Raw genomic sequence first — 56110 nt, forward strand, 5'->3', positions numbered from 1 at the left:
GATCAGTTTGGCGGGATGGGCGGTAAACAGCGTCATCAAGTGCAGCGACATCACAGACCTCAATCTAAACCGGTATGGCGAGCGCCAGACCGACGACCGCGGCGCGGATTCTACCGGAACCCTCCCCGCCAACCCCAATCTTTACGACAAATAACCCCACAATCGACCGATGGCTGTCCTGTGTCACGGCATCGTCATTTGTTTCAGTCACCCTGCGCGCCTCGAAACCGACACGGAACGCGACATGCTTCACGCTGAAAACCAGGATCGCCTGTACCTCATCTCCCCGTCCGACGAACAGCAGACCCTCGTCGGCAGCCTGGCCTTCAATGTTCAGGACCGCCACTGGCTGGTGTATTGCGCCCTCGGCGGCCATCAGCATGCGGACTTGCCCGAGACTGATTTGCTGACCGGCGTCAGCGTTCTCGACTTCTATTCACAAGCCGCCTGAACGAAAAAGCCCGGAGCCATCACTGGCCCCGGGCTTTTTCACAGCAACCGAATACTTACTCGGCGAGGACCTGACCCACGGTCGGATCCTTGAACAGACGGGTCAGTGCATCGCTCAGCACATCGCTGACCAGTTTGGTGTTGGTTTCCTGGTTCGGCGCCATACCGAAACGCTGGTCCAGCGAGGCACCGTAACGGCCGCTGTAACGACGGTTGGCGTTCTGCACGTCGGAGCGGAAGGTGGCGCCGATGGTGGCTTCGGTCACGTACATGCCTTCTTTGGGCGACTGGTATTTCAGTTCGGCCAGGGTCACGGTCAGTTGCGGTGCATTGGGCGCGTTGTTGGTCGGGGTGAACCCGAGCAGACGCACGGCGGCTTCAGCCTGGGCTTGCAGCTTCGGCAGGATCTGCTCGCGCTGCACGGTGATGGCGCTGGTTTCCGGGTACAGGCCGCCACGGGTGCCGAGGGTTGGCGACGAACGACCGTCGACCACGCGGACCACGACAGGCTGGCCATGGCCGACCGGTGCCAGCTGAGTGGTCAGCTTCGGTTCCGGGCTCAGTTGTTGCGGGCTGTGGGCGCAGCCAACCAGGGTCAAACTGGTCACAGTGATCAAACCGAACAACAGGCGTTGCAACATGCTCTTCTCTCCAGAATCAGGCACAGACAGGCCGGCAGTATAGCGGTGGGCCACTGTGGGTCACCAGCACTGAAATCTCTGACAAAACCCGCTGCCAGCGGTTCCTGTCACACATTCGTCACCCCCCATACACGTGCGCGTCACGGCCCTTTGCCAATCTTCCTCACAGATCCCCAAAAGGAGCACTGCCATGCGCTATCTGATCTCGTTGTTCGCCCCACGCCCACTGCACCGCAGCTTCGCCCTGCTCGACCGCAACGGCCATTGCCAGGCCTTCAAGCAATGCAGCCTGCAACCGATGGGTGATGGCTGGGTGGAAATCGAGGAAATCCGTCTCAACTGGCTGCACCAGCCACTGCCCGCCAGCGCCCGGGTCGAACAGCAGCGCCCACGCGCACGGGCTCAGGCGATGTTGAGCATCTGACCGGATGCCTAATAAAAGTCATTAAACTCGACCAACTCCGCGCATTTCTTCGATACAATCTCCCCCCGATTATAAGGACGTCTCCTGATCGGGCCCCGCAACAGCGTCAATGCGCTTGCATTGGCATCCAAATCGCCCACAGAGAGCCGCCCACACAGATCGAGTGAAGCTGGCGTGCTTGCTGTTTCCCTGGCAAATCCCGCTTTTCGCGAATCTGCAGAGCTGTCATGACGCTCGGCCACTGAGTTGTTTGCCCCTCCGGGCACGGTGCCAGCCCCGGACAGCCCTTTTTGAGGTTCACGTCTTCAAAAGAGCGTGAAAAAAACGGGTTTTCACAACTTCACAAGAGTGTGGCGAGCAAATGAATAGTTTTGCGTCTGAACATGCACCATTAGCGTCTGAAACAGCCCAACGACACAGGAACGGGAACGCCTCGACTACCGGAGCCTGAAGCCTGTCCGCTACGGATTTGGTTGCACAAACGGATGTCTCGACCATAAGTCGAATTGCCAGCCCCGTGCCGAAATGAGTTCATGGGACTCTTGAAGCCAGGCCGCACGCATCCGTCGAAGTTGCGAAAAATTGCGAAGATTCGGACATGGCACACCTGACCAAGGATACCCGGGGCCTCACTGACCTGCCCTGGACGCCTGGCAGCCATGCCGACAATTTGGTGCTGCAGATTTTGGAGACGCGTTAAATGGCGCATAACGAAGCAGTCGACGTAGTTCTGGTTGGGGCCGGCATCATGAGTGCCACCCTTGCAGTACTGCTCAAGGAACTCGACCCGGCGATCAAGCTGGAAGTCGTCGAGCTGATGGATTCCGGTGCCGCGGAGAGTTCCAACCCATGGAACAACGCCGGTACCGGCCACGCCGGCCTGTGCGAGCTGAACTACACGCCGCAGGCTGCCGACGGCACCGTCGACATCAAGAAGGCCGTGCACATCAATACCCAGTTCGAGGTGTCGAAGCAGTTCTGGTCGTACCTGACCAAGAAGGGCACGTTCGGCTCGTGCAAATCCTTTATCAGCCCGGTGCCGCACCTGAGTTACGTCGAGGGTGAGAAAGGCGTGTCGTTCCTCAAGGAACGTTTCAATACGCTGCGCAAGCACCACGCCTTCGCCGACATGGAATACACCGAAGACAAGGCGAAGATGACCGAGTGGATGCCGCTGATGATGCCGGGTCGTCCAAAAGACCAGGTACTCGCCGCCACCCGCGTGATCAACGGCACCGACGTCAACTTCGGCGCCCTGACCAATCAGTTGCTCAAGCACCTGACCAGCGCCCCCGATGCCCAGGTCAAGTACTGCAAGCGCGTGACCGGCCTCAAGCGTAACGGCAATGGCTGGACCGTCAGCATCAAGGACGTCAACAGCGGCAGCAGCCGTGAAGTCGACGCCAAGTTCGTGTTCCTCGGCGCCGGTGGCGCGGCCCTGCCGCTGCTGCAGGCTTCGGGCATCGAAGAAAGCAAAGGCTTCGGCGGCTTCCCGATCAGCGGCCAGTGGCTGCGTTGCGACAACCCGGAAGTGGTCAAGCATCACCAGGCCAAGGTTTACAGCCAGGCCGCCGTGGGTTCGCCTCCGATGTCGGTACCGCACCTGGACACCCGCGTGGTCGACGGCAAGAAATCCCTGCTGTTCGGGCCATACGCCGGCTTCACCACCAAGTTCCTCAAGCATGGCTCCTTCATGGACCTGCCGCTGTCGGTTCGCGCCGGCAACATCGGGCCGATGCTGGCCGTGGCGAAAAACAACATGGACCTGACCAAGTACCTGGTCAGCGAAGTGATGCAGTCGATGGAACAGCGCCTGGAATCCCTGCGCCGTTTCTACCCCGAGGCGAAAGCCGAAGACTGGCGCCTGGAAGTGGCCGGTCAACGGGTGCAGATCATCAAGAAAGACCCGAAAAAGGGCGGCATCCTGCAGTTCGGTACCGAACTGGTGGCCGCGAAGGACGGCTCCCTCGCCGCCCTGCTCGGTGCTTCGCCGGGTGCTTCGGTGACCGTTTCGATCATGCTGGAACTGATCGAGAAGTGCTTCCCGGCCAAGGCCAAGGGTGAATGGGCTGCCAAACTGGCGGAAATCTTCCCGGCCCGTGAAAAGGTCCTGGAAACCGACGCTGCGCTGTATCGCAAGATCAACACGCAGAACAACGTCGCGCTGGAACTGGTTGAAGCCAGCAACGAGACCGAAAGCTACGCCTGATTCGGCTCCATGAAAAACGCCCCGCACTCGATGAGTGCGGGGCGTTTTTTTATGCCTGTGGAAAACTTCGGGCGATCAGCCGCGTGCTTTCTCGATCAGCTCGATGTATTCCGCAGCGTTGCGTTGATCGCGGATCTGGTCGATGAAAGTCTTGCCGTGCTCGTCCTTGCCATCGAGGTCATAACCGGCTTCGACGAAGAACGTCAGGAAGCGTTCGAAATCGTCGATGCGCAGGCCACGGTAAGCCTTGACCAGTTTGTGCAGCGACGGCGAGGTGGTGTCGACCGGCTCAAAATCGAGGAACAGCTTGATCTGCTCATCGCCGATCTCGTCACCAATCACTTGCTTCTTATCTTTACGCATTGCCGACTCCAGCTCGCAGACATTTCACGGGGCGGGCAGTTTACCCCTGCGCAGGCACAAGGCTCAACGCGAGCGCGTGCTGCCGGTGTGCAAATCGGCCCAGATGTGGCCGTTGGCGTAACTGAGAAATTGCACGTAGACCGTATCGTTGCGCAACAGATCGATCACCACCCGGTACTGGGCCAGCGGGTAGTAGAGCGTCAGGGTCTTGCTCTTGTCGTCATACACCGGTTTTTTCAGGCTTTTGCTTTCGCCATCGAAGTTGACCAGCACCTGATTGATCGTCGCCCCTTTGTTCAGGGACTTGCCTTTGAGGCGGATCATCAACGAAGAGGTGACCGGAATCGGCTGCTGATTGGACTGGCGCTGAGCGCCGACCACCACGGAATAATCGGTGACCTGCAACAGTTGCTGCTGCTCGGGATCGGCATCACGCAGGGTCAGGTCGTCCGGCGGCAGGAATTGACTGTGCATCGGGGCGGCGGCCAGGGGCAGGCTGAGGGTCAGCAACAGGGCGGCGCAGCTGCGGATCAAGAGGCTCATGACAGACTCCGGAAGGCGGGGCCGAGCACTCTAGCATGGGTGTACACAAGTGGATCAGCACACCGAAAACAACTGTGGGAGCGGGCTTGCTCCCACATTGAGATCCGGGCGCGGCTTACATGCCTTTGACGGCGAAGATCCCGTTAGCGTTGCGCCAGTAGCCTTTGTAGTCCATGCCGTAGCCGAAGATGTAACGGTCGATGCACGGCAGACCGACGAAATCGGCTTTCAGGTCAGGACGGGCCTTGCGGTCGTGGTCCTTGTCGATCAGCACGGCGGTGTGCACTTTGCGCGCGCCGGCGTGACGGCAGAAGTCGATGATCGCGCCCAGGGTGTGCCCTTCGTCGAGAATGTCGTCGATGATCAGCACGTCGCGGTCGATGAACGAGACTTCCGGCTTGGCTTTCCAGAACAGGTCGCCGCCGCTGGTTTCGTTGCGATAGCGGGTGGCGTGCAGGTAGGACGCTTCCAGCGGGAACTGCAGATGGGTCAGCAGTTTGCCGGAGAAGATCAGGCCGCCGTTCATCACGCAGAACACCACCGGGTTGCTGTCGGCCAGTTGTTCGTTGATTTGTGCACCGACGCGGGCAATGGCAGCCTCGACTTCAGCTTCGGTGTACAGGCAGTCAGCCTCTCGCATGATTTGACGGATATGCTCGAGATCAGCGGACATGGCGCTCTCCAAGGGGGGTCTGTTTCGGAAAAGCGGGCAAAGGTACGCATCCCGCACGGCCGAATCAAGCATTTGTGGACTAACGTACTGTATGTCCTATAGGACATCACCGTTGGATAGATTAATCTAGGCCGGTTTTTTTGCCCGCCGCCGGAGCCTTTCCCCATGTCCATCCAAGAGATCCGCCATCCGCTGATCCGTCACAAACTTGGCCTTATGCGCCGTGCAGACATCAGCACCAAGAATTTCCGCGAACTCGCGCAGGAAGTCGGTGCCCTGTTGACCTATGAAGCGACCAAAGACCTGCCGTTGGAAACCTACGATATCGAAGGTTGGTGCGGCACTGTGTCGGTCGAGAAAATCGCCGGCAAGAAAATTACCGTCGTGCCGATCCTGCGTGCCGGCATCGGCATGCTCGAAGGCGTGCTCAGCCTGATCCCGGGCGCCAAGGTCAGCGCCGTCGGCGTTGCCCGTAACGAAGAAACCCTGCAGGCCCACACCTACCTGGAAAAACTGGTTCCGGAAATCGACGAACGCCTGGCGATGATCATCGACCCGATGCTCGCCACCGGCAGCTCCATGGTCGCAACCATCGACCTGCTGAAGAAAGCCGGTTGCAAGGACATCCGCGCGATGGTGCTGGTTGCCGCGCCGGAAGGCATTGCCGCTGTCGAGAAAGCTCACCCGGACGTGATCATCTACACCGCGTCCATTGATCAGAAACTCAACGAGCACGGTTACATCATTCCTGGGCTTGGCGATGCCGGTGACAAGATCTTCGGCACCAAGCAGAAGGACGCGTAAGCATGCAGCAAGAGTTCAACGATCCGCTCTGGCGCACGGTGCTGTCCGGCGCACAGATGCTGTTCGTGGCTTTCGGCGCCCTGGTGCTGATGCCACTGATCACGGGCCTTGACCCGAACGTGGCACTGTTTACCGCAGGTCTGGGAACGATCCTGTTCCAGATCGTCACCGGGCGTCAGGTGCCGGTATTCCTGGCGTCGAGCTTCGCTTTCATCACCCCGATCATTCTCGCCAAGGGCCAGTTCGGCCTCGCCGCGACCATGGGCGGCGTGATGGCGGCCGGTTTCGTCTACACCTTCCTCGGCCTGGCCGTGAAGATCAAAGGCACCGGGTTCATTGACCGTTTGCTGCCGCCGGTGGTGATCGGTCCTGTGATCATTTCCATCGGTCTGGCCATGGCGCCGATTGCCGCGAACATGGCGATGGGCAAGGCCGGCGACGGTTCGGAACTGATCCATTACCAGACCGCCATGATGATCTCGATGCCGGCGCTGCTGACCACGTTGATCGTGGCGGTGTTCGGCAAGGGCATTTTCCGTCTGGTGCCGATCATTTCCGGCGTGCTGGTGGGTTTTGCCCTGTCCTTCTACTTCGGCGTGGTCGACACGGCAAAAATTGCCGCGGCACCGTGGTTCGCCTTGCCGGCCTTCACCGCACCGGAGTTCAACTGGCAGGCAATCCTGTTCATCGTCCCGGTAGCTTTGGCCCCGGCCATCGAACACATCGGCGGCGTGATTGCCGTCGGCAGCGTGACGGGTCGCGACTACCTGAAGAAGCCGGGCCTGCATCGCACCCTGCTCGGTGACGGTATCGCCACCACGGCAGCCGGCCTGTTCGGCGGTCCGCCCAACACGACCTACGCGGAAGTGACCGGCGCGGTGATGCTGACCAAGAACTACAACCCGAAAATCATGACCTGGGCGGCGATCTTCGCCATCAGCCTGGCGTTCATCGGCAAGTTCGGCGCCCTGCTGCAAAGTATTCCAGTGCCGGTGATGGGCGGGATTCTGTGTCTGCTGTTCGGTTCGATCGCGGCAGTGGGGATGAACACCCTGATCCGTCACAAGATCGACCTGGGCGAAGCGCGCAATCTGGTGATCGTTTCGGTAACCCTGGTGTTCGGTATCGGCGGTGTGCTGGTCGGCACCGGCACAGGTCCGGACGACTTCGGTCTCAAAGGCATCGCGCTGTGCGCGGTGGTGGCGATTGCGCTTAACCTGCTGCTGCCGGGCAATGACGGCTGGAAGCAGAAAAAGGCGGATGAGCCGCTGATCTAAACTTTTAGATCTTCATCGCCTGACAGTCAGCCTTCGCGAGCGAGCCCGCTCCCACATTGAAATGCAATCAAATGTGGGAGCGGGCTTGCTCGCGAAGCTTTTGGCTCTTACTAGAGGGCCAGTGGCGCCCGTTCACAAAGTGTTGCCAACGCCTTCGCCCATTGAGGGTCGTCATTCAGGCACGGCACCAGCACCAACTCCTCGCCCCCTGCCTCACAAAACTGTTCCTTGCCGCGATCGCCGATCTCTTCCAGGGTCTCGATGCAATCGGCGACGAACGCCGGGCACATCACCAGAATCTTCTTCACGCCGCTTTTGGCCAGTTCATCCAGCAGCGCTTCGGTGTAGGGCTCGATCCATTTCGCCCGGCCCAGCCGCGACTGAAACGACACCGACCACTTGCCGTCCGGCAGCCCCATGCGTTCTGCGAACAACGCCGCTGTGCGCAGGCATTGGGCGCGATAACAGGTGGCCAATACGGCAGCCGAGGCGTTCTTGCAGCAATCTTCATTTTTGAAGCAATGATTGCCGGTCGGGTCGAGCTTGGTCAGGTGCCGCTCAGGCAAACCATGGAAGCTCAGCAACAGGTGATCGTAATCCTGCTGCAAATGCGGTTTGGCGCTGGCCACCAGGGCGTCGAGATATTCCGGCTGATCGTAGAACGGCTGCAACACCGACAGTTGCACATCGAGTTTTTTCTCGCGCACCACCCGCTTGGCTTCTTCGATCACGGTGGTGGTGGTGCTGTCGGCGAATTGTGGATAAAGCGGCGCGAGGGTGATGCGTTTGTGTCCCGCCGCGACCAGTTTCAGCAGATTTGTCTCGATGGACGGCTCACCGTAACGCATGGCCAGCTCCACCGGGCCGTGGGTCCACTGCGCCTTCATCTGCTGTTGCAGGCGACGACTGAGTACCACCAGCGGCGACCCTTCGTCCCACCAGATCGAGGCGTAGGCATGGGCCGACTGCTCCGGGCGCTTGATCAGAATCAGCGACACCAGCAGACGCCGCACCGGCCACGGCAGGTCGATCACGTACGGGTCCATCAGGAATTGATTGAGATAGCGGCGCACGTCGGCCACCGAAGTGGAGGCCGGCGAACCCAGGTTGACCAGAAGCAAGGCGTGATCGGTCATGCAACGTCCTATTTCAGAGGCGGCTGGAAAGATCGTCCAGGGCCGCGCGTAAATCCGTGAACCGGAAAGTGAATCCCGCTTCCAGCAAGCGTTTGGGCGTGGCCCGTTGGCCACCCAGCAACAGCAATGACATCTCGCCGAGCCCGACCTTCAAGGCGAGGGCCGGCATCGGCATGAACGCCGGGCGGTGCAACACGCTGCCCAGGGTCTTGGCGAATTCGCGATTGCGCACAGGTTTCGGCGCGCACGCATTATAAGGACCGCTCGCCTGATCGCGGTGCAGAAGAAAATCAATCAGGGCGATTTGGTCATCGATATGAATCCACGGCATCCACTGCCGACCGTTGCCCAAAGGCCCGCCCAGCCCGAGCTTGAACGGCAGCAGCAGGCGCGACAAAAAGCCGCCCTCGGCCGACAGCACCAGCCCGGTGCGCACCAGCACCACGCGAATGTCCATCGCTTCGGCGCGTTGCGCGGTTTCCTCCCAGGCGATGCATAACTGGCTGGCGAAATCGTCAATCACCGGTGGCGAGTCCTCGGTCAACTCGCGTTCGCCGCCGTCACCGTACCAACCCACGGCCGAGCCCGAGATCAGCAGCGACGGTTTCTGCCCGCGATGTTCCAGCCACGCCAGCAACGCTTCGGTCAGCGTAATCCGACTGCTCCACAACAACGCCTTGCGCCGATGGGTCCACGGCCGGTCGGCAATCGGCGCGCCGGCCAGGTTGACAATCACGTCGACCGGTTCGTCGCCAAGGTCCTCCAGACGCGCAATGCCACGCACCTGGGCGCCACAGATTTTCGCGACTTTTTCTGGACGACGACTCCAGACCGTCAGGCGATGCCCCTGTGCGGACCAGTGCCGGCAAAGCTGACGTCCGATCAATCCAGTACCGCCGGTCAGCAATATGTGCATGACTTCTTCCTCGCGTGGCGTTTTACCCCGATCACTAGTCTATTTTTATAAACAGGGATCTTTTCTATCGGGCAGGCTCTATTGTTTAACCATAGGCCAAGCTGTCAGAACAAGAACGCTGGAAGTTATACCAAAAAACATAATTGTACAGGTTTCATCCACGGCGTAGTCTGTACAGAAAGGTAAACGAGGCCCCTATGACTGTACCTATCGCAATCATTGGCACCGGCATCGCCGGACTCTCCGCCGCCCAGGCGCTGACAGATGCCGGGCATACCGTTCAGTTGTTCGATAAAAGTCGCGGCAGCGGCGGGCGCATGTCGAGCAAGCGCAGCGATGCCGGTTCGCTGGACATGGGCGCGCAATACTTCACCGCCCGTGATCGGCGCTTCGTGACCGAAGTCCAGCGCTGGCAAAGCAAAGGCTGGGTCGCCGAATGGGCACCGCAGCTCTACACCTTTCATGGCGGGCAGTTGAACCTGTCGCCGGACGAACAGACCCGCTGGGTCGGTACGCCACGCATGAGCGCCATCACCCGGGGCCTGCTCGATGGCCTGGAAGTGCATTTCGCCTGCCGGATCACCGAGGTCTATCGCGGCGAAGAACACTGGCACCTGCAAGATGCCGAAGGTTTCACCCACGGGCCGTTCAGCCACGTGGTGGTCGCCACACCGGCGCCTCAGGCTACAGCCCTGCTGGCCTCCGCACCGAAACTCGCCGGTGCCGCCGCCGGCGTGAAAATGGACCCGACCTGGGCCGTCGCCCTCGCCTTCGATACACCGCTGGATACGCCAATCGAAGGCTGCTTCGTCCAGGACAGCGCCCTCGACTGGCTGGCCCGCAACCGCAGCAAACCGGGACGCGACACCACGTGCGACACCTGGGTCCTGCACGCCACCAGTGCCTGGAGCCGGCAGCACATCGATCTGCCCAAGGAAGCGGTGATCGAACAATTGCACGGTGCCTTCGCCGAATTGCTGCACAGCGCCATGCCGGCCCCGACCTTCAGCCTCGCCCACCGCTGGCTCTATGCCCGGCCGGCCAGCAGTCATGAATGGGGCACCCTGGCCGACGCCGATCTGGGCCTGTATGCCTGTGGCGACTGGTGCCTGTCGGGTCGGGTCGAAGGGGCATGGCTCAGTGGCCAGGAGGCGGCAAGACGCTTGCACGAACACCTGCAGTGAATCGCATCAACCCGCGCAAATTGCTGCTGTCGAAATGGACAGCAGCCCACCCGCAAAACCGCGAAAAGCATTTTCTGGTGACCGAACTGTTCCGCGACGAGGACGGCACGGTGCTGGAAATCGAATTGCAGGCGGTGCTGACCCGGCGTACTGAGCAATGCGACTGGCATGCCCTGCAGGATGATTCACGCTGGAAAATGGGCTGGCGCTAAAAACCTCAAAAAAACTTATACAAAAAGTTTGACTTGTACACCCATAAATCTATGCTGAAAGCATGGTGTACAAATCTATTTGTCTGTACAGGTTCAGATTCGAGGTTGCTGCATGTCCGACTCATCGACGTCCCTACCGAAAATCGCCATCAGCGCCTGCCTGATGGGCGCCGAAGTGCGCTACAACGGCGGGCACAAGGAATCGCGGCTGTGCAGCCGCACCCTGGCCGAGCATTTCGAATTCGTTCCCGTCTGTCCTGAAGTAGCGATTGGTCTGGGGATTCCCCGCGAGCCGATTCGGCTGGTGGGCGATCCGCAAAAGCCTGATGCAGTCGGCACCGTCAATCCGTCGATCAACGTCACCCAGCCATTGGCCGCCTACGGCGAGAAAATGGCCGGGGAGCTCAATGACATCTGCGGCTACATCTTCATGCAGCAATCGCCGTCCTGCGGACTTGAGCGAGTCAAGGTCTACCACGCCAACGGCGCACCGGTGAATGGTGGTGGGCGTGGCATCTACGCCGAGGCGTTCTGTGCACAGCACCCGGATCTGCCGGTGGAAGAAGCCGGGCGTCTCAACGATCCGGTGCTGCGGGAGAATTTCATCACCCGCGTGCTCGCCTACCGCGAATGGCAACAAGTGCTCAAGCAGGGCCTGAGCCGCCGCGTGCTCACCGAATTCCACTCGCGCTACAAATACCTGCTGATGGCGCACAACCCGGTGCAATACAAGGCGCTGGGCAATCTGCTGGGCAACATGGGCCAGACCGACCCGGCCGAGCTGGGCCCGCGCTATTTCAGCGAACTGATGGCGGCACTGAAAAAATGCGCCACCCGCCGTACCCACAGCAACGTCCTGCAGCACATCAGTGGCTACCTGAAACAGGCGATCAGCCCCGAAGACAAACAGGAAGTGCAGCACATCATCGGCCAGTACCGGCACGGCATCGTGCCGCTGGTGGTGCCGCTGACGCTGCTCAAGCATCACTTTCGCCTCCACCCGGATCCCTACATTGCGCAGCAGGTGTACCTGCAACCGCATCCGGAAAACCTCAGCCTGCGAAACGCCATTTGATGAACGACTCACCCGACACCAGCGCCCGGGAAGACCTCGGCGCCGACTTCAAGAAAGCCCTCGACGAGGGCTGGCTGCCGATCCGCGAAGTCGCCCGTCAGACCGGCGTGAACGCCGTCACCCTGCGCGCCTGGGAACGGCGCTATGGGCTGATCGTTCCGCAGCGCACGCCCAAGGGCCATCGCTTGTACAACGCTGAGCATGTGCAACGTATCCAGAACATCCTTACCTGGCTCAACCGTGGCGTAGCGGTCAGCCAGGTCAAACCGCTGCTCGACACCGCGCAGACGTTCAACGAACCGGCGCAGGACGAATGGCATCCGCTGCGCCAGGCCGCCCTGCTGGCGGTCACCCACATGAACGAGCGCAGCCTCGACGACGGCATCAACCAGGCGATGGCGCTGTATCCGCCACGCACTCTGTGCGAGCAATTGCTGCTGCCGCTACTAAGCGATCTTGAACAGCGCTGGCAGGGCCAGTTCGGCGCGCAGATGGAGCGGGTGTTCTTTTATGCCTGGTTGCGCAGCAAATTCGGCGCACGCATCTACCATAACAATCGTCAGTTGCGCACCGCGCCGCTGCTGCTGATTAACCAGTCGGACCTGCCACTGGAGCCGCATCTGTGGCTCTGCGCCTGGCTGATCAGCAGCGCCGATTGCCCGGTGCAGGTATTCGATTGGCCGCTGCCGGCCGGCGAACTGGCGTTGGCAACCGATACCCTGAAAGCCCGTGGCGTACTGCTGTATTCCAGCAAAGCCCTGAACCTGGCGCAGCTACCGAAACTGTTCAACGGTGTCAGCTGCCCGAAACTGATTGTCGGACCAACGGTGTGTATTCACCACGCCGAGTTGTCCGCAAAGACTTCCGAACTCGCTGATCTGTTCCTGGCCGAAGCCCCCCTTTCGGCACATCGGGCACTCATTGAGCGTGGGTTGATTTAATGATTCCGACAGAGACCGACATGCAATTGATCTGGCTGCGCAGCGACTTGCGCCAACATGACAACACCGCCCTCGCGGCCGCCGCCGAACGCGGCCCGACCGTCGCCGTGTACCTGTTGAGCCCTGAGCAATGGCAGGAACATGACGACGCGCCGTGCAAGATCGATTTCTGGCTGCGCAATCTGCGTGAATTGAGCAAAAGCCTTGGCGACCTGAACATCCCGCTCCTGATCCGCACCGCGCCTCGCTGGGATCAGGCACCCGCCGTGCTGCTCGAACTGTGTCGGCAACTGAAGATCGAGGCGGTGCACGTCAACGAAGAATACGGCATCAACGAAAGCCGTCGCGACGAGGCAGTTGCCGAAGCGTTGCAAGCGGCAGGCATCACCTTCCACAGTTACCTCGACCAATTGCTGTTCAAGCCCGGCAGCGTGCTGACCCGAACCGGCACTTACTTCCAGGTGTTCAGCCAGTTCCGCAAGGTCTGCTACGAACGCTTGCACCGCTCGATGCCTTCGCTGAAACAGGCCCCGGGCAAACAATCGGCGTTGAACATCGACAGTGACCCCGTTCCAACAACCATCGAAGGGTTCCCGACACCCGGCGACTCCCTGCGCGCCTTGTGGCCCGCCGGTGAAACCGAGGCCCGGCGTCGCCTCGACACGTTCGCCGATGCACAGATCGACTACTACAAGAGCGAACGCGACTTCCCGGCCAAACCCGGCACCAGCCAGCTTTCGGCCTATCTGGCTGCAGGCGTGATCTCGCCGCGCCAATGCCTGCACGCCGCCCTGCAAAGCAATCAGGGTGAATTCGAAAGCGGCAAGGTCGGCGCCGTCACCTGGATCAACGAACTGCTGTGGCGCGAGTTCTACAAACATATTCTCGTCGGTTATCCGCGGGTTTCACGGCATCGCGCATTCCGTCCGGAAACCGAAGCCCTGGCCTGGCGCGACGCACCAGAGGATCTGGCCGCCTGGCAAGAGGCGCGCACCGGCTTGCCGATCATCGATGCAGCCATGCGCCAACTGCTGGAAACCGGCTGGATGCACAACCGCCTGCGGATGGTGGTGGCGATGTTTCTGACCAAGAACCTGTTGATCGACTGGCGCGAAGGCGAGCGTTTCTTCATGCGCCACCTGATCGACGGCGATCTGGCCGCCAACAACGGCGGCTGGCAGTGGAGTTCCTCGACCGGCACCGATTCGGCGCCGTATTTCCGCATCTTCAACCCGCTCAGCCAGTCGGAAAAATTCGACAGCGAAGGCCTGTTCATCAAGCACTGGCTGCCGGAGCTGGCCGGGCTGAACAAGAAAGAAGTGCACAACCCGGCCAGTGCTGGCGGGTTGTTCGGCGTCGCCGACTATCCGGCGCCGATCGTTAATCTGAATGCATCACGGGAGCGGGCGCTGGCAGCGTTCAAGAACCTGCCGTCGCGCGCGTCTCAAGGAGTGAGCGATGAGTGAATTCCTGCGCGGTTTCGCCCAGCGGTTCGCACAGTTGAATAAAGACAACCTGCGCACCCTGGACGGACTGTACAGCGAGGACATTCATTTCACCGATCCGATGCACGAAGTGCAGGGGCTGACGAACCTGCGCGGTTACTTCAGCGAGTTGTACGCCAACGTCAACGAACTGCGCTTCGATTTCCACGGCTTCGACCAGATCGGCGAAGGCGAAGGTTATCTGCGCTGGGTCATGAGTTACCGCCACCCGCGCCTGAGCGGTGGGCAACTGATCCGCGTCGCCGGCTGCTCGCATCTGCTCTGGCGCGACAAGGTTTACCGCCATCGGGATTACTTCGATGCCGGAGCGCTGCTTTATGAACATTTACCTGTATTGGGCCGGGTGATCGCCTGGCTGAAAAGGAGATTGGGATGAGTCGTACAGCTCCACGTCGTTACTGGTTGACCGGTGCCAGCAGTGGCATCGGCGCAGCACTCGCGGAAGACATTCTCAAAAGCGGTGCACAGCTGGCGGTCAGTTCCCGCCAGGTCGCGCCGCTCAAGGTTCTGTCACAACGGTATCCGGGACAGGTTCTGGTGTTGCCCGGCGATCTGACCAACAGCCAGACCGTACGCGAAATTGGCGAACAGATAGCCGCGGACTGGGGCTCGCTGGATACCGTCATCCTCAATGCCGGGACCTGCGAATACGTCGACGCTCACCAGTTCGACGCCTCGATCATCGAGCACGTGGTGCGTACCAACCTGCTCGCCAGCAGCTATTGCATCGAAGCCGCCCTGCCCTTGCTGCGCAAAGGTACGGCACCGCATCTGGTGGGGATGGCCAGCTCGGTGACCTATGTGCCGCTGCCACGCGCCGAAGCCTATGGCGCATCGAAGGCCGGGCTGCGTTATCTGTTCGAATCCCTGCGCATCGACCTGGCGGACGAAGGTATTGAAGTCACGGTAATCAGCCCAGGATTCGTCGATACACCGCTGACCGCCAAAAATGATTTTCCGATGCCACTCAGCTGGCCTGCGGACAAAGCCGCGCGGCATATCTTCGCCAAGCTGAAGGATCGGCCGCTGGAGATCGCCTTCCCCGCACTGTTCATGGCAGCCCTGTGGCCCTTGTCGAAAATGCCCGCCCGCGTACAACTGGCGATTGGCAAACGCATGGTGCGCAGCAACCCGCCGCTCAGGGATGCAACATGAAAATCGCCATCGTCGGCAGCGGCATCGCCGGTTTGACCTGCGCGTACCTGCTCGCACGCCGACACGAAATCACCGTGTTCGAAGCAGACGCCCGGATCGGCGGCCATACGCACACGGTGCCGGTCACCGTGGACGGGCGCGAGTATTCGGTGGACACCGGCTTTATCGTGTTCAACGACTGGACGTATCCGAACTTCATTCGTTTGCTTGGCCAACTGGGTGTGACGTTCAAACCCACCGAGATGAGCTTTTCGGTCAACGATCCGGACACTGGCCTGGAATACAACGGCAACAACCTCAACAGCCTGTTCGCCCAGCGCAGCAATCTGCTGTCCCCAGGATTCTGGGGCATGTTGCGCGACATCCTGCGGTTCAACAAAGAGGCCCGGCGCGACCTTGCCGAACAGCGAATCGCCGCCGACACCACCCTGGACGATTACCTCAAGGCCGGCGGGTACGGCGAGCGTTTCATCCTGCATTACATCGTGCCGATGGGCGCGGCGATCTGGTCGATGCCGATGGCCGAGATGCTCAATTTCCCGCTGCAGTTCTTCGTGCGTTTTTTCGAGAATCACGGGTTGCTGTCGATCAGCAACCGGCCGCAGTGGCAGGTGATCGAGGGTGGCTCAAGTGCTTACATCGCGCCGCTGACCGCGTCGTTCAAGGAACGCATCCGCCTGAACTGCCCGGTGAGCCGGATCGATCGCGATGCGCACGGCGTGGTTATCCACAGCCCGGCCGGCATCGAACGTTTCGACAAAGTGGTGCTGGCCTGTCACAGCGATCAGGCGTTGCGACTGCTGGGAAATCCTGACGATAAAGAACGGGAAATCCTCGGCGCCCTGCCCTACGCCGACAACGAAGTGGTGCTGCACATCGACACCCGCCTGCTGCCCACACGCAAACAGGCCTGGGCCAGCTGGAATTATCGCCTCGGCGGAGCGGGTCATACCCGGGCGGCCGTGACTTATGACATGAACATTCTGCAAGGCCTCCAGAGCGGCACCACGTTCTGCGTCAGCCTTAACCAGAGCGCTGGCATCACGCCGTCCAAGGTGCTGGCGCGCTTCACCTATGCCCACCCGCAATTCAGCCTCGCGGCCGTGGCGGCACAGCAGCGCTGGGCTGAAATCGACGGCGCGCAACACACGCATTATTGCGGCGCCTATTGGGCCAACGGTTTTCATGAGGACGGCGTGGTCAGCGCCCTGCGCGTGGCCGCAGCCTTCGGAGAAAGCCTGTGAACAGCGCGCTCTACAGTGGCTGGATCGCCCATCGGCGATTTGCTCCGCGCCGTCATGAGTTTCGTTACCGGATCGGCATGCTGTATCTCGATCTGGCTGAACAGGAGACCGTGCTGGGCCTGTCCCACCTGGCAGGCACCAGCCGCTTTGCGCCGTTTTCATTCCGCGAAACCGACTACCTGAAAACCTTCACCGGCCGGGGTATACGCCTGAGCGATGCGGTGCGCCAGTTGGTCGGCGAAGCCCTGGGCCATGCGCCGCAAGGTTCGATCTGCCTGCTGACCCAGCCGCGCAGCTGGGGCCTGTCGTTCAACCCGGTGAGTTTTTTCTATTGCCACGAGGCCGACGGCCAACTGGCGGCGATTCTCTGCGAAGTCCGCAACACTCCGTGGCGCGAGCGTTATCACTACGTGCTGCCGGCTCGAGCGCCGACTCAGCTTCAGGACTTTCACCAGCACTTTGCCGTGACCAAGGCCTTTCACGTGTCGCCGTTCCTGCCGCCGGACCTGGAATACCGCATGAGCTTCAGCCCTGCCGCGCAGGTCCTGGGTGTGCACATGGCCGACTGGCAAGGCGAGCAAAAACTGTTCGACGCCACCCTCGATCTGCGACGCGTCCCCCTTGATCGGCGCCACTTGCACCGGCACCTGTGGCGCTTCCCCTGGATGACCGCCAAGACCGCGCTGGCGATTTATTGGCAGGCGCTGCGCCTGTTGCTCAAGCGCACCCCGGTGTATGACCACCAGCGTGCCGACGACCGCTTTCGAACCGCCACCGTACCGACCGAGGAACGCCACCATGAAATCCACTAGCGTCTCGGCCAAAGCCAGCCTGCTCAGCCCCCACGGCCTGAGCGGATCGCTGCTGCGCCGGGGAGTGCTGCGCAAGCTCGAGCAGCTCAAGCAGGGTCAACTGATCGTGATCGAGGACGGCGAACGCCACGTCTTTGGTACGCCGGGCAGCACGCTGGTGGGGGAAATTCAGGTGCTGGATCCCGCCGTCTGGGGGCTGGTCGCCGGCAATGGTTCGATCGGTGCCGGTGAGGCCTTTATTCATGGCTACTGGCGCTCGCCGGATCTGACGGCCGTAGTGCGTGTGTTCGTCAGCAACCTTGAAGTGCTCGACGCCATGGAAGGTGGCCTGGCCCGGCTCGGTCGCCCGCTGGTGCGCGGGCTGCACTGGCTCAACCGCAATACGCGCCAGGGCTCGCAGAAAAACATCGCCGCGCATTACGACCTCGGCAATGACCTGTTCGAGCAGTTCCTCGACCCGACCATGATGTATTCGGCTGCGCAGTTTCTCAGCCCCGACGACAGCCTGGAGCAGGCGCAACTGAACAAACTGGAGCGGATCTGCCAGAAACTCGCGCTCAAGCCCGGTGACCACCTTCTGGAAATCGGCACCGGCTGGGGCAGCATGGCGCTCTACGCGGCGCAGCACTACGGCTGCAAAGTCACCACCACGACGCTGTCGAAGGAGCAGTTCGCCTTCACCGCGGCCCGCATCGAACGCCTCGGTTTGCAGGATCAAGTGACGCTGCTGCTCAAGGACTACCGCGACCTCACCGGCCAGTACGACAAACTGGTGTCGATCGAAATGATCGAGGCGGTCGGCCACCGCTTCCTGCCGACCTACTTCAAACAGTGCGCGCACCTGCTCAAGAACAACGGCCTGATGCTGTTGCAAGCAATCACCATCCGCGAACAGCGCTACGAACAGGCGCGCCGTGGCGTGGACTTCATCCAGCGCTACATTTTCCCCGGCGGTGCCCTGCCCTGCGTACAGAAAATGCTCGAAATCGTCGGCCGCGACACCGACATGAACCTGCTGCACATGGAAGACTTCGGCCTGCATTACGCCCGCACCCTGCGTCTGTGGCACGAGAACTTTCGCCATGCTCACGGCCGTCTGAGCGAACTGGGCTATGACGATTACTTCCTCAGGTTGTGGGAGTTCTACCTGTGTTACTGCGAGGGTGGATTCCTCGAGCGCACCATCGGCACCGCACAGCTGGTGCTGGCCAAACCGGCGGCGATGACCGCGCCTTTGCTGGGCCGATTCGATGCTTGAGCGGTTGGCCAACGCGGTGCTGTTCCAGATCGGCTGGCTGGCCTGCGTGCTCGGCGGTAACAGTTTGTGGTTGCTGCTGGCGCTGGCGGTGCTGGTGATTCATCTGCGCTGGATCAGCAATTGGGCGCATGAAGGCCGATTGATCCTCAGCGTGGTGATTATCGGCACGGCGGTGGACAGCGTGTTGCGCGGCCTCGGGGTTTTCGAGTTCAAGGATCTGTCGCCGCTGATTCCGCTGTGGCTGATGTTGCTGTGGGCGTTGTTCGCCACGACATTGCGTCATTGCCTGCAATGGAGCGCACGGCCGTGGTGGCTGGCCAGTCTGCTCGGCGCGGCAGGTGGCGCGCTGTCCTATGGCGCCGGCGGACGACTGGCCGGTGTGCAATTTCCTTTCGGTGAGTTACCGACCCTGATCGGCATCGCACTGCTGTGGGCGTTGCTGTTTCCGCTGCTGCACCAATTGTCCCGACGGCTGGCGCGTTAAACGCCTGTCAGGCCTTTCACACGCTCACCGGTCACTGCCGTACACTGGCGCCATGAAAACCATTCCCCATCGGCAAATTGCCGAGCCTGAGGTCACCTGTTCGACCTGTGCAGCCTGCTGCTGTCAGCTTGAGGTGATGCTGATCACCGACACTGGCGTCCCCGAGCGTTTTATCGATACCGACGATTGGGGTGGCGAGGTGATGCTGCGTCTGGACGACGGCTGGTGCGCGGCGCTGGATCGCGACACGATGATGTGCACGATTTACGAGAAGCGCCCGCTGATCTGCCGCGAATTCGAAATGGGCGCCCCGGAATGCATCGACGAACGCCAGGGAATTGCCACGGCGTATCGCTGACCGTTCAGTCACCCTAAAACGACTGTGGGAGCGAGCCTGCTCGCGATAACGGATCACCAGTCAACATAAGCATTGATTGTGAAATCGCAATCGCGAGCAAGCTCGCTCCCACTCTTTTTACATGAAGCCGTTTTACAGCGGCATCGTGTAATGCAGTGCGTAGCTTTCCACCCCGTCGTTTTCGCTGCTCAGACCGGCGTTGGAATAGTGCGTCGCACGGATCCCGACTTCATGCCCGCCATTGAAGCGCAGGCCGAAACCGATACGGTCTTCGAACTGGAAGGAGCCGCCGAGCTTGTTGTCTTCGTATTCGGTGTTGGAGAACAGCGCCACGCCGATCCCCGCCTCGACATACGGTTTGACCGACTGACCGGCAAACTCGTAAACAAATACCGGCGAGAACGACAGGCTGTTGTTGCTCGACGTCTTGTCGCCTTCCCAATAAGTGTAGGCACCGCTCCAGTAACCGGTCAGACGACCCACGTCACTTTGCAGCCAGCTTTTATCCCAATCGAAATTCATGCCCAGGCGATAAGTCATGGTCGAATCGCTGGTAGCACCCACTGCAAACTCGACGCCAGCAGCTTGTGCGGTAAAACTTTGCCCCATCAGTGCAGCCGCAATCGCGGCCAAGCAGAATAGTCGCTTCACGTTGAAACTTCCTTTTCCGGAACGATCGTTTGGTTTTTTAGGTCACTCTGCGCTATAGAAATCTGCGCTTGGTCAGAAGTTCAGCTGACTTTTTAGATATTTCACATTTTTTTTACAAAGTGAATCTTTTAACGTCGCCAACGACTTGATCCAGCAGGACCAGGGTCTTGCGTAAAGACGCGGGATCGGCGCTGGTCCAGAATCTGACCGGTCGGTTCGGACCTTCGGCGAGCAGATCACGCTCGGCCAGCAGCCGCTGCAGTTGCCGCGCTACCGCCGCGCCGGTATCGATCAGGCTGATGCTCTCGGGGATCATCGACTTGAGCATCGGCTTGAGAAACGGGTAATGGGTGCAGCCCAGAATGATCGTGTCGCAGCCGTTGGCCAGTAGCGGGTCAACGTAGTGCTTGAGCAATGCACGCAACTCGGCGCTGTGCAGATCGCCGCTTTCAATCCGCTCGACCAGTCCAGGACACGGCTGAGTGATGACCCGCACATCCGTGGCGAAGCGGTCGAGCAATGCGGCGAACTTGGCGCTCTGCAAGGTGCCGGTGGTGGCGAGTACGCCGACCACGCCGCTGCGGGTGGCCGCGGCGGCCGGTTTGACCGCCGGCTCCATGCCGACGATCGGCCAGTCGGGAAAGTCCCGGCGCAGATCGGCAACGCCGGCCACGGTCGCGGTATTGCACGCGATCACCAGCGCCTTGGCCCCCTGCTCGCGGAAAAAACCGGCCATCACGCTACAACGCTGGCGGATGAATTCCGGGGTTTTCTCGCCATAAGGGATGTGGCCGCAATCGCCGAGGTACAGCAGCGATTCATTCGGCAGCAGGTGCTGGATTTCCGCCAGCACCGACACGCCGCCGACACCGGAGTCGAATACGGCGATCGGCGCTTCACGCATGCTGCGAACCACAGACGCTGCAACCGGGGTCGCGCTTGACCCGCAGCTCACGGAAGCGCGAACCCAGCGCATCGATCAACAGCAGACGGCCCACCAGTGGTTCGCCAAAACCCGCCAGCAACTTCAAGGCTTCCAGCGCTTGCAGGCTGCCGACCAGACCGACCAGCGGCCCGACCACGCCGGCTTCGCTGCAAGTGAGTTCGGCTTCGCTGCCGTGACCGTACAGGCAGTGGTAGCACGGGCTTTCGGCGCGACGCGGGTCGAACACCGAGAGTTGCCCCTCGAGGCGGATCGCCGCGCCGCTGACCAAGGGCTTGCGTGCCGCCACGCACGCGGCGTTGACCGCTTCGCGGGTAGAGAAATTGTCCGAGCAGTCGAGCACCAGATCCACCGCCGCCACGGCTGCGGCGAGGGAATCCTCGTCCAGCGCCTGACGATGAGGCACCAGTTTGATTTCAGGATTGATCGCGCTCAGGCGCTTGAGCGCCGAGTCGACCTTGGTCATGCCGACGCTGTCGGTGTCGTGGATGATCTGGCGTTGCAGGTTGGTCAGGTCGACCGTGTCGAAATCCGCCAGGTGCAACTCACCGACACCCGCCGCCGCCAGATACAAGGCCACCGGCGCACCGAGACCACCGAGGCCGACGATCAATACCCGGCTGTCCTTGAGCTTCAACTGTCCATCGATGTCGATGTGTTGCAGCAGGATCTGCCGACTGTAGCGCAACAATTCCTGATCATTCAGCACGGCAGGCGCCCCAGGCTGATCCGTTGATGGCCGCCCAGATCGGTGCGGCTGTGGACTTCGTCAAAACCTTGCGTCAGCAGCAGATCGCGCACGGCTTCGGCTTGATCATAGCCGTGTTCGAGCATCAGCCAGCCACCGGCCTCGAGATGGGCCGGCGCCTGGGCGATGATCAGCCGCAGATCGTCGAGCCCGTCGATGCCGGCCACCAAGGCGCTTTCCGGCTCGAAACGCACATCACCTTCAACCAGATGCGGATCGGCGGCGCGGATGTACGGCGGGTTGCTGATGATCAGCTCGAAACGCTTGCCTTCAAGGGCGCTGAACCAGTGACTGCTCAGCACCGTTGCGTTATTCAGGTGCAGACGCTGGCGATTGCGTTCGGCCAGGGCCACGGCTTCCAGCACGCGATCCACGGCGGTGACCTTCCACGCCGGGCGCTCGCTGGCCAGAGCCAGGGCAATCGCCCCGCTGCCGGTGCCCAGATCGAGAACTTTGGCCGGGGTCGCCGGCAGCAACTCCAGCGCGGCTTCCACCAGCAGTTCGGTGTCCGGGCGCGGGATCAGCGTGTGCGGTGCGACTTCCAGATCCAGCTTCCAGAAACCCTGCTGGCCCAGAATGTAGGCCACCGGCTCGCCGCTGCGGCGGCGTTGCAGGTATTCGGCAAAGACCAGTGCGGCTTCGCTGGGCACGATGCGCTCGGGCCAGGTGTGGAGAAAACTGCGCGACTTGCCCAGCGCGGCGGCCAGAAGCAATTCGGCGTCCAGACGCGCGGTAGGCGAATCCGGCAGTTCGGCGGCGCGCAACAGGCTGGCGATGATGGTCATTTACTCACCTATCGCTGCGAGCTGGTCAGCCTGGTATTCGGCCAGCAACGGCTCGATCACCGCTTCGACGCCGCCGGCGAGGATTTCGTCGAGGGAATACAGGGTCAGGTTGACGCGATGGTCGGTGACCCGGCCCTGGGCAAAATTGTAGGTGCGGATACGCTCGGAGCGGTCACCGGAGCCCACCAGCAATTTACGTTCGCTGGCGATGGCGTTGGCCGCCGCAGCAGTCTGCTGGTCGTTGAGCTTGGCCGCCAGCCAGGCCATCGCCCGGGCACGGTTCTTGTGCTGGGAACGTTCTTCCTGGCACTCGACAACGGTGCCGGTCGGGATGTGGGTGATGCGGATCGCCGAGTCGGTGGTGTTGACGTGCTGACCACCGGCCCCGGAGGAGCGGTAAGTGTCGACGCGCAAATCCGCCGGGTTGATCTCGATGGCTTCACGCTCGTCCGGCTCGGGCAACACCGCCACGGTGCAGGCCGAGGTGTGGATACGGCCCTGGGATTCGGTGGCGGGTACACGCTGTACACGGTGCGCGCCGGATTCGAATTTCAGCTTGCCGTAAACGTTGTCGCCTTCGATGCGGGCGATGACTTCTTTATAGCCGCCATGTTCGCCTTCGTTCTCCGAAAGGATTTCCACCCGCCAGCCACGCCGTTCGGCGTAACGCGAATACATGCGGAACAGGTCGCCGGAGAAGATCGCCGCCTCGTCGCCACCGGTGCCGGCGCGGATTTCGAGGAACACGTTGCGCCCGTCGTTGGGATCCTTGGGCAGCAGCATGCGTTGCAGGTCGGATTCCAGCGTGATCAGCAATTCCTTGGCTTCGCGGACTTCTTCCACGGCCATTTCACGCATGTCCGGGTCGCTGTCCTTGAGCAGCGCCTGCGCGCCTTCAAGATCGCTTTGTACGCCGAGCAACTTTTTATAGCCTTGTACCACCGGCTCAAGTTCGGCGTATTCCTTGGAATAGGCGCGGAATTTGGTCTGGTCGGAAATGACTTCGCCGTCGCCGAGCAGCGCGGTCAGTTCCTCGAAACGGTCCTGGAGAATGTCCAGCTTATTGAGCAGTGACGCTTTCATTGCGGTTTTTTATCCGAAAAGCTATCCGGTGAGCCCTCGAGGGCAAAGAGTTCCTGAGCCATGGCCAGCGCATCGAGGCGGCCTTCGGCAGAAAGCTTTTTCAACTGCACGCTCGGGGCGTGCAGGAGTTTGTTGGTCAGGCCACGGGCCAGTTGCCCGAGGACGTCTTCGGCGTTGCCGCCATTGGCCAGCAGGCGCAGGGCCTTTTGCAGTTCTTCGTCGCGCAGGCGTTCACTCTGTTGACGATAGGCCTTGAGCACATCGACCGCCGCCAGCTCGCGCAGGCGCACCATGAAATCGTCGGCGCCGACCGAAACCATCTCTTCGGCCGCCTGCGCTGCACCCTGACGGCTCTTGAGGTTTTCGGCGACTACTTCGTGCAGATCGTCGACGCTATAGAGGTAAACGTCGTCGAGTTCGCCGACTTCCGGCTCGATGTCACGGGGAACAGCGATGTCGACCATGAAGATCGGCTTGTGCTTGCGCAGCTTCAGCGCACTTTCCACCGCACCTTTACCAAGGATCGGCAACTGACTGGCGGTGGAGCTGATAACGATGTCGCTGCGCACCAGTTCAGCCGGGATGTCCGAGAGCAACACTGCGTGGGCACCGAACTGCTCGGCGAGCAGGCTGGCGCGCTCCAGCGTCCGGTTGGCGACCACGATGCGCTTGACACCCAGTTCATGCAGATGGCGGGCGACCAGGGTGATGGTCTCGCCGGCACCGATCAGCAGGGCCTGGCTGCGTTGCAGGTCGCTGAAAATCTGTTTGGCCAGGCTGACGGCGGCAAACGCCACGGACACCGGGTTTTCACCGATGGCAGTGTCGGTGCGCACCTGCTTGGCAGCATTGAAGGTCGCCTGGAACAGTCGCCCGAGCAGCGGCCCGATGGTGCCGGCCTCGCGGGCCACGGCGTAGGCCGATTTCATCTGGCCGAGAATCTGCGGTTCGCCCAGCACCAGCGAGTCGAGCCCGGAGGCGACGCGCATCATGTGACGAACGGCCGCATCGTCTTCATGCACATAAGCACTCGCGCGCAGCTCATCGAGGCTTAAATGGTGATAGTCGGCCAGCCAGCGCAGCACGATATCGGCCGACAGCTGATCCTGTTCTATATACAGCTCACTGCGATTGCAGGTGGAGAGGATCGCAGCTTCGCGGCTGTCGGTGAGTCGGCAGAGCTGCTGCAAGGCCTCCACCAGCTGCTCAGGGGTAAAGGCCACGCGCTCGCGGACGTCTACTGAAGCAGTCTTGTGGTTGATACCGAGTGCAAGGAAGGCCATTCAAGGTCGCTGATGGTGACGTGAAGCCGGCAATTGTCCTACTTCGTCAGATTCAGAACAACTACCGCTGACTATTGTCCCAATTGCCGGCCCCTATAATGGCCACAATCGAGACTCGGTTATGTTTGGCCGAAGGCTTGTGTCATGATGATCCGACCGCAGGTTAGTCGTCCTCTTCCTATATGAATAGATCTTCCGCGTTGCTCCTCGCTTTTGTCTTCCTCAGCGGCTGCCAGGCCTTGGCCCCCGTTCCGCAGGACGGTGCCTCACCGGTCGAAGACACCACGCCGGCCCCTGAAAAGCCCAAGGTTTACAGCTCGTTCAGCCAGGAGACGGTGTTCAGCCTGCTGAGCGCCGAGCTCGCCGGTCAGCGCAATCGTTTCGACATTGCCCTGGACAACTACGTGACCCAGGCCATCAACACCCAGGATCCGGGTGTTTCCGAGCGTGCGTTCCGCATCGCCGAGTACCTGGGCGCCGACCAGCCGGCCCTCGATACCGCGCTGATCTGGGCGAAAAACGCCCCGGACGACCTCGAAGCGCAACGCGCCGCCGCCGTTCAACTGGCGCGCGCCGGGCGTTATGACGACTCGATGGTCTATATGGAGAAAGTCCTGCAGGGCAAGGGCGACACCCATTTCGACTTCCTCGCGCTGTCGGCCGCCGATACCGATCAGGAAACCCGCAACGGCCTGATGAAAAGCTTCGACCGCCTGTTGCAGCGTCACCCGAACAACAATCAGCTGATTTTCGGCAAGGCCCTGCTGATGCAGCAGGATGGCGACACCAAAGGTGCGCTTGCCCTGCTCGAAGACCATCCGCCGGAAGACGGCGAGATCGCCCCGATCCTGCTGCGCGCGCGCCTGCTGCAAGGACTGAATCGCGGCGACGAAGCGCTGCCGCTGCTACAAAAGAGCATCAAGAAGTATCCGGACGACAAGCGCCTGCGCCTGACCTACGCGCGGATGCTGGTGGAACAGGACAGGATGGACGACGCCAAGGTCGAGTTCTCCACCCTGGTTCAGCAATACCCGGAAGACGACGAACTGCGTTATTCCCTGGCGCTGGTCTGCCTCGAAGCCAAGGCCTGGGACGAGGCCAAGGACTATCTGGAAGACCTGATCGCCCGGGAAAGCCATGTCGATTCGGCGCACCTGAACCTGGGCCGCATTGCCGAAGAGCGCAACGACCCGCAAGGCGCGCTCATCGAGTATGCCCAGGTCGGCCCGGGCAACGACTATCTGCCGGCGCAACTGCGTCAGGCCGATATTCTGATGAACAACGGCAAGACCGCCGAAGCCCAGAGCAAACTGGCCGCCGAGCGTGACGAGCAGCCGGATTACGCGATCCAGCTGTACCTGATCGAAGCCGAAACCCTGTCCGCCAATAATCAGGGCGACAAGGCCTGGAAAGTCCTGCAACAAGCCTTGCAGCAGTACCCGGACGATCTGAATCTGCTTTACACCCGCGCGATGCAGGCGGAAAAACGCAATGACCTGGCGCAGATGGAAAAAGACCTGCGCCTGATCATCAAGCGCGATCCGGACAACGCCATGGCCCTCAACGCCCTCGGCTACACGCTGTCCGACCGCACCACCCGCTACGCTGAAGCCAAGGCGCTGATCGAGCAGGCGCACCAGATCAACCCGGAAGACCCGGCAGTGCTCGACAGCCTCGGCTGGGTGAACTTTCGCATGGGCAATCTGGAAGACGCCGAGAAATACCTGCGTCAGGCCCTCGAGCGTTTCCCCGATCATGAAGTCGCCGCGCATCTGGGCGAAGTGCTGTGGGCCAAGGGCAAACAGCGCGAAGCAAAACAAATCTGGGGCAAGTTCCTCAAAGACCAGCCTGACAGCACCATCCTGCGCAGCACCATCAAGCGCCTGACCGGATCCGAGACTCTTTAACTCATGTTTTTGCGCCACGTCATAGTTTTCAGCTTCATCGCCCTGCTCGCCGGTTGCGCGGGCTTCGGCGCCCGTGAATCGGTCGAAGGCCACGGCAATCCGGGCCAATGGCGCGAGCACAAACAACAACTGACCGGCCTCGACGGCTGGCAGATCGACGGCAAGATCGGCATCCGCGCCCCGAAAGATTCGGGCAGCGGCACGCTGTTCTGGCTGCAACGTCAGGATTACTACGACATCCGCCTGTCCGGCCCGCTGGGTCGTGGCGCGGCGCGACTGACCGGCCGTCCGGGCGCAGTGTCGCTGGAAGTGGCGAATCAGGGCCGTTATGAAGCGCCGACTCCGGAAGCGCTGGTCGAAGAGCAACTGGGCTGGAAACTGCCGGTCTCGCATCTGGCCTGGTGGGTTCGAGGCCTCCCGGCACCGGACAGCAAAAGCCGTCTGACCCTGGACGGCAACAGCCGTCTGGCCAATCTGGATCAGGATGGCTGGCAGGTCGAATACCTCAGCTATGCCGAACAGAACGGTTACTGGCTGCCCGAGCGGATCAAGCTGCACGGTACCGATCTGGACGTGACGCTGGTCATCAAGACCTGGCAACCGCGCAAATTGGGGCAATAACGCATGACCGCTCCACGCCTCACTTTGCCTTCGCCAGCCAAACTCAATTTGATGCTGCACATTCTCGGTCGTCGTGAAGACGGTTATCACGAGTTGCAGACGCTTTTTCAGTTCCTCGACTACGGCGACGAAATCACCTTCGCCGTACGTGACGACGGCGTGATTCGCCTGCACACCGAATTCGAAGGCGTGCCCCGCGACAGCAATCTGATCGTGCGCGCTGCGAAGAAACTCCAGGAACAATCCGGCTGCTCGCTCGGCATCGATATCTGGATCGACAAGATCCTGCCGATGGGCGGCGGCATTGGTGGCGGCAGCTCGAATGCGGCCACCACCCTGCTCGGTCTCAATCATTTGTGGCAACTGGGTTGGGATGAAGATCGCCTGGCAGCACTGGGCCTGACGCTGGGCGCGGACGTGCCGGTGTTCGTGCGTGGCCACGCAGCTTTCGCCGAAGGTGTCGGCGAGAAACTGACCCCGGTCGAGCCCGCCGAACCGTGGTACGTCGTGCTCGTTCCGCAAGTCTCTGTTAGTACGGCAGAAATTTTTTCAGATCCTTTGTTGACACGTAACACGCCGCCCATTAAAGTGCGCCCCGTTCCCGAGGGAAACAGTCGAAATGACTGCTTGCCGGTGGTCTCGAGGCGTTATCCAGAAGTACGTAACGCATTGAATTTGTTAGGTAATTTTACCGAAGCAAAACTCACCGGAACTGGAAGTTGTGTGTTTGGGGGCTTCCCAAGCAAAGCTGAAGCTGATAAAGTCTCGGCCCTTCTGACAGAGACCCTTACAGGGTTTGTAGCAAAAGGAAGCAACGTTTCGATGTTGCATCGCAAGCTGCAAAGTCTGCTCTAAAGGAATCAAGTGCCCGGCACTTGCAAGCAACAGATACAGGGGCGTCGCCAAGCGGTAAGGCAGCAGGTTTTGATCCTGCCATGCGTTGGTTCGAATCCAGCCGCCCCTGCCATTTTCCTATACTCATCCAGGTATACCCTCAGCCTTCAGGTACTGCGCGTGTCCAAGATGATGGTCTTTACGGGGAACGCTAACCCCGATCTGGCTCGGCGTGTCGTACGTCAGCTGCATATCCCTCTCGGTGACATCTCTGTCGGTAAATTCTCCGACGGCGAAATTACAGCCGAGATCAATGAAAACGTTCGCGGTAAAGACGTCTTCATTATTCAGCCGACTTGCGCTCCGACCAACGATAACCTGATGGAACTGGTAGTGATGGCTGATGCCTTCCGCCGCTCCTCGGCTACTCGTATCACTGCTGTTATTCCTTATTTTGGTTATGCCCGTCAGGATCGCCGTCCGCGTTCCGCACGTGTGGCTATCAGCGCGAAAGTCGTTGCTGACATGCTCACCGTAGTCGGCATCGACCGTGTTCTCACGGTTGATCTGCATGCTGACCAGATTCAGGGCTTCTTCGATATTCCGGTAGATAACATCTACGGCTCCCCGGTTCTGGTGGATGACATCGAAGATCAGCGCTTCGAGAACCTGATGATCGTGTCCCCGGACATTGGTGGCGTCGTGCGTGCACGTGCCGTTGCCAAATCCCTGGGCGTGGATCTCGGGATCATCGACAAACGCCGTGAAAAAGCCAATCACTCTGAAGTGATGCATATCATCGGTGATGTCGAAGGGCGTACCTGCATCCTGGTCGATGACATGGTCGATACCGCCGGCACTCTGTGCCACGCGGCCAAGGCCCTGAAAGAGCATGGCGCAGCCAAGGTCTTTGCCTACTGCACACACCCTGTGCTGTCGGGTCGGGCCATCGAGAATATCGAAAATTCCGTGCTGGACGAGCTGGTGGTCACTAACACCATCCCGCTGTCCGCTGCAGCACAAGCCTGTGCACGTATCCGTCAACTGGATATCGCACCGGTTGTTGCCGAAGCGGTTCGCCGCATCAGCAATGAAGAATCGATCAGCGCGATGTTCCGTTAAGGGCCCTGCCCTTCTCGAAATGTCTCGTTGACGAAAAGCGCCCCGCCCCGGCATTTCTGCCGGGGCGGGGCTTTTTTGCCCATACCGTGTTCGGCGCTGGTCGCAAACGCCACTCGGTCATGGCTATTTTGGAGATACAAAATGAACGATTTTACTTTGAATGCTGAACTGCGTTCCGACCTGGGGAAAGGTGCGAGCCGCCGCCTGCGTCGTCTCGCTGCCCTGGTTCCAGCTGTTGTTTACGGTGGCGACAAAGCCCCTGAATCCATCAGCATGCTGGCTAAAGAAGTTGCCAAACTGCTCGAAAACGAAGCTGCCTACAGCCACGTTATCGAACTGAACGTTGGTGGCACCAAGCAGAACGTGATCATCAAGGCTCTGCAACGTCACCCGGCCAAAGGCCACGTGATGCACGCTGACTTCGTACGCGTTGTAGCTGGCCAGAAACTGACCGCTATCGTTCCTGTGCACTTCATCAACGAAGCTGCTCCAGTGAAGAAAGGCGGCGAAATCTCGCACGTTGTTGCCGAGATCGAAGTTTCCTGCCTGCCGAAAGATCTGCCTGAGTTCATCGAAGTCGACCTGGCTAACGCTGAAATCGGCACCATCGTTCACCTGTCGGACATCAAGGCTCCTAAAGGCGTTGAGTTCGTTGCTCTGGCACACGGCGATGACAAGGCTGTTGCCAACGTCCACGCTCCACGTGTTGCTCCAGAAGCTACCGAAGAAGGCGCAGCAGAGTAATTCACTCTGTCATGCCTGAGTGAGCAGGTAACATCGCGGACTGGAACGTAGCGAGAAAGCGGGCGGGAACGCGGAGTTTACATCCATGGTAAATGAGCATTTTTCGTCCACTTTCGCCGCCTTCCCTGATCGCGGCGATGTTATCCACCACTCAAAGGAAGGGCCCCTATCGTGACTGCCATCAAACTGATCGTTGGCCTGGGAAATCCAGGCGCTGAATACGAGCAGACCCGGCATAACGCAGGGGCCCTTTTTGTTGAGCGCATCGCCCACGCACAGAATGTGAATCTCGTGGCCGATCGCAAGTATTTCGGCCTGACCGGGCGTTTTTCGCATCAGGCTCAGGATGTTCGTCTGCTGATTCCCACCACCTACATGAACCGCAGCGGCCAGGCCGTGGCGGCACTCGCCGGTTTCTTCCGCATCAAGCCTGAAGAGATCCTGGTGGCACACGACGAACTCGATCTGCCTCCGGGCGTCGCCAAACTCAAAGTCGGCGGCGGCCATGGCGGTCACAACGGGTTGCGCGACATCATTGCGCAATTGGGCAATCAGAATACGTTCCACCGCCTGCGGCTTGGCATCGGCCACCCGGGCGTCGCCAGTATGGTTTCAAATTTCGTCCTGGGTCGTGCGCCACGCGCCGAACAGGAAAAACTCGATGCCAGCATCGACTTTGCCCTCGGCGTGCTGCCGGATATCCTCGCCGGTGAATGGAACCGCGCGATGAAAAACCTGCACAGCCAGAAGGCCTGACTCTAATCCGAGGGGAAACACCATGGGATTCAATTGCGGCATCGTCGGCCTGCCTAACGTCGGCAAGTCCACCCTGTTCAACGCCCTGACCAAATCCGGGATCGCGGCCGAGAACTTCCCCTTCTGCACCATCGAGCCGAACAGCGGCATTGTGCCGATGCCGGATCCGCGTCTGGACGCTCTGGCGGCCATCGTCAATCCGAAGCGCATCCTGCCGACCACCATGGAATTCGTCGACATCGCGGGCCTGGTTGCCGGCGCGTCGAAAGGTGAAGGTCTGGGCAACAAGTTCCTGGCCAACATCCGCGAAACCGACGCGATCGCTCACGTCGTGCGCTGCTTCGAAGACGAGAACGTGATCCACGTTTCCAACAGCGTCGACCCGAAGCGCGACATCGAAATCATCGACCTGGAACTGATCTTCGCCGACCTCGACAGCTGCGAGAAGCAACTGCAGAAAGTCGCGCGCAACGCCAAGGGCGGTGACAAGGACGCAGTAGCCCAGAAGGCTCTGCTGGAACAACTGATCCCGCACTTCAGCGAAGGCAAGCCTGCGCGCAGCCTGATGAAGAACATGAGCGCCGACGAAAAGGCGATCATCAAGGGCTTCCACCTGCTGACCACCAAGCCGGTCATGTACATCGCCAACGTCGCTGAAGACGGTTTCGAGAACAACCCGCATCTGGACGTGGTCAAAGCCATCGCCGAAGAAGAAGGCGCGATGGTTGTTCCGGTCTGCAACAAGATCGAAGCGGAAATCGCCGAGCTGGACGACGGCGAAGAGAAAGACATGTTTCTCGAGGCCCTGGGCCTGGAAGAGCCTGGCCTGAACCGCGTGATCCGCGCCGGCTACGAAATGCTGCACCTGCAGACCTACTTCACCGCCGGTGTCGAAGAAGTCCGCGCCTGGACGGTCCGCGTCGGTGCCACCGCACCGCAAGCCGCTGGTGTGATCCACACTGACTTCGAGAAAGGCTTCATCCGCGCCGAAGTGATCGCCTACAACGACTTCATCCAGTACAAGGGCGAAGCAGGCACCAAGGAAGCCGGTAAATGGCGCCTGGAAGGCAAAGACTACATCGTCAAGGACGGCGACGTGATGCACTTCCGCTTCAACGTGTAAAAGCTGCACCCATGAAAAAGCCGCGTTTGATACGCGGCTTTTTTGTGCCTGAAATTCGGCCCGTCAGGCCTTCTTGGTTCTTGGCAGGAAGATCGCCAGCACCCCGAACAGCGGCAGGAACGAGCACAGGAAGTACACGTATTCGATGCCGTGAATGTCCGCCAGATGACCGAGCAACGCCGCGCCAATCCCGCCGAAACCGAACATCAGACCGAAGAACACCCCGGCAATCATCCCGACATTGCCCGGCACCAGTTCCTGCGCGTACACCACAATCGCCGAGAAGGCCGAAGCCAGGATGAAGCCGATCACCACGCTCAGGACGCTGGTCCAGAACAGGTCGACATGGGGCATGAGCAGCGTGAACGGTGCCACGCCGAGGATCGAGAACCAGATCACCGCCTTGCGCCCGATCTTGTCGCCAATCGGCCCGCCAAAGAACGTACCCGCCGCCACCGCGCCGAGGAACAGGAACAGATGCAGCTGCGAACTGGCCACCGACAGGTCGAACTTCTCGATCAGGTAAAAGGTGAAGTAACTGGTCAGGCTGGCCATGTAGAAATACTTGGAGAACACCAGCAGACCCAGCACCACCAGCGCACTGACCACCCTGCCCTTCGAAAGTCCATGAGTGGCGGCCTGGCCGGCCTTGAGCTTGAACAGGTTCAGGTGATGGGCGTACCAGCGACTGATGCGATAGAGCACGAACAACGCAAACACCGCGAACAGCCCGAACCACGCCACGTTGCCCTGCCCGAAAGGAATGATGATCGCCGCTGCCAGCAACGGGCCGAAGGCTGAACCGGCGTTACCACCGACCTGAAAGGTCGATTGCGCCAGACCGAAACGCCCGCCCGAGGCCAACCGCGCGATGCGGGAAGCTTCAGGGTGGAAGGTCGAAGAGCCGATGCCGATCAGCGCCGCCGCCAGCAAGATAAGAGGGAAACTGCCGACCATCGACATCATGACAATGCCGATCAACGTGCACACGGAACCGGCGGGCAGCAGCCACGGTTTCGGATGCCGGTCGGTGTGATAACCGACCCACGGCTGCAACAGCGACGCGGTCAACTGAAAGGTCAGGGTAATCAGGCCGACCTGGGTAAAACTCAAACCATAGTTGGCCTTGAGCATCGGATAGATCGACGGCAGCACCGACTGGATCAGGTCATTGATCAAATGCGCCAGCGCCACCGCGCCGATGATGCGCATCACCAGTGGACTGCTCTGGGGAGGAGCGGACGCCGAGGCAGCGGCGGTCTGAACGTTGCTGATAGCCATGGGAATTTCCGGACTGCAGATGGGTGCACGCGGGCAGGTGCGTCAATGTGCCATTTTTCGGTGCGCCAGCGCCATCCCCTTAGCCAGCTAACGAACTATTCAGTCGTCGCGCCACAAGTGATAGCGCAACGCCATGGTCTGAATCTTGCCTTGCTTATCCGCTTGAACGCGGCGCCCTTACAAAGGGCATCGAGAATGGGAAGTTTCGCTACAGAGCCGGCCTACAGAGCGGGCAAGGGTGAACTTTCGAGGCCTTTTAGCAGGGCACCAATCCCGGTCGCAACGACCGCGATGCACGCCGATGGTGCGTGGTGTCCAGAGGAGTCATGGGGCATGCAGGCTTTTTTATCACCGGGGATCAGGTTGCTGGGGCGATTTGGGTTCGCACGTAAATTCCAGTTGTTGTTTCTGCTGTTTATCCTGCCATTGGCCGGCAGCCTGTTGATGATCGGCCAGGACTATCGCGACAAACTTAACCTGATCGCCGGTGAACGTGCCGGTGTGCGGCAGTTGCTCGCCCTCGATGCACTCGACAACCTGCTCGCCGCCCAACGCGACCGCGCCGCCCGCTGGCGCGCCACGGAAACCAACCGCCAGCCGACACCCGCGACTCTGGCCGCCGTGGCCGCCTTCGATGGCGTGCAGCCTGCCGTTGCCCAAGCGACGCTGGAGCTGGGCAGTGCCTTGCAAGCCGAAGGCGCGGAAGGTGAAACCCTGACCCGCTATCAGGCCCTGCAAGCCGCGCTCAACGGTCTGGACTCGAAAAGCCTTTCCGGTGTCGGTTGGTGGCCGGATGGTTACGACCGCTTCACCAACGCCCTCAGCGCCCTGCAAGCTTTGCGTGAGCAAATCGCGATGGACAATCGCCTGATCCTCGCGCCATGGCTGGAAACCTATCTGCTGACACAGATTTCCACCCAGCACGCACCGGATCTGATCGAGCGGGTCGGCCGACTGGCAGCCGTCGGCCAGGCGTCCGTGGTTTCCGGTCAGTTCACCCTGCAAAGCCGTCTGCAACTGCGTGACCTGCGCAGCCGTATCGGCGATGCCCGCGAGCAGTTGGTAAAAACCGCTGGCCTGCTTGAAGCGCGTCTGCCGCCAGCTCTGCAAAGCTGGGCCGGGCAATATCACGACAGCCTCAAGCAGCTGGATGCCGGTCTCAAAGTGCTGGATGACGGCGTGTTCGGCGGCAGCATCAATCTCAAGCCGGAAGAGTTCGAGCGCAGCCTCGACGCCCTGCTCGGCAACCTCGCCACGCTGCGCCAGCAATCGCTGGTGTCGCTGGATCAGCGGCTGGATGACTACCACGGATCGGCGATTCGTCAGTTCATCGTTGTCGCGGCGGTCTTCGGTTGCCTGTTGCTGGCGGCGCTATATTTGTTCGTGTGCCTGCAAGCCTCGATCCGTCGTAGCGCCAGCGGCATCACGCTGCTCGCCGAGGCTCTGCGCGACGGCAATCTGAGCTTGCAAGTGCCGGTCGTGGGCCGTGATGAATTGGCGTCGATCAGCACCGCGCTTAACGTGGCGGTGGTGCAACTGCGCACCAGCCTGCTGGGTGTCGATCACGAGACTTCGCAACTGAGCAATGCGGTGCGCAGCCTCAACGATCACTCCAGCGGCGCTCTCAGCGAAGTCGAGGCGCAGCAATTGCAGATCAGCCAGATCGCCGCAGCGGCCACGCAACTGGCGGCGACGTCCCAAGGCGTGGCGCAGAGTTGCGAACAGGCTTCGGGCAGCGCCCAGCACACCCAGCGCATCGCTGCCGACAGCAGCCGTGACAGTCAACGCACCACAGCGAGTATCCAGCAGCTCAATCAGCGCCTGAACGAAACTGCCGCAGCGCTCGGCCGGGTCAGCGAGCAAGGGCAGCAGATTCAATTGGTGGTCGACACCATTCGCGGCGTCGCCGAACAGACCAACCTTCTGGCGCTCAACGCCGCCATCGAGGCCGCTCGTGCGGGTGAACAGGGTCGCGGTTTTGCCGTGGTGGCCGACGAGGTGCGCAGCCTGTCGCAACGTACGCAATCATCCACGGCGCAGATCGCCGGTACGGTCGACAGCCTGCGCAATACGGTCAACGAAGCCGTGAGCCTGATGGAAGCGGCATGCGGCCAGGCGCAATCGGACGCGGAAGCCGTCACGGGACTGGGCGAACGCCTGGGGGAAATCGCCAGCGCCGTGCAGAGCGTCACCGACACCCTCGCCCAGATCGCCACGGCGGTCGAAGAACAGGCCAGCACCGCCGATGAGGTCAGCGGCAATATCCAGCAGGTGGATCAGGCGGCGGTTCGCCTGCTCGAAGGCGCGCGGGCCGTGAATCTTGCGGCGGACACCTTGAGCCAGGGCAGCCATGCCTTGAGTGCCAACACCGGAAGATTTCAGCTGCGTTGAAAGCCCCTCCCGCGCCGATTTTCGGCGCGGGAGGATAAGCGGTTGAAAATAAGAAGAAATATTTTGAATTTACGCTTGACGCTTTTCCATTTCAGGGGAATAATGCGCGCCACTTGGCTACATAGCTCAGTTGGTTAGAGCATAGCATTCATAATGCTGGGGTCCGGGGTTCAAGTCCCTGTGTAGCCACCAAGTACTAAAAACGGCTTACCGAAAGGTAGGCCGTTTTTTTATGCCTCGAGAAAAGTGCCCTTCCTCAGTGAATCGGCTGGCTCCGTAGGAACCGGGTGCGAAAAGCGTACGAAGAGGATTTTTCGTTCGTTCAGGCACCTGCATCCCTACCAGTCGATTTGATCGCCATCGCGATTGGCCGACAAGCTCCCCTGTCTCGATCCAACGACAGACAGGGAGTTGTCATGGACCCGGACAGAGACCCTTTCGACGATATCTGGCGCCGAAAACTTCCGAACGGTGGCGCCTCATGGGCCGCCTGGTTTCCGCCCCGAAAGCCAGAGGCCCTCTACGTCCCGACGGACGAATGGCCATCCCCAAAACCTCGCGACGATCTGGTTTTTGCCAAGTCCTGCACACCGGACAACTGGTGTCGAACGGATGCCGGCACAACACCTGAGCCCGCCTCCAGTTTCGGCAAGATCATGGTGGCGGGCGCCATACGCTTTCCCGCAGCCAGTAAGGTCGTAGCGAAAGCAATCGGCGCCGATCTGGCCTTGGGGCGCATGGCGGGCGGTGGAATTCTGCAGCAACGTCTCAACTGGGTAATCCGTGGTCCGACAGGCCCGGCCAGTGTTTTCATCCTAGGGATGCTGCCGGCCAGAATGGGCGACGGCACCCTTTATACCGACGAACAACTGCGCACCCTACCCCGCGCCATCACTCGCGTGCGCTTCCAGTTCCGGCGTGATGCCGGTGGGGTCATGCAGGTCTACGGCATCCACACCGGCGCTTCGGGCGACGACTCGGTGCGTACCGTAAAAGTCGAGTGGAACAGCGATAAGAGCGCCATGGAGGCGAAGCTCAACGGCATCACGATTTTGTGGACGCCGCAACGCGGGCCGCTGGGATCGATGCCGCCGCTGGTTCACCCGGAGCACGGCGAAGCACTGAGTACGATCCTCGTCCACCCGATCGCCGCGAACACCGACAGCCAGATTGAAATCCTGCCCGGCGAAGACATCACCGCCGAGGATTGTATTCTGGCGTTTCCGGCGGAGACCGGGTTGAAGTCGTTGTATGTGGTGTTTTCTAAGCCGGCCAGATTGACGCCCGGGACGGTGACGGGGATTGGTGAGGATGTTTCCGGGATATGGCTGGCGGGAGCAGGAACGGGGATTGGTGTGCCAATTCCCACGCGAATAGCGGACAGGCTCAGAGGGCGGGAGTTTTCAAGTTTCGACGCGTTCAGAAAAGCACTCTGGCAAGCCGTGCGGGATGATCCAGAACTTTTCGATCAGTTCAATTCGGATGCCCAAGATCGTTTAATGTCGGGCAACGCACCCGCGGTTCGAGACAGGGAGTCTGTAGGCACAAGAGGGGTATTTGAAATACATCACGTCGAGCGGATTACTGATGGCGGCGCTGTCTACGACATAGACAACCTCCGAATCAACACCCCTAAAAATCACATCTTTCAACATAAAAAACAGTGAACACACATGGAAAAAATATCTGAATACACTGAAACCGAATTTATCCGTTTCATCGAAAAAATACGTGCCACCAATAAAAGTGGATCGGATACGGAGCTTGGCGAGCTGCTGGCACAATTCAGAAAGCTTACGGGTCACCCGGATGGCACCGACTTGATTTTTTATCCCGAACCAGGAGAGGACGACTCTGCCGTGGGCATTACGAAGACCGTAAAAGAATGGCGTGCTACCAACGGACTGCCAGGCTTCAAGCAGTGAACATCAGCCGGCCATAGTCCCACCACTGCAAATATCCAAGCAGTCAAAACGGCTTACCGAAAGGCAAGCCGTTTGTTTATGCCTCGCCCCCTAACGCCCTGAGCCCCTTCGCCCAAATCTGCCGCGTCCGTAAACCGACCATCGCCCGCCAGTCCGGATCGGCGGGATAGAACTGCTCCAGCAGATTCAGTTTGATCTCGCGCCCCGTCGCATCCAGCGGATTGCCATGCAGATGCAGCCAGTGATCGTCGCGCAGGTAACGATGCACGTCCGGCCCTGGGTAAGTCCCGCACTCGATCACGAACGGCATCAGTTGCACATTCGGCAGCGCACTAAGCAGCGCCTGCGAGGTGTAACCCGTAGCGGTTGCCGCAACACCGGTATCACTCAAGGTTTCGGCACCGGTGTGCAGCGTGTAGAGCCACGGGCCGTAAATGGATTGCGCTTGGGCCAGTGCCGGATACGGCGCCTGGGTAATCGTCAGCAGCATCGGATGCCCGTACTCGCCGGCGCCGGTGTGCAGGTCGAAACACATCACGGTTTCAGCACCGGCCAGATGACTCTCGATGATTGAATGCAGCGTGCGATTCGACCAGCTCGGCGCGAGCCCGCCAAAAAACAATCCGTCGGGATGACTGTGCTGCCCGCCCTCGACAATCGACATGACTGCCGGCCAGCCATGCTCGGCAATTTGCGCATCGAGCAAGGCATCAGCCTTTTGCCGCTCGGGACCATTCAAGTCGGTGCAGGCGTAGATTTCATGCAGCGCGGCGTAAGCACGGTTGTCCGGAAGCGGTCGGTTGAAATCCAGGTGATTGCGGTTGAGGTCGATGTTGTCTTCATTGACCCGCCGCAGCCATGCCGTGCCCCACGGGTTGATCAGGTGAACCATCACCACCGCGACATCCTTCGGCAGCGACTCCGGCGTGAAATGCTTCAGCCAGTCGATCTGGCACTCCGAACCGTAATAACCCTCAACACCGTGGGTGCCGCTGAGCGCCACCAGGCGCCGTTTGGCCGCTGGATCCCCCAGCACCGCGACATCGGTACCCAAAGACTCGCCAAACGGCCCATTGAGCGGATGCACGTACAAAGAGAGCGTGGCACCCGCCACCTTCGCGGCGGCAAGAAAGCGCTCGCGCTGTTCGCGATAGCTGGGCTGTGTCGGAAATGCGTTGTGCATGGCGGCCTCTGTTGATTGTTCTGGCTTCACTATTGGCTCTGACCCTACAGAAAATTCGCCAAGGCATGAAGGACAAACACACCTGCGGTTTGCGTCGTACACGGCCGGTCGATACAGTCCGTCAGACTTTTATCCCACGGACGGAGAGCCCCGCGTGTTTCCAGCCCTGCCCCTGAACCGTTTCCGCCTGCCCGCCTTGACGCTGATCGTCAGCGCCATCGCCCTCACGGCCTGCAACGCCCCGCCCTCCTCGACCCTGCCGCTGGCACCGGAAGCCGCCTCCGGTTACCGCACCGGCCTGCAAGCCAGCCACGCCGAAAAACACATGGCCGCCGCTGCCAATCCATTAGCCGCCGAGGCCGGGCGCGAGATGTTGCGTCAGGGTGGTTCCGCCATCGATGCCGCCATTGCAATGCAAGCCGTGTTGACCCTGGTCGAACCGCAGTCCTCGGGGATCGGCGGTGGCGCGATGATCGTGCTGTGGGATGGTAAACAGGTGCGCACCTATGACGGTCGCGAAACCGCACCGGCCGGTGCGACCGAAAAGCTGTTTCTACAAGCCGACGGCAAACCGATGCCGTTCCCGCAGGCGCAGATCGGTGGACGCTCCGTCGGCACGCCGGGCGTGATGCGTGCATTGGAACTGGCGCACAAAAAGCACGGCCGCTTGCCGTGGGCAACATTGTTCGAGCCGGCGATCAAACTGGCCGGGCAGGGTTTTGCGATCTCCCCGCGCCTGCATTCGCTGCTGGAGTCCGACCCGGTGATTCGCCGCTCGCCGGACATGGCCAAGTACTTTCTGAACAGCGATGGCAGCGTCAAAGCCGTCGGAACTCGCTTGCAGAACCCGGCGCTGGCCGCCGTTCTCAAACGCATCGCCAACGAAGGTGCGGACGCACTGTACAAAGGCCCGATCGCCGAAGAGATCGTGGCCAAGGTTCAGGGTCACGCCAACCCCGGCAGCCTGTCGCTGACCGACCTTCAGCACTATCAGGCCAAGGAACGCGCGCCCCTGTGCACCGACTACAAGCGCTGGCAAGTTTGCGGAATGCCGCCGCCGTCATCGGGCGGGATTGCGGTGGCGCAGATTCTCGGCACCTTGCAGGCGCTGGAAACCCGCGATCCGCGCCTGTCCCTGACGCCGCTCAAGCCTGTGAAGACCGATAAACCGGCCGGCATCGAACCGGCACCGCAAGCCGTGCACCTGATCGCCGAAGCCGAGCGCCTGGCCTACGCCGACCGCGCGCAATACGTAGCCGATACCGACTTTGTGCCGGTGCCGGTCAAGGGCCTGGTCGATCCAGGTTACCTGGCCAGCCGCGCCAGCCTGATCGGCGAACGCAGCATGGGCACAGCCAAACCCGGCACACCTCCGGGCGTGCAGGTCGCCTACGCGCCGGATCGCTCGCCGCTGCGCATTTCCACCTCGCAAGTGGTTGCCGTGGATGACTTCGGTGGCGCCGTGTCGATGACCACCACCATCGAAGCAGCCTTCGGCTCGCACCTGATGGTTCAGGGCTTCTTGCTCAACAACCAGATGACCGACTTCTCGTTCATCCCGGAAGAGAACGGACAGAAAGTCGCCAACCGCGTGGAGCCCGGCAAACGCCCGCGCTCGTCGATGGCGCCGACCCTGATCTTCGACCGCAACAGCGGCGAGTTCGTCGCCACCGTTGGCTCTCCCGGCGGCTCGCAGATCATCGAATACGTGGCCAAAACCACCGTCGGCCTGCTCGACTGGAACCTCGACCCTCAAAGCGCCATCAGCCTGCCCAACTTCGGCAGCCGCAACGGCCCCACTGAACTGGAACAGGGCCAGTTCAGCCCGACGCTGATCCAGGCACTCAAGGACAAGGGCCACACCGTCAACGAAATCGACATGACCAGCGGCACCCAGGCCATCGTGCGGGTCAAGGATGCTGCGGGGAAGGCAACGCTGTCAGGTGGGGCAGATCCTCGGCGCGAAGGAGTAGCGTTGGGGGATTGAATCAACGCTGCCAACTGAAAAAGGCTTACCGAGAGGTAAGCCTTTTTTGTATTGCAACATCCGGCCATGACTTGTCATTCAGCGGCGCTCAAACCTCAAGCGTCTTGCCATCCACCGGATTGCCAATCGTCAGGAAATGCCCGCCAGCCACATGGTGCAGAGTGCGCAAGCCGTCATGCCCTTCAAAATGCCAGCGTCCATCGCTGAACACCCGCGAATCAGCCTGCGCCGCAATCACCTCGGCCAGAAACAGATCGTACTGTTCGTGATTGCGCGGCTCCGGCAGCAACCGGCATTCGAGCCAGGCCACACAACCGTCCAGCATCGGTGCCTCGACCTGCTCGCCAGCGAAGCTTTGCAAGCCGTACGCCTGGAACTTGTCCTGACCTTGATCGCGATTGATTTCCAGGCCTGAAGTCGAGCCGACGGTCTGCACGATGTCAGCCTGATTCACACAAGGAACGTTGAGAACGAAGGTGCCCGACGCCTCGAGCAGTTGCCGGGTCCAGGTTGATTTGTCGAGGACCACCGCGACTTTCGGCGGTTCGAAATCCAGCGGCATGGCCCACGCCGCGGCCATGATGTTGCGCTGCCCGGCATGGGCGGCGCTGACCAGCACGGTCGGCCCGTGATTGAGCAGGCGGTAGGCTTTGTTCAGGGGAACCGGGCGACGGAAAGACTCGCTCATGGGATCTGCTCCGGGAAAAAGAGCCGATTGTAGCGGGATAAAAACCGCGAAGGGATTGCCATGGACAATCCCTTCGCCTGACAGCATCAGCTGGATAACTGATTGGCAAACTGGCCGACCGCGTTCACCACTTTCTGCGCGCCGTCCTGGATCTCGACGATCACCGTACCGGCCTCGGCCGCCAGCGCCAGCCCTTGTTCGGCCTGTTGCTTGCCGTCGGTCATCAGGGCCACGGCGTTGCGCGCCATGTCCTGGTTCTGGCGCACCACGCCGACGATTTCTTCGGTCGCCTGGCTGGTCCGCGAGGCCAGTTGCCGCACTTCGTCGGCCACCACCGCAAACCCGCGCCCCTGTTCACCGGCGCGAGCGGCTTCGATGGCGGCGTTAAGCGCCAGCAGGTTGGTCTGTTCGGCAATGCCGCTGATGGTCTTGACGATGGTGCCGATCACCTGGGATTGCTCGTTCAGCGCCTCGATGCCTTCGCCGGCAGTCTGCATGTGCCTGGACAAATCGCGCATCACATTGACCGCTTCAGTCACCACACGGGTGCCGCGCTGGGCCGTGCTGTCGGTCTGCAGGGACGTGCTGTAGGCGATATTGGCGGCATCGGCAACGGCCTGTTCCTGATTGACCTGATCGGTGATCACCGTGGCGAACTTCACCACTTTGTAGAGTTTTTCGTTGGCATCGAGCACCGGGTTGTAAGACGCCTCCAGCCAGACGACACGACCATGGCTGTCGATCCGCTTGAAACGGCCGGCGACAAATTCGCCGTTGTTCAGGCGACGCCAGAAGTTCTGGTACTCGGCGCTGTTGTACTCCTCCGGCTCGCAGAACTGGCGGTGATGTTTGCCCTTGATCTGCGCCAGGCTGTAACCCATGCCCTGGAGAAACCGGTCGTTGGCACTCAGCACGTTTCCGCTGAGGTCGAACTCGATCACGGCGGTCGAACGCACCAGTGCGCCGATCAGGTTTTCGTGTTCGCGGGAGGCCTCGATGGTGCGGGTCAGGTCGCTGGAGAAAATCGAAAAATGTTTGATCCGGCCATCCGATGAACGAATCGGCTGCACGATCGAACGCAACCACGCCTCTTCGCCATTACCGCGGGAAAGACGCACAGCGCCGGCGAAATGCTCGCCACGGGTCAAAGCGGCCTTGAAGCGGTGATGAAACTCGTCGGATTTCACATGGGCCGGCACGATGTCTTCGATGGCGCGGCCGATCAGGTCGTGGCTCTTGTAGAGCATTTCGCTGAGGAAGTTCTGGTTGACCGACTGAATCCGTCCGTCAGGCTCGAGATTGAGCACCAGCATCTCGCTTTCCAGGCTCTCCTTCACTTGCAGAAGGCTGGAGAGTTCTTCACGAAGAGCCGCCAGCTCTTGCTTCAGGCGTTTGTTGAACATGGGGGAGAGCACCGATGGACTGGATGGATAGCGGACACACAGCCTAACCATCGGCCTTGGAGGGCTTTTCTGAAGAGCGTTTGAGGCGTGTCCTACAAAAATAGTTACGCCTCGACAACTCAGGCGGTGCCGGCCACGGCACACCGCTCCGCGCGTGGCATTCGCGAACCAAAATACGCCGCACTGGCGACACCTACCGCGCCCATCACCGCGCAGAACATCACACAGATCCACGGACTCCACGGCATCAGACCGATCAGCAGCAACGGTGTGACACTCGCCCAGGCGGCGTAGGCAATGTTGTAGGTGAAGGAGATCCCGGAAACGCGGATCCGCGCCGGGAACAGGCTGACCATCACCGACGGCACCGCACCGACCACGCCACAGCACAATCCGGCGACGGCGTAAGCCAGACCGACCCAGTCACCGCCGCTGATCAGGCAGGTGTAAAGCAGGCCGATCCCCAGTGGCAGCAACAGACTGTAGAGCATGACCGTGCGCCACGCGCCGATGCGATCGACCAGCCGGCCGGCAATCACACAGCCGATATTCAGGAAGACGATGCCCAATGCGCTGAGCGCAAAAGTGTGGCCGGCAGTCATGCCGAAGGATTTCTGCATCATGGTCGGGGTGATGACCACGAACACCACCACCGCCGAGGTCAGCACGCAGGTCAGCAGCATCGCCGGCAACATGGCCAGGCGATGATCGCGCAGCACGGTGCGCAGCGGCAGTTCGACCCGCGCCTCGCGCTGCGCCTCCATGGCCATGAACACCGGGGTTTCGCTCAGCCAGCGGCGCAACCAGACGCCGATCACACCGAACACGCCGCCGAGCAGGAACGGATAACGCCAGGCGTAATCCAGCACTTCGGCGGGGGTGAACACTTGCGCCAGGAAGGTCGCAGTCAGTGCGCCGATCAAATAACCGAAGGTCAAACCGGCCTGCAGAAAGCCCAGGGCATAACCGCGATGGCCGGCCGGCGCGTGCTCGGCCACAAACACCCAGGCGCTCGGCACTTCACCGCCCACCGCTGCGCCTTGCAGGATGCGCAGCGCCAGCAGCAACAGCGGTGCGAAATAGCCGATTTGCGCGTAGGTCGGCATGATCCCGATCAGCAGGCACGGCAGCGCCATCATCAGGATGCTCAGGCTGAAAACCTTCTTGCGCCCCAACCGGTCGGCGAAATGCGCCATCAGGATTCCGCCCAGCGGGCGCGCCAGATAGCCGGTGACGAAGATCCCGAAACTTTGCAGCAGGCGCAGCCACTCGGGCATTTCCGGCGGGAAGAACAGCTGGCTGAGGGTCAGGGCGAAGAACACGAAAATGATGAAATCGTAGATCTCCAGCGCCCCGCCCAGGGCCGCAAGGCCGAGGGTCTTGTAGTCGGAACGGCTGAACGGCGCCGGTCGGGCTGTGGAATGGGCAGTCATGGCAAAGAACTCTGGCAGGCAAAAAACCAAGGCGCCCATGGTCTACGCAAACAGGCCGCCGGACAACCCGTTAGACCATAGTCTGATTCGGCAAAACACGGTCACAAAAATCCGCCGGTTGATTTACTGTTGGCACCTGTCCAGACGGGCCGGCCAAGCCCCGAAGACCACAATAAACATAAAAATCCGAGGTACTCCCGTGGCCGTTGATATCGAAGATAGCCGCTCTGCGCGCTTTGCCTTGCGCTGTTCAAGTTTCGCCGAACGCTGGTTTCCCGACTCCTGGGTCTTCGCCGCGCTGGCGGTGATCATCGTCGCGCTGGCGACCCTGGCTATGGGTGCCAAACCCACCGACGCCGCCATGGCCTTCGGGGACGGGTTCTGGAGCCTGATCCCGTTCACCATGCAGATGGCCTTTGTGGTGATCGGCGGTTACGTGGTGGCCAGTTCGCCGCCTGCCGTGAAGCTGATCGATCGCCTGGCGCGGATCCCGAAGAACGGCCGCTCCGCCGTGGCCTGGGTTGCGCTGATCTCGATGGTCGCGTCCTTGCTCAACTGGGGGCTGTCGCTGGTGTTCGGCGGCCTGCTGGTCCGCGCCCTCGCCCGCCGCACCGATCTGAAAATGGACTACCGCGCCGCCGGTGCCGCCGCCTACCTTGGCCTCGGAGCCGTGTGGGCCTTGGGGCTGTCGTCGTCCGCCGCGCAGTTGCAGGCCAACCCGGCCAGCCTGCCGCCGTCGATCCTGTCGATCACCGGGGTGATTCCGTTCACCCAGACGATTTTCCTCTGGCAGTCGGGAGTCATGCTGCTGGCGCTGATCGTGATTTCGATCATCGTCGCCTACGCCACCGCGCCCGGCCCGAACTCGGCACGTGACGCCAAGGCCTGCGGCATCGACCCGGCCTTCAACCTGCCGCCGCTGCAACCGCGCACCCGCCCAGGCGAATGGCTGGAACACAGCCCGCTGCTGATCATTCTGCTGGTGCTGCTGGCGGCCGGATGGCTGTTCCACGAGTTCTCTGCCAAACCGGCAATCACTGCGATTTCCGGGCTCAACACCTACAACTTTCTGTTCATCATGCTCGGCGCGTTGCTGCACTGGCGCCCGCGCAGTTTCCTCGACGCGGTGTCCCGCGCCGTGCCGACCACCACCGGTGTGCTGATCCAGTTCCCGCTGTACGGCTCGATTGCGGCGCTGATGACCACGGTCAAGGGCACTGACGCCCAGACTCTGGCCCATCACATCTCGACCTTCTTCGTCAGCATTGCCTCCCACGACACCTATGCACTGCTGATGGGCGTGTACTCGGCGATTCTCGGCTTTTTCATTCCGTCCGGCGGCGGCAAGTGGATCATCGAAGCGCCGTACGTGATGCAGGTGGCCAACGATCTGAACTATCACCTCGGCTGGGCGGTGCAGATCTATAACGCCGCCGAAGCCCTGCCGAACCTGATCAACCCGTTCTACATGCTGCCGTTGCTGGGCGTGCTGGGGCTGAAGGCGCGGGATCTGATCGGTTTCTCGTTCGTGCAATTGCTGGTGCACACGCCGCTGGTGCTGGTGTTGCTGTGGGCGCTGGGCACGACGCTTTCCTATCTACCGCCCGTAATGCCGTAAGCGATGACGACAGGGTGCCGGCTCCGGCGCCCTGTCCTCTCTTCGACAAAAACGCCCCGAACGATCCTTTCTGCGGTTGCCTGTCGCAAATAATGGCTCAGAGCCATCATCTTTCTTTACCGCGCCACTGCCTCGGTAATATTCTTGCGCGCCAATATCTGTTTCATTTTTTGTCAGAGCGCAAAGGGAGTTCGTTGCAATGATCGTCGGGATTGACCTGGGAACCACCAACAGCCTTGTTGCCGTATGGCAGGGCGACGCCACCGAGTTGGTGCCCAACGCCCTGGGGCAGTTCCTGACACCCAGCGTGGTGGGTCTGGACGATCAGGGCCGGATTCTGGTCGGACAAGCCGCCCGTGAGCGTCTGCACACTCATCCGCGCCTGACGGCTTCGCTGTTCAAGCGACACATGGGCAGCGCCACGGAGGTTTACCTCGGGGATAAAAAATTCCGCCCTGAGGAATTGTCGGCGCTGGTGCTCAAGAGCCTGAAAGAAGACGTCGAGCGCACCTACGGCCAGACCGTCACGGAAGCCGTGATCAGCGTGCCGGCCTATTTCAGCGACGCCCAGCGCAAGGCCACGCGTATCGCCGGTGAGCTGGCGGGCCTGAAAGTCGAAAAGCTGATCAACGAACCCACCGCCGCCGCACTCGCCTACGGCCTGCACCAACGGGACAAGGAAACCTCGTTCCTGGTGTTCGACCTGGGCGGCGGCACCTTTGACGTGTCGATTCTCGAACTCTTCGAAGGCGTCATGGAAGTGCGCGCCAGCGCCGGTGACAACTTCCTCGGTGGCGAGGATTTCGACAACGTGTTGCTCGAGCACTTTATCGACCAACATCGCAACGTGTCGGATTTCCCCGAGCGCTCCACCATCCTCCAGCCGCTGCGCCGCGAAGCCGAGCGTGTGCGCCGCGCACTGGGCCAGGACGCCAGCGCCGAATTCCGAGTGCAAGTCGGCGAAAAACAATGGACCCAGACCATCACCCAGGCGCAAATGGCGACGCTGTACATGCCGCTGCTCGAACGCCTGCGCGCGCCGATCGAACGAGCCCTGCGCGACGCACGCATCCGCGTCAGCGACCTCGACGAAATCCTGCTGGTCGGCGGCACCACCCGCATGCCACTGGTGCGCAAACTGGCTGCCGGGCTGTTCGGCCGCTTCCCGTCGATCAGCCTCGATCCGGATCAGGTCGTGGCACAGGGCGCCGCCATTCAGGCAGCGCTCAAGGCCCGTTCGGCCGCGCTGGAAGAAGTGGTGCTCACCGATGTCTGCTCCTACACCCTGGGGATCGAGACCTCCACCCAGGTCGGTCGCCAGTATGAGAGCGGTCATTACCTGCCGATCATCGAGCGCAACAGCATCGTACCGGTCAGCCGGGTGAAAACCGTGCAGACCCTTCACGACAATCAGGAACAGGTGGTCGTAAAAATCTTTCAGGGCGAAAGCCGCCTGGTCAAAGACAACGTGGCGCTCGGCCAACTGGACATCAAGGTGCCCAAGCGCAAGGCCGGCGAAGTCGAGCTGGATGTACGCTTCACCTACGACAACAACGGCTTGCTCGAAGCCCAGGTCAGCATCCCCCTGACCGGTCAGCAACACTCGCTGGTCATCGAGAACAACCCCGGCGTGCTGACGCCCGAGGAAATCCAGCAGCGTCTGCAAGCCTTGGCGCAATTGAAGATCCATCCGCGCGAGCAACAGGTGAACACCCTGCTCAGTGCACGACTGGAACGTCTGTATCAGGAAAGCCTGGGCGACTTGCGCGATCAGATCGGCCATTGGGCCAAGCAATTCCAGCACGCCCTGGACTCTCAGGACGAGCGGCAGATCCGTGAGACCCGCACCGAACTGAGCAAGCAGTTGAGCGCCCTCGACCGCAGCCCCTGGCAGTAAGGAAGCACGACATGGAATGCTGGTCCGTCCTGCAACTGCCCGAAGACGCCGGGCTGCGTGATATCAAGCGCAGCTATGCGCGTCTGCTGAAAGTCTTCCGGCCAGATGAGGATGCCGCAGGCTTCCAGCGCCTGCGCGAGGCCTATGAGCGCGCACTGTCGATTGCCCAATGGCGCCTGGAAAACGAAGAGACCGAGGAACACGGCGACGTCATGCAGGCTCCGGGGATCGCCGCGCTGGCGGCACAAGAGCAGTCCATGGCTCAGCCGCTGCAGAAGACCGGGACCGATGCCTGGGATTACCCTGCGGCGCTATTTGAACCGGTGACCCCGGCCGCGCCCGAAGCACCGCTCGAATCGCCGATCTTGCGGGTACAGCCCCTGAATCCGGAGCCTCTTAACCTGGAGCCCGAGCAGCCGACCGCCGACCCGGCCATTGAAGCCGCATCGCAATTGCTGAACGGCCTCTCGGAAGCCAACCTGGACGAGCGCTGGGAGCAAGCGCGCCAGCAGGATTGTGCGCAGGCGTTCCAGACATTGTTGCTGACGTTGTGCTTCGCTCAGCCCGCCCTGCGCCTTTCGATTGCCCGTTGGGCGGTGCAGCACCTGGGTTGGCTGGGCCCCTGGCAGGAGATCGTCATCGGCGACGGGCAGCGCAGCATTCTCGCCAACGAGCTGCTGACGGATTACCGGCAATCGCTGGAAACGCTGCTCGCTTCGCAAAACGAGCGCGAATTTCTCGCGCTGCTCAGGACTTATACGGCCCAACCGTGGCTCCAGGTGTTCGACCGTCGGGAACACTGGCAGCAGATCATTCTGCAACTGCTGCAGGACACAGAGTGGAGCGTTCCGCTGTTCGACCGTATCTCCCAATTATTTGGCTGGGACGACACCAAGGGCATTCATCCGCAACCGGACTGGCTCTGGCAGGCGCTGATCGAGCGCTGCAACCAGGAAAGCCTCTACGACACTCTTTGCGCCCGGGCCGAAGATCTGCGCAACGGGTCGCCCGACGCACTGGCCGCGCGCATGCTGATCAGCCCGATGAAGCCGCGGCAACACAAAGACCTGACCGACCGCTTCATTCCGGCGGACTGGCAGGCCTGCCAGCAGCTGTCGGAGACCCTCAAGTGGCGCTTCCCCGACCTGCTTGCCCGCTTGCCCTATGCCGACGTCTTCTACTGGCGACGGTTTCTGCCGCGCTACATCGCCGCCGAAACCTGGGTGCGGTCATGGGCCGCGATTGCGCTGGCGCTGTGGCTGTTCTATCTGCCCGCCGAGCACAAGACCACGGCGATGAGCATCGTCATTCCCCTGGCCTTCGCCTGCGTTCCTGTCTGGTTTTTCCGGATCGGCTTGAGTTATTGGTTTCTGATCAGCGCCCATTTGATCGTTCAGGATCTGTGGTTGACCGAAAGGATCATTCCACGCCGATGGAACCCTGATACCCGCTGGCTCGTGCTGCGCCATGGCGTACCGCAAGCCGTGATGATCCTGCTGTTCTCGGTCATGCTCGGTGGTCTGGGAGCCTTCACCTATATCGGGGTGATCCTGATCGGGCTCTGGCACAAGCGGCGCATCGGCACGCTCGACCCGGAGTTCAGCGACAAGCACCCATGGCTGACCGCGCTGCACTGGGCGCATTTCAGCCCGTTGCAACTGCTGTTTCTGGTGGTCATGACCGGCGTGATTCTTGCGAGTCAGCTTGGTTATTCGCTGAAACTCCTGTTCCCCGGCTAGGCTAGACGCGAGCCGGATTGCCCTCCACCAAGGTTTTACCCTCGCTGAAAAGGATCTGAGCATGTTGAAACTTGCAGGCCTCACCCTCGCGGCGCTCACGCTGAGCGCCGCCGCCCACGCCGATGTCGACCTGAAACTGGGCAGCACCGAACGCGTCACCCGCCTCTTCGCCTACCCCAACAATTGCAGCGTGATCTGCTTTCGCAACTGGACGCTGGAGCAGACCGTCGCCCACTACCTGAGCCAGAGCGTGCAGCGTGACGGCTACACCAACGCCAAAGTGCTGGTGAAAAACGACAACGATCAGCTCTATGCCGAAATCAGCGGCGTACCACAGGGTTACGACAAACCGCTGACCGCGCTGCTGGACGCCGGCGATCTGGCCTACACCGGCGCCAGCAAGCTCAACGCCGACGGCAAATGGGCGTATAGCTGGTACCTGTTCCTGCCACTGGGCATGGCGCTGGAAAACCGCAAGAGTGTCGAGCTGCTGCACTTCCCGCCGGATTACTCGCTGACCCAGGCCCAGGATTACCTGCGCTCGAACACCACCGACCGCTGGGCCGCGCTGCTGACCGACAATGGCATCCCCGCCGACCAGACGCCGGCCTACCAGACCATCATCGACATCGCCCCGATCGCCGCGCCTGCCAGCGCCGGCAAGGATCTGGAAGGCGTGTACGACTACTTCAAGGACTACCAGACCACCATGGTCAAGCAGGTCAGCCAGAACGCCAGCGGCGCCGTACTGCCAATGGTTGCCTTTGGTGCGCCGGTGCGTAACTGGATCAAGCAGCAATACGGTGCGAGCGTGAATGTACTGGGCCTGGCGACCATCAGCCCGAGTGCGGGCGTAAATGTGCCGGTGCTGGGTTCCAACCACCCGAGCTACATCTGGTACGCCGCCGATCCGAGCAACTACACCGGCGACGATGCCCAGGCCAAGGCCGATGCCGCGGGTCTGAAGGTGATGGGTCAGGACTTGAGCGCCGCCTGCTGGCAGGCCGGGATGGGCAGCAAACCAGGCACCGACCCGAAAACACTGCTCAACAGCTGTACCCAGACCTGGCAAGTGACGCAGAAAGCCAAGACCTGCGAGCTGTTCTACACCACGATCCGCAACGAGACCGTGGCACAAGCGGACAAAACCTGCTCGACCTCACCGGTCAAATCCCAGCTACAAGAGCTGAAAAGCCCATTGCCGGACATGGCCGCGCCCGCCGCCCACCTCTGAGCAATCGGACGTTCTTCCCGTGTCAGCCCTGGCTGACCCGGGAAAGCGTCTATTTCGCCTGTCAGATCTGACAGTAGACCGTTAGTGTGATTTGCGGGATCTTGGATCCAATCATCGTGTTGCAGGACTGACAGGACGCCAGCCGAGGGAAGTCGCGACACCGAAGCCAACAAGGACCGTTATGAACACTTACGCACTACCGGGTAAACCGGCGCGCGATACCGAGGGCATTTATCCTTTTGCCGGGCTCCCCGTGCGCATGGGTTTCCGTCGAAGCAGGATTTCGAGATTGTTCACGATCCCGAGGGCGTGGCCACCGCTGTCGTAGCATGCCGGGCATTCCTGCGTATCACCCGAATGTGCCGGGTTTCTGGCCAACTGCTGCCCTATCGATGCCGGCAGACCCGGCAACTGCTGGCCGGTATCCACCTCTACGATCCGCGTTTTTGCGGCGCGTTCGAGCATTGCTGCGACCCGAACACCTTTCTCGACATGAGCGAGTTATGGGTGTGGGCCCTGCGCGATATTGTGGAGGGTGAAAGGCTGACCATCGATTACACCGCCACCGAAGACAAACTGCTGCGGCAGTTTGCCTGTGGTTGCGGGTCCTCGAACTGCCGTGGGTGGATCACCGGTTACGACGAAACACCCAATATTGAAGGCCAGCGCTATTTGCTGAACTGGCGGCGTCGGCAAGGTTTACGCTGAACGACCGATCAAGGCGCGCCGACCGGACGCAAACGGTACTGCGGCGGCAATTGCTCGAAACCGCTGATCGTGGTGTTCAGACTTTTCCAGCGACCATCCTTGATGCCGTAGATGCAGCCGTGGATCGACAGGCTCTGCCCGCGATGCCAGGCGTTCTGGATGATGCTGGTGTGGGCGACGTTGGCCACTTGCTGGATCACGTTGAGCTCGCACAGACGGTCGACCTGTTCTTCTTCGGTCGGCAGCTTGGCCAGTTCTTCGCGTTTTTCGTAGTACAGGTCGCGGATCGAACGCAGCCAGCCATCGATCAGGCCGAACTGGCGATCCTGCATCGACGCCCGCACACCGCCGCAGCCGTAGTGCCCGGTCACCAGGATATGTTTGACCTTGAGAACGTCCACCGCGTACTGGATCACCGACAGGCAGTTGAGGTCGGTGTGCAGCACCACGTTGGCGACGTTGCGGTGAACGAACAGATCGCCCGGCAGCATGCCGACGATTTCGTTGGCCGGCACCCGTGCGTCGGAGCAGCCGATCCACAGATATTCAGGCGTTTGCTGGCGGGCCAGCTTGGCGAAGAAATCCGGGTCTTCCTTGGTGATCGCGTCAGCCCAACGCTCGTTGTTATCAATCAGGTCTTGTAAGTCATGCATGCTGTAAGGCCTCAAGAAAGATGCGCTGGTAGGACAGTCGACCGCCCGTCGGGGTCACGCAGGAATCGCGGGTGATTTGCTTTGAATTCTCGCGCGCCCGGTGAGTCCACCTCAGTAAGGCCTACAGTATGAGGATTTGCCATGACTGATTCACGACGTCCATATGATGCGGTGCAACCGGAGCCCATCGATGATAACGAAGACCGCATGGGGTCGGTGCACGAGCTGGATTTCGACGATGAAGAGCCCAGTGCGAAGATCGGCGATGAACTGCCCGAACGCGAGCGCGAGCAGCTTATGCCGCGCGAGCGCGTGCGCGAAGCCGGTTTGACCGGGGCATCGACCGCCGATCATGAACCTACCGACGACGACCTCAGCCCGGAAACCCTGATCCATGAAGACGGTGCGCGGGACGCCGAGGAAGCTGGCGAAGGCAACCCGGCGGATTGGGATCTGAGCGTGGTCCACGAGGACGACATCGGCGGCGGCAACGGGCTGGATGAAGCGGAACTGGCGCGCCGCGATCCGCTGGATCGCAAGCGCTAATCTCGTTGCCTGATATGACGCCTTCGCGAGCAAGCCCGCTCCCACATTGGTTTTGATTGAATCACTACATTTGTGAACGACTCAATCCCAAAGTGGGAGCGGCTTGCTCGCGAAGCTTTTAAAAAGGATCAGTCGACGAGCGTGCAGGCCATGACCACGGCATCTTCACGCCCGCCGACCGCCGGGTAGTAATCCCGGCGCCGGCCAATCTCGTTGAAGCCATAACGTTCATACAGGCGAAACGCCGAGGTGTTGCTGTCGCGCACTTCCAGGAAACATTCCCGGGCATTGGCGGCGTAGGCGCGGGACATCAGGTATTCGAGCAGGGTCAGCCCCAGCCCGCGCCCCTGGTTTTCCGGCTTGACCGTGATGTTGAGCAGATGCGCCTCATCGAGAATGATCTGCACCACCCCGTGTCCCACCTGTTGCTCGCCTTCGAACATCAGCCATATCTGGTACTTGCCCAGGCCATCGAGAAAAATCCCGCGGGTCCACGGATGGCTGTACGCGGCGAATTCAATCTTCAGCACAGCGTCCAGATCCGCCTCGGTCATCGGGCGAAACGATACAGCGTCACTCATTCGATTCTTTCCAGCGCGCCATCAGCCGACGCATGGCTTGCCACACGGCGGCCTTGCGCTGTGGCTCTTCCATCAACAATTCCAGCCCCGGCACGGCCCACGCCAGGCCAAGACCCTCGATCTGCAATTCACGGTTGAACGCTTCAGCATCCGCTTCACCGGCAAAGCGCACCGCCGGCAGGCCGATCAGCCACAGGCAGGCGCACGGCGCCGCCTCCATCTGCACCGACAGGAAACCCTGGACGAAATCCCGGGCCGCTTCCGGGCCCTGATCCATCGTGCCGCGGTTCAGCCACGGCCAGCGCACCGGCTCACCGACAATCTGCGGCGCGTCCGGCAGGCCGGCGGCACGCAGCATGTCCTTGAGCAACAGATAGGCAGGATCGCGCGACTGGAAGGCTTCGCCTGTGGGTAACTCCACCAGCAGCAGGCAACGGCCGGCGCGCAGCAATTGCAGGGCGAAACGCGGTGGCGGCACCGGCGCCGGCTTGGCCACCACAGGTGTTTCGTCGACTTCTTCGACCGGTTTGGCGCCCGTACGGGTGCTGGCCAGCGAAGGTCGCGGAACCTCGATCTTCGGCCGCTCGACCGGACTCGCAGCCGGCTGCTCCGGCGCTTCGGCCGGGGTTGCCGGAATCACCGGCGCGGCAATTCCGGGCTCGGGCTCGGGCATGTCCAGCAGCTCGGGCCGTGATGGCGCGGCAAAGGGCAATTCGGTGCGCGGCAGCCAGTTGACCACCTGCATGGCGTTCAAATAGGCGCGGCGGCGGGACTCGATTAGCAAGGGTCGGCCACTTGTGGATAACTGAAGTGCGCTGATTCTACCGCCCTTCGCTCAAGATCGCCCGCTGTTGATCGATAGTCTTGACCGATACCTTGACGCAAAGAAAAGCGACAGCCCGTCCCGAGAGTGAATCGCATCCTTCGTGATGCAGTACAATCGCGGCTTTTAATCGCCAACCAGCCGGCCATTCCGATGATCGAACCCAAGCGCGTCTTGCGCGCCCTCGCTGAACACTGGGCACTTCTGGAGCCACTGTGCGAGCACTTCGACCAGGGCACCCTGAGCCTCAACGAACTGCGCACGCAACTGGCCGCCCAACAACTGGACAGCACGCCGCAGGACATTACCAGCCTGCTCGACGTGTGGATCCGCCTCGACATTCTGGTTCCCGTGGCCAAGAGCCCGAACCGTTTCGAGCTCAATGCGCAGATTCACGACTTCCTCGCCTACCTGCGCCGCGAGCACCGTCTGGGCCTGTGCCTGGAAATCGAAGCCTATCTGCGTCACCTCGAGCGTCTGGCCGGTTATATCCAGGATGCGTTCGACGTCCGTGACGGCAATGATCTGGCCCGTCAGCTGCGTCTGCTCGACATGCGCGTGCGCGACGTTCTGAAGAAACTCGACAACGACGAACAGGCGTTGGTGGCCGTGGCCGAACGGGCCAAGACCAGCGACCGGCAGATTCCGCTGCGTCAGCGTTATGCCGAAGTGCTGGCGACCTGGGACGAATATGTCGAGCCGATGATCGATCTGGTGAACGCCGACGGCGCCTTCGAGCAAGGCGTGCGCAAGGTCGAAACCGTCCTGCTGAAGATGCTCAGCGAACAGCAGCGCCTCGGCCATCTGGTCGATGACGACATGCTGCTGCGCACCCACGCGCGAATCCTCGAAATGCAGACCAGTGCCCAGTTGACCTTGCGTCACGCCCGGGAACTGTTGCTGCCGCTGCGTGAAGAGGCTCGCCGACACAACGCCGTGACCCGTGGTGCTGCACTGGCGCTGGCCGCGATCCGCCGCAAAGGCATTGACGCCGTACCGCAAGCCGCGATGCCGCTGTTCACCCGGCCGCAAAGCACCTTCCTCGGCAGCGCCAGTCAGGTTGAGGCCTACGTCTACGCCCTGGCCCGTTTCGAGCCGAAACCGGCGCGCTTCCCCAAGGCACACAAGTCGCAGAAGACCGGCGATGCTCCACGTGCACCGCGCACCGTGCGCGAGATGGTCGACCGCTGCGAAGAGTCCCTGCCGATGCCGGATCTGATGACCTGGCTGCTGGAGCAGGAACCGGACGGCGCCACCGACGAATTGCTTTACTGGTTCTCGCGTCTGTCGCGGGAAAAACGCTTCAAGCGCGAGCGTCTGGAACGCCGCGAATATCACACTCACGAGCACCAGGTCAGCCTGCGCTCCTTCGCCCTGCTCTCGGCCGCCGACACCGCCGCCGAGGATTCTGCGAGCATCCCCAATGCATCTTGATCTATCCGAACTGTCGCAACTCGCGCCGATCTTCCGCGAGCTGTTCAAGGGTTACCACGTCAGCCGCCGCGACCCGGAGCTGTACGCACAACTGTCGAACTTCCAGGACCAATACCGCACGCTGTTCAAGGCACTGGGCTTCGAACTGGTCTGCGACACCCGTGGTTTTTATTACTTCGTGCCGGACATGGCGGCTGCGGCGGTGAACAAGACTGCCCAGCGCCTGGCGCTGTTCACTTTCATCCTGGTCGAACATCTGGCCGATCAGGGCCGCGACCCGATCGCCGTGCTCGACGGTGGCAGCCTCGGCCGTGAAGAGCTG

56 protein-coding genes, 2 tRNA genes and 2 pseudogenes (2 of these 60 running past the window's edge) are annotated in these 56110 nt (G+C 61.0%); 38 read left to right on the forward strand and 22 right to left on the reverse strand.

Annotation, left to right across the window (positions count from 1 at the left end):
- Positions 1 to 51: the start of a hypothetical protein gene (locus K3819_RS24225; RefSeq protein ID WP_007951673.1), read on the reverse strand. It extends 228 nt beyond the left edge of the window; the window shows 51 of its 279 coding nt (coding positions 1-51); it begins with the start codon at positions 49 to 51; its stop codon lies beyond the left edge, outside the window.
- Between the two features lie 193 nt (positions 52 to 244).
- Here K3819_RS24225 and K3819_RS24230 point away from each other — a divergent pair, with 193 nt between their 5' ends.
- Complete coding sequence (locus K3819_RS24230; RefSeq protein ID WP_039766399.1) at positions 245 to 451, forward strand: hypothetical protein; 207 nt, start codon at positions 245 to 247, stop codon at positions 449 to 451.
- A 55-nt stretch (positions 452 to 506) separates the two neighbouring features.
- Here the strand turns inward: K3819_RS24230 and K3819_RS24235 are convergent, their stop codons facing one another.
- The gene (locus K3819_RS24235) at positions 507 to 1091 is read right to left on the reverse strand and encodes a YajG family lipoprotein (RefSeq protein WP_221398082.1); all 585 of its coding nucleotides are present in this window, start codon (positions 1089 to 1091) and stop codon (positions 507 to 509) included.
- A gap of 190 nt (positions 1092 to 1281) precedes the next feature.
- Here K3819_RS24235 and K3819_RS24240 point away from each other — a divergent pair, with 190 nt between their 5' ends.
- On the forward strand, positions 1282 to 1515 hold the full coding sequence (locus K3819_RS24240) for a hypothetical protein (protein ID WP_039766297.1): 234 nt from the start codon (positions 1282 to 1284) through the stop codon (positions 1513 to 1515).
- Positions 1516 to 2215: 700 nt separating this feature from the next.
- A complete protein-coding gene (gene mqo, locus K3819_RS24245) occupies positions 2216 to 3724 on the forward strand; it encodes a malate dehydrogenase (quinone) (RefSeq protein ID WP_102687540.1) in 1509 nt (502 codons plus the stop codon).
- Positions 3725 to 3799: 75 nt separating this feature from the next.
- Here the strand turns inward: mqo and K3819_RS24250 are convergent, their stop codons facing one another.
- The 3 genes from K3819_RS24250 to K3819_RS24260 all read right to left on the reverse strand — a co-directional run bounded on the left by K3819_RS24250 (position 3800) and on the right by K3819_RS24260 (position 5303).
- Positions 3800 to 4087 carry a PA4642 family protein gene (locus K3819_RS24250; protein ID WP_221398083.1) on the reverse strand — a complete coding sequence of 96 codons (288 nt, stop codon included), beginning with the start codon at positions 4085 to 4087 and terminating at the stop codon, positions 3800 to 3802.
- Positions 4088 to 4150: 63 nt separating this feature from the next.
- Positions 4151 to 4630: a hypothetical protein gene (locus K3819_RS24255; RefSeq protein ID WP_085613387.1), complete on the reverse strand. Its 480-nt coding sequence runs from the start codon at positions 4628 to 4630 to the stop codon at positions 4151 to 4153.
- Positions 4631 to 4745: 115 nt separating this feature from the next.
- Complete coding sequence (locus tag K3819_RS24260; RefSeq protein WP_007951681.1) at positions 4746 to 5303, reverse strand: hypoxanthine-guanine phosphoribosyltransferase; 558 nt, start codon at positions 5301 to 5303, stop codon at positions 4746 to 4748.
- A gap of 165 nt (positions 5304 to 5468) precedes the next feature.
- On the opposite strand from K3819_RS24260, the gene upp reads away from it, so the two are divergent.
- On the forward strand, positions 5469 to 6107 hold the full coding sequence (gene upp / locus K3819_RS24265; RefSeq protein WP_007951682.1) for a uracil phosphoribosyltransferase: 639 nt from the start codon (positions 5469 to 5471) through the stop codon (positions 6105 to 6107).
- Between the two features lie 2 nt (positions 6108 to 6109).
- The gene (locus K3819_RS24270; protein ID WP_039766305.1) at positions 6110 to 7384 is read left to right on the forward strand and encodes a uracil-xanthine permease family protein; all 1275 of its coding nucleotides are present in this window, start codon (positions 6110 to 6112) and stop codon (positions 7382 to 7384) included.
- A gap of 110 nt (positions 7385 to 7494) precedes the next feature.
- Here K3819_RS24270 and hemH read toward each other — a convergent pair whose 3' ends face one another.
- Positions 7495 to 8520 (reverse strand): ferrochelatase, encoded by a 1026-nt coding sequence (hemH, locus tag K3819_RS24275; RefSeq protein WP_221398084.1) that lies wholly within the window; start codon positions 8518 to 8520, stop codon positions 7495 to 7497.
- 13 nt (positions 8521 to 8533) lie between these two features.
- A complete protein-coding gene (locus K3819_RS24280) occupies positions 8534 to 9436 on the reverse strand; it encodes a TIGR01777 family oxidoreductase (protein ID WP_039766308.1) in 903 nt (300 codons plus the stop codon).
- Positions 9437 to 9633: 197 nt separating this feature from the next.
- Between K3819_RS24280 and K3819_RS24285 the strand changes: the two genes are divergently transcribed.
- From K3819_RS24285 to K3819_RS24340, 12 genes are all read left to right on the forward strand, one after another.
- Positions 9634 to 10620 (forward strand): NAD(P)/FAD-dependent oxidoreductase, encoded by a 987-nt coding sequence (locus K3819_RS24285; protein ID WP_039766309.1) that lies wholly within the window; start codon positions 9634 to 9636, stop codon positions 10618 to 10620.
- Positions 10617 to 10832: a TIGR02450 family Trp-rich protein gene (locus K3819_RS24290; protein WP_039766311.1), complete on the forward strand. Its 216-nt coding sequence runs from the start codon at positions 10617 to 10619 to the stop codon at positions 10830 to 10832. The genes K3819_RS24285 and K3819_RS24290 overlap by 4 nt, the downstream gene beginning before the upstream one ends.
- A gap of 112 nt (positions 10833 to 10944) precedes the next feature.
- Complete coding sequence (locus tag K3819_RS24295; protein ID WP_039766312.1) at positions 10945 to 11907, forward strand: DUF523 and DUF1722 domain-containing protein; 963 nt, start codon at positions 10945 to 10947, stop codon at positions 11905 to 11907.
- Positions 11907 to 12848 carry a MerR family transcriptional regulator gene (locus K3819_RS24300; protein ID WP_221398085.1) on the forward strand — a complete coding sequence of 314 codons (942 nt, stop codon included), beginning with the start codon at positions 11907 to 11909 and terminating at the stop codon, positions 12846 to 12848. Before K3819_RS24295 ends, K3819_RS24300 begins: the two co-directional genes overlap by 1 nt.
- Positions 12849 to 12868: 20 nt before the next feature.
- Complete coding sequence (gene phrB / locus K3819_RS24305; RefSeq protein ID WP_221398086.1) at positions 12869 to 14314, forward strand: deoxyribodipyrimidine photo-lyase; 1446 nt, start codon at positions 12869 to 12871, stop codon at positions 14312 to 14314.
- Positions 14307 to 14729: a nuclear transport factor 2 family protein gene (locus K3819_RS24310; RefSeq protein WP_221398087.1), complete on the forward strand. Its 423-nt coding sequence runs from the start codon at positions 14307 to 14309 to the stop codon at positions 14727 to 14729. The genes phrB and K3819_RS24310 overlap by 8 nt, the downstream gene beginning before the upstream one ends.
- Positions 14726 to 15508, forward strand: coding sequence for an SDR family oxidoreductase (locus K3819_RS24315; RefSeq protein WP_085613393.1), 783 nt, complete (start codon positions 14726 to 14728; stop codon positions 15506 to 15508). Before K3819_RS24310 ends, K3819_RS24315 begins: the two co-directional genes overlap by 4 nt.
- Positions 15505 to 16752, forward strand: a complete 1248-nt coding sequence (locus K3819_RS24320; protein WP_221398088.1) for an NAD(P)/FAD-dependent oxidoreductase — start codon at positions 15505 to 15507, stop codon at positions 16750 to 16752. The genes K3819_RS24315 and K3819_RS24320 overlap by 4 nt, the downstream gene beginning before the upstream one ends.
- The gene (locus tag K3819_RS24325; protein WP_221398089.1) at positions 16749 to 17564 is read left to right on the forward strand and encodes a DUF1365 domain-containing protein; all 816 of its coding nucleotides are present in this window, start codon (positions 16749 to 16751) and stop codon (positions 17562 to 17564) included. Before K3819_RS24320 ends, K3819_RS24325 begins: the two co-directional genes overlap by 4 nt.
- Positions 17551 to 18822, forward strand: a complete 1272-nt coding sequence (locus K3819_RS24330; protein ID WP_085613396.1) for a cyclopropane-fatty-acyl-phospholipid synthase family protein — start codon at positions 17551 to 17553, stop codon at positions 18820 to 18822. The genes K3819_RS24325 and K3819_RS24330 overlap by 14 nt, the downstream gene beginning before the upstream one ends.
- A complete protein-coding gene (locus K3819_RS24335) occupies positions 18815 to 19306 on the forward strand; it encodes a DUF2878 domain-containing protein (protein WP_085613397.1) in 492 nt (163 codons plus the stop codon). The genes K3819_RS24330 and K3819_RS24335 overlap by 8 nt, the downstream gene beginning before the upstream one ends.
- Before the next feature lie 52 nt (positions 19307 to 19358).
- Positions 19359 to 19664, forward strand: a complete 306-nt coding sequence (locus tag K3819_RS24340; protein WP_007951707.1) for a YkgJ family cysteine cluster protein — start codon at positions 19359 to 19361, stop codon at positions 19662 to 19664.
- Positions 19665 to 19796: 132 nt separating this feature from the next.
- On the opposite strand, the gene K3819_RS24345 is transcribed toward K3819_RS24340, so the two are convergent.
- From K3819_RS24345 to hemA, 6 genes are all read right to left on the reverse strand, one after another.
- Positions 19797 to 20315, reverse strand: a complete 519-nt coding sequence (locus K3819_RS24345) for an acyloxyacyl hydrolase (RefSeq protein WP_221398090.1) — start codon at positions 20313 to 20315, stop codon at positions 19797 to 19799.
- A 112-nt stretch (positions 20316 to 20427) separates the two neighbouring features.
- Positions 20428 to 21219 carry a glutamate racemase gene (murI, locus tag K3819_RS24350; protein WP_085649219.1) on the reverse strand — a complete coding sequence of 264 codons (792 nt, stop codon included), beginning with the start codon at positions 21217 to 21219 and terminating at the stop codon, positions 20428 to 20430.
- Positions 21212 to 21967 carry a molybdopterin-synthase adenylyltransferase MoeB gene (locus tag K3819_RS24355; RefSeq protein ID WP_007951711.1) on the reverse strand — a complete coding sequence of 252 codons (756 nt, stop codon included), beginning with the start codon at positions 21965 to 21967 and terminating at the stop codon, positions 21212 to 21214. The genes murI and K3819_RS24355 overlap by 8 nt, the downstream gene beginning before the upstream one ends.
- Positions 21961 to 22791, reverse strand: a complete 831-nt coding sequence (prmC, locus tag K3819_RS24360) for a peptide chain release factor N(5)-glutamine methyltransferase (RefSeq protein WP_085745391.1) — start codon at positions 22789 to 22791, stop codon at positions 21961 to 21963. Before prmC ends, K3819_RS24355 begins: the two co-directional genes overlap by 7 nt.
- The gene (prfA, locus tag K3819_RS24365; protein WP_007951714.1) at positions 22792 to 23874 is read right to left on the reverse strand and encodes a peptide chain release factor 1; all 1083 of its coding nucleotides are present in this window, start codon (positions 23872 to 23874) and stop codon (positions 22792 to 22794) included.
- Positions 23871 to 25157 carry a glutamyl-tRNA reductase gene (gene hemA / locus K3819_RS24370; protein ID WP_007951716.1) on the reverse strand — a complete coding sequence of 429 codons (1287 nt, stop codon included), beginning with the start codon at positions 25155 to 25157 and terminating at the stop codon, positions 23871 to 23873. Before hemA ends, prfA begins: the two co-directional genes overlap by 4 nt.
- Positions 25158 to 25339: 182 nt before the next feature.
- Here hemA and K3819_RS24375 point away from each other — a divergent pair, with 182 nt between their 5' ends.
- From K3819_RS24375 to ychF, 8 genes are all read left to right on the forward strand, one after another.
- The gene (locus tag K3819_RS24375) at positions 25340 to 27064 is read left to right on the forward strand and encodes a tetratricopeptide repeat protein (RefSeq protein WP_221398091.1); all 1725 of its coding nucleotides are present in this window, start codon (positions 25340 to 25342) and stop codon (positions 27062 to 27064) included.
- Between the two features lie 3 nt (positions 27065 to 27067).
- The gene (gene lolB / locus K3819_RS24380) at positions 27068 to 27685 is read left to right on the forward strand and encodes a lipoprotein insertase outer membrane protein LolB (RefSeq protein ID WP_039766346.1); all 618 of its coding nucleotides are present in this window, start codon (positions 27068 to 27070) and stop codon (positions 27683 to 27685) included.
- A gap of 3 nt (positions 27686 to 27688) precedes the next feature.
- The gene (gene ispE, locus K3819_RS24385; RefSeq protein ID WP_221398092.1) at positions 27689 to 28540 is read left to right on the forward strand and encodes a 4-(cytidine 5'-diphospho)-2-C-methyl-D-erythritol kinase; all 852 of its coding nucleotides are present in this window, start codon (positions 27689 to 27691) and stop codon (positions 28538 to 28540) included.
- 37 nt (positions 28541 to 28577) lie between these two features.
- Positions 28578 to 28652, forward strand: a tRNA-Gln gene (locus K3819_RS24390).
- A 47-nt stretch (positions 28653 to 28699) separates the two neighbouring features.
- Positions 28700 to 29641 (forward strand): ribose-phosphate pyrophosphokinase, encoded by a 942-nt coding sequence (locus K3819_RS24395; protein ID WP_003171603.1) that lies wholly within the window; start codon positions 28700 to 28702, stop codon positions 29639 to 29641.
- Between the two features lie 141 nt (positions 29642 to 29782).
- Positions 29783 to 30385, forward strand: a complete 603-nt coding sequence (locus K3819_RS24400; RefSeq protein WP_011335926.1) for a 50S ribosomal protein L25/general stress protein Ctc — start codon at positions 29783 to 29785, stop codon at positions 30383 to 30385.
- A 171-nt stretch (positions 30386 to 30556) separates the two neighbouring features.
- Entirely contained in the window at positions 30557 to 31141 is a 585-nt protein-coding gene (gene pth, locus K3819_RS24405; protein ID WP_221398093.1) for an aminoacyl-tRNA hydrolase, read from the forward strand.
- 22 nt (positions 31142 to 31163) lie between these two features.
- A complete protein-coding gene (ychF, locus tag K3819_RS24410; RefSeq protein ID WP_007951727.1) occupies positions 31164 to 32264 on the forward strand; it encodes a redox-regulated ATPase YchF in 1101 nt (366 codons plus the stop codon).
- A gap of 63 nt (positions 32265 to 32327) precedes the next feature.
- Here the strand turns inward: ychF and K3819_RS24415 are convergent, their stop codons facing one another.
- The gene (locus K3819_RS24415; protein ID WP_085668193.1) at positions 32328 to 33545 is read right to left on the reverse strand and encodes an MFS transporter; all 1218 of its coding nucleotides are present in this window, start codon (positions 33543 to 33545) and stop codon (positions 32328 to 32330) included.
- A 333-nt stretch (positions 33546 to 33878) separates the two neighbouring features.
- On the opposite strand from K3819_RS24415, the gene K3819_RS24420 reads away from it, so the two are divergent.
- The 4 genes from K3819_RS24420 to K3819_RS24435 all read left to right on the forward strand — a co-directional run bounded on the left by K3819_RS24420 (position 33879) and on the right by K3819_RS24435 (position 37861).
- Positions 33879 to 35936 (forward strand): methyl-accepting chemotaxis protein, encoded by a 2058-nt coding sequence (locus tag K3819_RS24420; RefSeq protein ID WP_221398094.1) that lies wholly within the window; start codon positions 33879 to 33881, stop codon positions 35934 to 35936.
- 115 nt (positions 35937 to 36051) lie between these two features.
- Positions 36052 to 36128: transfer RNA gene (locus K3819_RS24425), tRNA-Met, on the forward strand.
- A gap of 224 nt (positions 36129 to 36352) precedes the next feature.
- Positions 36353 to 37603, forward strand: a complete 1251-nt coding sequence (locus K3819_RS24430; protein WP_221398095.1) for an S-type pyocin domain-containing protein — start codon at positions 36353 to 36355, stop codon at positions 37601 to 37603.
- Between the two features lie 6 nt (positions 37604 to 37609).
- Positions 37610 to 37861, forward strand: a complete 252-nt coding sequence (locus tag K3819_RS24435; protein WP_221398096.1) for a bacteriocin immunity protein — start codon at positions 37610 to 37612, stop codon at positions 37859 to 37861.
- A gap of 76 nt (positions 37862 to 37937) precedes the next feature.
- On the opposite strand, the gene K3819_RS24440 is transcribed toward K3819_RS24435, so the two are convergent.
- Positions 37938 to 39044, reverse strand: coding sequence for a DUF2817 domain-containing protein (locus tag K3819_RS24440; RefSeq protein ID WP_221398097.1), 1107 nt, complete (start codon positions 39042 to 39044; stop codon positions 37938 to 37940).
- 154 nt (positions 39045 to 39198) lie between these two features.
- Between K3819_RS24440 and ggt the strand changes: the two genes are divergently transcribed.
- A complete protein-coding gene (ggt, locus tag K3819_RS24445; RefSeq protein WP_085613404.1) occupies positions 39199 to 41031 on the forward strand; it encodes a gamma-glutamyltransferase in 1833 nt (610 codons plus the stop codon).
- Positions 41032 to 41119: 88 nt separating this feature from the next.
- Here ggt and K3819_RS24450 read toward each other — a convergent pair whose 3' ends face one another.
- From K3819_RS24450 to K3819_RS24460, 4 genes and pseudogenes are all read right to left on the reverse strand, one after another.
- On the reverse strand, positions 41120 to 41719 hold the full coding sequence (locus K3819_RS24450) for a flavin reductase family protein (protein WP_221398098.1): 600 nt from the start codon (positions 41717 to 41719) through the stop codon (positions 41120 to 41122).
- Positions 41720 to 41805: 86 nt separating this feature from the next.
- A complete protein-coding gene (locus K3819_RS29820; protein WP_371857749.1) occupies positions 41806 to 42237 on the reverse strand; it encodes a methyl-accepting chemotaxis protein in 432 nt (143 codons plus the stop codon).
- A gap of 156 nt (positions 42238 to 42393) precedes the next feature.
- Positions 42394 to 43173 (reverse strand): annotated as a pseudogene (locus K3819_RS29825) (PAS domain-containing protein); the annotation flags it as partial.
- Positions 43174 to 43241: 68 nt separating this feature from the next.
- Positions 43242 to 44555, reverse strand: coding sequence for an MFS transporter (locus tag K3819_RS24460; RefSeq protein WP_064599409.1), 1314 nt, complete (start codon positions 44553 to 44555; stop codon positions 43242 to 43244).
- 199 nt (positions 44556 to 44754) lie between these two features.
- On the opposite strand from K3819_RS24460, the gene K3819_RS24465 reads away from it, so the two are divergent.
- The 5 genes and pseudogenes from K3819_RS24465 to K3819_RS24485 all read left to right on the forward strand — a co-directional run bounded on the left by K3819_RS24465 (position 44755) and on the right by K3819_RS24485 (position 51751).
- Positions 44755 to 46173 carry a short-chain fatty acid transporter gene (locus K3819_RS24465; RefSeq protein WP_221398099.1) on the forward strand — a complete coding sequence of 473 codons (1419 nt, stop codon included), beginning with the start codon at positions 44755 to 44757 and terminating at the stop codon, positions 46171 to 46173.
- Positions 46174 to 46372: 199 nt separating this feature from the next.
- Positions 46373 to 48070, forward strand: coding sequence for a molecular chaperone HscC (locus tag K3819_RS24470; protein ID WP_085613410.1), 1698 nt, complete (start codon positions 46373 to 46375; stop codon positions 48068 to 48070).
- An 11-nt stretch (positions 48071 to 48081) separates the two neighbouring features.
- Entirely contained in the window at positions 48082 to 49809 is a 1728-nt protein-coding gene (locus K3819_RS24475; RefSeq protein WP_221398100.1) for a J domain-containing protein, read from the forward strand.
- A gap of 61 nt (positions 49810 to 49870) precedes the next feature.
- Positions 49871 to 51043, forward strand: coding sequence for a hypothetical protein (locus tag K3819_RS24480; protein ID WP_221398101.1), 1173 nt, complete (start codon positions 49871 to 49873; stop codon positions 51041 to 51043).
- Positions 51044 to 51224: 181 nt separating this feature from the next.
- Positions 51225 to 51751, forward strand: a pseudogene (locus K3819_RS24485) (lysine methyltransferase).
- Between the two features lie 8 nt (positions 51752 to 51759).
- Here K3819_RS24485 and can read toward each other — a convergent pair.
- The gene (gene can, locus K3819_RS24490) at positions 51760 to 52404 is read right to left on the reverse strand and encodes a carbonate dehydratase (RefSeq protein ID WP_007951756.1); all 645 of its coding nucleotides are present in this window, start codon (positions 52402 to 52404) and stop codon (positions 51760 to 51762) included.
- A 141-nt stretch (positions 52405 to 52545) separates the two neighbouring features.
- Between can and K3819_RS24495 the strand changes: the two genes are divergently transcribed.
- Complete coding sequence (locus tag K3819_RS24495) at positions 52546 to 52950, forward strand: serine kinase/phosphatase (RefSeq protein ID WP_085613414.1); 405 nt, start codon at positions 52546 to 52548, stop codon at positions 52948 to 52950.
- A gap of 128 nt (positions 52951 to 53078) precedes the next feature.
- On the opposite strand, the gene rimI is transcribed toward K3819_RS24495, so the two are convergent.
- Positions 53079 to 53531 carry a ribosomal protein S18-alanine N-acetyltransferase gene (gene rimI / locus K3819_RS24500; protein ID WP_039766383.1) on the reverse strand — a complete coding sequence of 151 codons (453 nt, stop codon included), beginning with the start codon at positions 53529 to 53531 and terminating at the stop codon, positions 53079 to 53081.
- Positions 53524 to 54276, reverse strand: coding sequence for an energy transducer TonB (locus tag K3819_RS24505; RefSeq protein WP_221399730.1), 753 nt, complete (start codon positions 54274 to 54276; stop codon positions 53524 to 53526). The genes rimI and K3819_RS24505 overlap by 8 nt, the downstream gene beginning before the upstream one ends.
- Before the next feature lie 231 nt (positions 54277 to 54507).
- Here K3819_RS24505 and mksB point away from each other — a divergent pair, with 231 nt between their 5' ends.
- Both mksB and mksE read left to right on the forward strand, forming a co-directional pair.
- Positions 54508 to 55788: an Mks condensin complex protein MksB gene (gene mksB / locus K3819_RS24510; RefSeq protein WP_170928981.1), complete on the forward strand. Its 1281-nt coding sequence runs from the start codon at positions 54508 to 54510 to the stop codon at positions 55786 to 55788.
- On the forward strand, positions 55778 to 56110 hold the start of the coding sequence (gene mksE, locus K3819_RS24515) for an Mks condensin complex protein MksE (RefSeq protein WP_011335946.1). It continues 369 nt past the right edge of the window; only the first 333 of its 702 coding nucleotides appear in the window; the start codon lies at positions 55778 to 55780; its stop codon lies beyond the right edge, outside the window. Before mksB ends, mksE begins: the two co-directional genes overlap by 11 nt.

It is taken from the genome of Pseudomonas sp. 3-2 (assembly GCF_019710535.1).
GTDB classification, from domain to species: domain Bacteria; phylum Pseudomonadota; class Gammaproteobacteria; order Pseudomonadales; family Pseudomonadaceae; genus Aquipseudomonas; species Aquipseudomonas pharyngis.

Excerpts from the sequence above, each read along its gene's own strand:
- K3819_RS24435 (WP_221398096.1), top strand. The coding sequence starts at position 37,610 with ATGGAAAAAATATCTGAATACACTGAAACCGAATTTATCCGTTTCATC.
- K3819_RS24230 (WP_039766399.1), top strand. The coding sequence starts at position 245 with ATGCTTCACGCTGAAAACCAGGATCGCCTGTACCTCATCTCCCCGTCC.
- upp (WP_007951682.1), top strand. The coding sequence starts at position 5,469 with ATGTCCATCCAAGAGATCCGCCATCCGCTGATCCGTCACAAACTTGGC.
- phrB (WP_221398086.1), top strand. The coding sequence starts at position 12,869 with ATGCAATTGATCTGGCTGCGCAGCGACTTGCGCCAACATGACAACACC.
- K3819_RS24440 (WP_221398097.1), bottom strand. The coding sequence starts at position 39,044 with ATGCACAACGCATTTCCGACACAGCCCAGCTATCGCGAACAGCGCGAG.
- K3819_RS24420 (WP_221398094.1), top strand. The coding sequence starts at position 33,879 with ATGCAGGCTTTTTTATCACCGGGGATCAGGTTGCTGGGGCGATTTGGG.
- K3819_RS24280 (WP_039766308.1), bottom strand. The coding sequence starts at position 9,436 with ATGCACATATTGCTGACCGGCGGTACTGGATTGATCGGACGTCAGCTT.
- K3819_RS24250 (WP_221398083.1), bottom strand. The coding sequence starts at position 4,087 with ATGCGTAAAGATAAGAAGCAAGTGATTGGTGACGAGATCGGCGATGAG.
- K3819_RS24310 (WP_221398087.1), top strand. The coding sequence starts at position 14,307 with ATGAGTGAATTCCTGCGCGGTTTCGCCCAGCGGTTCGCACAGTTGAAT.
- K3819_RS24450 (WP_221398098.1), bottom strand. The coding sequence starts at position 41,719 with ATGAGCGAGTCTTTCCGTCGCCCGGTTCCCCTGAACAAAGCCTACCGC.
- mqo (WP_102687540.1), top strand. The coding sequence starts at position 2,216 with ATGGCGCATAACGAAGCAGTCGACGTAGTTCTGGTTGGGGCCGGCATC.
- K3819_RS24495 (WP_085613414.1), top strand. The coding sequence starts at position 52,546 with ATGACTGATTCACGACGTCCATATGATGCGGTGCAACCGGAGCCCATC.
- K3819_RS24415 (WP_085668193.1), bottom strand. The coding sequence starts at position 33,545 with ATGGCTATCAGCAACGTTCAGACCGCCGCTGCCTCGGCGTCCGCTCCT.
- K3819_RS29820 (WP_371857749.1), bottom strand. The coding sequence starts at position 42,237 with ATGCGCGATTTGTCCAGGCACATGCAGACTGCCGGCGAAGGCATCGAG.
- K3819_RS24375 (WP_221398091.1), top strand. The coding sequence starts at position 25,340 with ATGAATAGATCTTCCGCGTTGCTCCTCGCTTTTGTCTTCCTCAGCGGC.
- K3819_RS24240 (WP_039766297.1), top strand. The coding sequence starts at position 1,282 with ATGCGCTATCTGATCTCGTTGTTCGCCCCACGCCCACTGCACCGCAGC.
- K3819_RS24260 (WP_007951681.1), bottom strand. The coding sequence starts at position 5,303 with ATGTCCGCTGATCTCGAGCATATCCGTCAAATCATGCGAGAGGCTGAC.
- K3819_RS24315 (WP_085613393.1), top strand. The coding sequence starts at position 14,726 with ATGAGTCGTACAGCTCCACGTCGTTACTGGTTGACCGGTGCCAGCAGT.
- K3819_RS24255 (WP_085613387.1), bottom strand. The coding sequence starts at position 4,630 with ATGAGCCTCTTGATCCGCAGCTGCGCCGCCCTGTTGCTGACCCTCAGC.
- lolB (WP_039766346.1), top strand. The coding sequence starts at position 27,068 with ATGTTTTTGCGCCACGTCATAGTTTTCAGCTTCATCGCCCTGCTCGCC.
- prmC (WP_085745391.1), bottom strand. The coding sequence starts at position 22,791 with ATGACCATCATCGCCAGCCTGTTGCGCGCCGCCGAACTGCCGGATTCG.
- K3819_RS24460 (WP_064599409.1), bottom strand. The coding sequence starts at position 44,555 with ATGACTGCCCATTCCACAGCCCGACCGGCGCCGTTCAGCCGTTCCGAC.
- K3819_RS24470 (WP_085613410.1), top strand. The coding sequence starts at position 46,373 with ATGATCGTCGGGATTGACCTGGGAACCACCAACAGCCTTGTTGCCGTA.
- K3819_RS24430 (WP_221398095.1), top strand. The coding sequence starts at position 36,353 with ATGGACCCGGACAGAGACCCTTTCGACGATATCTGGCGCCGAAAACTT.
- K3819_RS24300 (WP_221398085.1), top strand. The coding sequence starts at position 11,907 with ATGAACGACTCACCCGACACCAGCGCCCGGGAAGACCTCGGCGCCGAC.
- K3819_RS24285 (WP_039766309.1), top strand. The coding sequence starts at position 9,634 with ATGACTGTACCTATCGCAATCATTGGCACCGGCATCGCCGGACTCTCC.
- K3819_RS24505 (WP_221399730.1), bottom strand. The coding sequence starts at position 54,276 with ATGCAGGTGGTCAACTGGCTGCCGCGCACCGAATTGCCCTTTGCCGCG.
- ispE (WP_221398092.1), top strand. The coding sequence starts at position 27,689 with ATGACCGCTCCACGCCTCACTTTGCCTTCGCCAGCCAAACTCAATTTG.
- K3819_RS24400 (WP_011335926.1), top strand. The coding sequence starts at position 29,783 with ATGAACGATTTTACTTTGAATGCTGAACTGCGTTCCGACCTGGGGAAA.
- K3819_RS24475 (WP_221398100.1), top strand. The coding sequence starts at position 48,082 with ATGGAATGCTGGTCCGTCCTGCAACTGCCCGAAGACGCCGGGCTGCGT.
- can (WP_007951756.1), bottom strand. The coding sequence starts at position 52,404 with ATGCATGACTTACAAGACCTGATTGATAACAACGAGCGTTGGGCTGAC.
- murI (WP_085649219.1), bottom strand. The coding sequence starts at position 21,219 with ATGCGTGAAGCGCCGATCGCCGTATTCGACTCCGGTGTCGGCGGCGTG.
- K3819_RS24330 (WP_085613396.1), top strand. The coding sequence starts at position 17,551 with ATGAAATCCACTAGCGTCTCGGCCAAAGCCAGCCTGCTCAGCCCCCAC.
- K3819_RS24480 (WP_221398101.1), top strand. The coding sequence starts at position 49,871 with ATGTTGAAACTTGCAGGCCTCACCCTCGCGGCGCTCACGCTGAGCGCC.
- prfA (WP_007951714.1), bottom strand. The coding sequence starts at position 23,874 with ATGAAAGCGTCACTGCTCAATAAGCTGGACATTCTCCAGGACCGTTTC.
- K3819_RS24235 (WP_221398082.1), bottom strand. The coding sequence starts at position 1,091 with ATGTTGCAACGCCTGTTGTTCGGTTTGATCACTGTGACCAGTTTGACC.
- rimI (WP_039766383.1), bottom strand. The coding sequence starts at position 53,531 with ATGAGTGACGCTGTATCGTTTCGCCCGATGACCGAGGCGGATCTGGAC.
- K3819_RS24295 (WP_039766312.1), top strand. The coding sequence starts at position 10,945 with ATGTCCGACTCATCGACGTCCCTACCGAAAATCGCCATCAGCGCCTGC.
- K3819_RS24340 (WP_007951707.1), top strand. The coding sequence starts at position 19,359 with ATGAAAACCATTCCCCATCGGCAAATTGCCGAGCCTGAGGTCACCTGT.
- K3819_RS24320 (WP_221398088.1), top strand. The coding sequence starts at position 15,505 with ATGAAAATCGCCATCGTCGGCAGCGGCATCGCCGGTTTGACCTGCGCG.
- hemA (WP_007951716.1), bottom strand. The coding sequence starts at position 25,157 with ATGGCCTTCCTTGCACTCGGTATCAACCACAAGACTGCTTCAGTAGAC.
- ychF (WP_007951727.1), top strand. The coding sequence starts at position 31,164 with ATGGGATTCAATTGCGGCATCGTCGGCCTGCCTAACGTCGGCAAGTCC.
- K3819_RS24270 (WP_039766305.1), top strand. The coding sequence starts at position 6,110 with ATGCAGCAAGAGTTCAACGATCCGCTCTGGCGCACGGTGCTGTCCGGC.
- K3819_RS24335 (WP_085613397.1), top strand. The coding sequence starts at position 18,815 with ATGCTTGAGCGGTTGGCCAACGCGGTGCTGTTCCAGATCGGCTGGCTG.
- mksB (WP_170928981.1), top strand. The coding sequence starts at position 54,508 with ATGATCGAACCCAAGCGCGTCTTGCGCGCCCTCGCTGAACACTGGGCA.
- hemH (WP_221398084.1), bottom strand. The coding sequence starts at position 8,520 with ATGACCGATCACGCCTTGCTTCTGGTCAACCTGGGTTCGCCGGCCTCC.